At 39.1% G+C, this 57,671-nt stretch carries 35 protein-coding genes, 5 tRNA genes and 1 CRISPR repeat array (1 of these 41 running past the window's edge); of the genes, 13 read left to right on the top strand and 27 right to left on the bottom strand.

Translation table 11 applies throughout. From position 1 onward, the window contains the following. The 5 genes from GQR56_RS15200 to GQR56_RS15180 all read right to left on the bottom strand — a co-directional run. Positions 1 to 993: the 5' portion of a hypothetical protein gene (locus GQR56_RS15200; protein ID WP_166113042.1), read on the bottom strand. Its footprint begins 36 nt before the window's first position; only the first 993 of its 1,029 coding nucleotides appear in the window; its start codon is at positions 991 to 993; the stop codon falls past the left edge of the window. Positions 994 to 1,095: 102 nt separating this feature from the next. Then, positions 1,096 to 1,776 carry a class I SAM-dependent methyltransferase gene (locus GQR56_RS15195; protein WP_166113039.1) on the bottom strand — a complete coding sequence of 227 codons (681 nt, stop codon included), beginning with the start codon at positions 1,774 to 1,776 and terminating at the stop codon, positions 1,096 to 1,098. Then, the gene (locus tag GQR56_RS15190; protein WP_166113035.1) at positions 1,777 to 2,715 is read right to left on the bottom strand and encodes a class I SAM-dependent methyltransferase; all 939 of its coding nucleotides are present in this window, start codon (positions 2,713 to 2,715) and stop codon (positions 1,777 to 1,779) included. It abuts the gene before it with no gap. A 2-nt stretch (positions 2,716 to 2,717) separates the two neighbouring features. Next, positions 2,718 to 4,712 carry an excinuclease ABC subunit UvrB gene (uvrB, locus tag GQR56_RS15185; RefSeq protein WP_024612981.1) on the bottom strand — a complete coding sequence of 665 codons (1,995 nt, stop codon included), beginning with the start codon at positions 4,710 to 4,712 and terminating at the stop codon, positions 2,718 to 2,720. Next, positions 4,709 to 6,088 (bottom strand): MATE family efflux transporter, encoded by a 1,380-nt coding sequence (locus tag GQR56_RS15180; protein WP_024612982.1) that lies wholly within the window; start codon positions 6,086 to 6,088, stop codon positions 4,709 to 4,711. The genes uvrB and GQR56_RS15180 overlap by 4 nt, the downstream gene beginning before the upstream one ends. Positions 6,089 to 7,150: 1,062 nt before the next feature. Here GQR56_RS15180 and GQR56_RS15175 point away from each other — a divergent pair. The 12 genes from GQR56_RS15175 to GQR56_RS15120 all read left to right on the top strand — a co-directional run bounded on the left by GQR56_RS15175 (position 7,151) and on the right by GQR56_RS15120 (position 18,715). Beyond that, positions 7,151 to 7,227, top strand: a tRNA-Asn gene (locus GQR56_RS15175). A 21-nt stretch (positions 7,228 to 7,248) separates the two neighbouring features. Continuing rightward, positions 7,249 to 7,325, top strand: a tRNA-Asn gene (locus GQR56_RS15170). Positions 7,326 to 7,351: 26 nt separating this feature from the next. Then, positions 7,352 to 7,428: transfer RNA gene (locus GQR56_RS15165), tRNA-Asn, on the top strand. A gap of 150 nt (positions 7,429 to 7,578) precedes the next feature. Continuing rightward, on the top strand, positions 7,579 to 9,522 hold the full coding sequence (locus tag GQR56_RS15160) for an EAL domain-containing protein (RefSeq protein WP_166113032.1): 1,944 nt from the start codon (positions 7,579 to 7,581) through the stop codon (positions 9,520 to 9,522). Positions 9,523 to 9,813: 291 nt separating this feature from the next. Beyond that, positions 9,814 to 10,395 carry an electron transport complex subunit RsxA gene (rsxA, locus tag GQR56_RS15155; protein ID WP_024609646.1) on the top strand — a complete coding sequence of 194 codons (582 nt, stop codon included), beginning with the start codon at positions 9,814 to 9,816 and terminating at the stop codon, positions 10,393 to 10,395. Position 10,396: 1 nt separating this feature from the next. Further along, entirely contained in the window at positions 10,397 to 10,951 is a 555-nt protein-coding gene (gene rsxB / locus GQR56_RS15150) for an electron transport complex subunit RsxB (protein ID WP_166113029.1), read from the top strand. Between the two features lie 8 nt (positions 10,952 to 10,959). Then, positions 10,960 to 13,254: an electron transport complex subunit RsxC gene (gene rsxC, locus GQR56_RS15145; protein ID WP_166113026.1), complete on the top strand. Its 2,295-nt coding sequence runs from the start codon at positions 10,960 to 10,962 to the stop codon at positions 13,252 to 13,254. Beyond that, the gene (gene rsxD, locus GQR56_RS15140; RefSeq protein ID WP_166113023.1) at positions 13,251 to 14,309 is read left to right on the top strand and encodes an electron transport complex subunit RsxD; all 1,059 of its coding nucleotides are present in this window, start codon (positions 13,251 to 13,253) and stop codon (positions 14,307 to 14,309) included. The genes rsxC and rsxD overlap by 4 nt, the downstream gene beginning before the upstream one ends. Further along, entirely contained in the window at positions 14,306 to 14,950 is a 645-nt protein-coding gene (gene rsxG, locus GQR56_RS15135) for an electron transport complex subunit RsxG (protein ID WP_166113020.1), read from the top strand. The genes rsxD and rsxG overlap by 4 nt, the downstream gene beginning before the upstream one ends. Further along, positions 14,943 to 15,641, top strand: a complete 699-nt coding sequence (locus tag GQR56_RS15130; RefSeq protein WP_166113017.1) for an electron transport complex subunit E — start codon at positions 14,943 to 14,945, stop codon at positions 15,639 to 15,641. The genes rsxG and GQR56_RS15130 overlap by 8 nt, the downstream gene beginning before the upstream one ends. A 47-nt stretch (positions 15,642 to 15,688) precedes the next feature. Continuing rightward, positions 15,689 to 16,321, top strand: coding sequence for an endonuclease III (nth, locus tag GQR56_RS15125; protein WP_166113014.1), 633 nt, complete (start codon positions 15,689 to 15,691; stop codon positions 16,319 to 16,321). 483 nt (positions 16,322 to 16,804) lie between these two features. Continuing rightward, a complete protein-coding gene (locus tag GQR56_RS15120; RefSeq protein WP_166113011.1) occupies positions 16,805 to 18,715 on the top strand; it encodes an aminotransferase class V-fold PLP-dependent enzyme in 1,911 nt (636 codons plus the stop codon). A gap of 262 nt (positions 18,716 to 18,977) precedes the next feature. Continuing rightward, a CRISPR array of direct repeats spans positions 18,978 to 24,346; the repeat unit is 28 nt; unit sequence TTTCTAAGCTGCCTGTGCGGCAGTGAAC. 128 nt (positions 24,347 to 24,474) lie between these two features. On the opposite strand, the gene cas6f is transcribed toward GQR56_RS15120, so the two are convergent. The 19 genes from cas6f to GQR56_RS15025 all read right to left on the bottom strand — a co-directional run bounded on the left by cas6f (position 24,475) and on the right by GQR56_RS15025 (position 55,073). Beyond that, positions 24,475 to 25,128 (bottom strand): type I-F CRISPR-associated endoribonuclease Cas6/Csy4, encoded by a 654-nt coding sequence (cas6f, locus tag GQR56_RS15115; protein ID WP_166113008.1) that lies wholly within the window; start codon positions 25,126 to 25,128, stop codon positions 24,475 to 24,477. Positions 25,129 to 25,157: 29 nt separating this feature from the next. Continuing rightward, a complete protein-coding gene (gene csy3, locus GQR56_RS15110; RefSeq protein ID WP_166113005.1) occupies positions 25,158 to 26,192 on the bottom strand; it encodes a type I-F CRISPR-associated protein Csy3 in 1,035 nt (344 codons plus the stop codon). A 26-nt stretch (positions 26,193 to 26,218) separates the two neighbouring features. Continuing rightward, the gene (gene csy2, locus GQR56_RS15105; protein WP_166113002.1) at positions 26,219 to 27,160 is read right to left on the bottom strand and encodes a type I-F CRISPR-associated protein Csy2; all 942 of its coding nucleotides are present in this window, start codon (positions 27,158 to 27,160) and stop codon (positions 26,219 to 26,221) included. Further along, positions 27,157 to 28,413 carry a type I-F CRISPR-associated protein Csy1 gene (csy1, locus tag GQR56_RS15100; protein WP_166112999.1) on the bottom strand — a complete coding sequence of 419 codons (1,257 nt, stop codon included), beginning with the start codon at positions 28,411 to 28,413 and terminating at the stop codon, positions 27,157 to 27,159. Before csy1 ends, csy2 begins: the two co-directional genes overlap by 4 nt. Continuing rightward, positions 28,413 to 31,805, bottom strand: a complete 3,393-nt coding sequence (cas3f, locus tag GQR56_RS15095) for a type I-F CRISPR-associated helicase Cas3f (protein WP_166112996.1) — start codon at positions 31,803 to 31,805, stop codon at positions 28,413 to 28,415. The genes csy1 and cas3f overlap by 1 nt, the downstream gene beginning before the upstream one ends. Next, a complete protein-coding gene (cas1f, locus tag GQR56_RS15090; RefSeq protein WP_166112993.1) occupies positions 31,802 to 32,779 on the bottom strand; it encodes a type I-F CRISPR-associated endonuclease Cas1f in 978 nt (325 codons plus the stop codon). Before cas1f ends, cas3f begins: the two co-directional genes overlap by 4 nt. A 128-nt stretch (positions 32,780 to 32,907) precedes the next feature. Then, positions 32,908 to 33,750: a WYL domain-containing protein gene (locus GQR56_RS21715; protein WP_166112990.1), complete on the bottom strand. Its 843-nt coding sequence runs from the start codon at positions 33,748 to 33,750 to the stop codon at positions 32,908 to 32,910. Positions 33,751 to 33,968: 218 nt separating this feature from the next. Beyond that, positions 33,969 to 36,932: a TonB-dependent receptor gene (locus tag GQR56_RS15080; protein WP_166112987.1), complete on the bottom strand. Its 2,964-nt coding sequence runs from the start codon at positions 36,930 to 36,932 to the stop codon at positions 33,969 to 33,971. A gap of 587 nt (positions 36,933 to 37,519) precedes the next feature. Then, positions 37,520 to 40,546 (bottom strand): TonB-dependent receptor, encoded by a 3,027-nt coding sequence (locus GQR56_RS15075; protein WP_024611062.1) that lies wholly within the window; start codon positions 40,544 to 40,546, stop codon positions 37,520 to 37,522. Positions 40,547 to 40,823: 277 nt separating this feature from the next. Continuing rightward, on the bottom strand, positions 40,824 to 43,553 hold the full coding sequence (locus GQR56_RS15070) for a poly(beta-D-mannuronate) lyase (RefSeq protein WP_166112984.1): 2,730 nt from the start codon (positions 43,551 to 43,553) through the stop codon (positions 40,824 to 40,826). Positions 43,554 to 44,146: 593 nt separating this feature from the next. Next, positions 44,147 to 45,118, bottom strand: coding sequence for a class 1 fructose-bisphosphatase (locus tag GQR56_RS15065; RefSeq protein WP_166112981.1), 972 nt, complete (start codon positions 45,116 to 45,118; stop codon positions 44,147 to 44,149). Further along, complete coding sequence (gene fbaA, locus GQR56_RS15060) at positions 45,115 to 46,197, bottom strand: class II fructose-bisphosphate aldolase (RefSeq protein ID WP_166112978.1); 1,083 nt, start codon at positions 46,195 to 46,197, stop codon at positions 45,115 to 45,117. Before fbaA ends, GQR56_RS15065 begins: the two co-directional genes overlap by 4 nt. A 14-nt stretch (positions 46,198 to 46,211) precedes the next feature. Continuing rightward, positions 46,212 to 46,829 carry a bifunctional 4-hydroxy-2-oxoglutarate aldolase/2-dehydro-3-deoxy-phosphogluconate aldolase gene (gene eda, locus GQR56_RS15055; protein WP_024610982.1) on the bottom strand — a complete coding sequence of 206 codons (618 nt, stop codon included), beginning with the start codon at positions 46,827 to 46,829 and terminating at the stop codon, positions 46,212 to 46,214. A 78-nt stretch (positions 46,830 to 46,907) separates the two neighbouring features. Beyond that, on the bottom strand, positions 46,908 to 47,840 hold the full coding sequence (locus tag GQR56_RS15050; RefSeq protein ID WP_166112975.1) for a sugar kinase: 933 nt from the start codon (positions 47,838 to 47,840) through the stop codon (positions 46,908 to 46,910). Positions 47,841 to 47,914: 74 nt separating this feature from the next. Beyond that, positions 47,915 to 49,222 carry an MFS transporter gene (locus GQR56_RS15045; RefSeq protein ID WP_166112972.1) on the bottom strand — a complete coding sequence of 436 codons (1,308 nt, stop codon included), beginning with the start codon at positions 49,220 to 49,222 and terminating at the stop codon, positions 47,915 to 47,917. Between the two features lie 2 nt (positions 49,223 to 49,224). Then, complete coding sequence (locus GQR56_RS15040; protein ID WP_024609426.1) at positions 49,225 to 49,569, bottom strand: cupin domain-containing protein; 345 nt, start codon at positions 49,567 to 49,569, stop codon at positions 49,225 to 49,227. 5 nt (positions 49,570 to 49,574) lie between these two features. After that, complete coding sequence (locus tag GQR56_RS15035; protein ID WP_166112969.1) at positions 49,575 to 51,785, bottom strand: heparinase II/III family protein; 2,211 nt, start codon at positions 51,783 to 51,785, stop codon at positions 49,575 to 49,577. A 5-nt stretch (positions 51,786 to 51,790) separates the two neighbouring features. Further along, positions 51,791 to 54,037: a polysaccharide lyase 6 family protein gene (locus GQR56_RS15030; RefSeq protein WP_166112966.1), complete on the bottom strand. Its 2,247-nt coding sequence runs from the start codon at positions 54,035 to 54,037 to the stop codon at positions 51,791 to 51,793. A gap of 157 nt (positions 54,038 to 54,194) precedes the next feature. Beyond that, complete coding sequence (locus tag GQR56_RS15025; protein WP_166112962.1) at positions 54,195 to 55,073, bottom strand: NAD(P)-dependent oxidoreductase; 879 nt, start codon at positions 55,071 to 55,073, stop codon at positions 54,195 to 54,197. A gap of 968 nt (positions 55,074 to 56,041) precedes the next feature. On the opposite strand from GQR56_RS15025, the gene gloA reads away from it, so the two are divergent. Continuing rightward, on the top strand, positions 56,042 to 56,443 hold the full coding sequence (gloA, locus tag GQR56_RS15020) for a lactoylglutathione lyase (RefSeq protein ID WP_024609430.1): 402 nt from the start codon (positions 56,042 to 56,044) through the stop codon (positions 56,441 to 56,443). Between the two features lie 53 nt (positions 56,444 to 56,496). Here the strand turns inward: gloA and GQR56_RS15015 are convergent, their stop codons facing one another. The 3 genes from GQR56_RS15015 to GQR56_RS15005 form a co-directional block, all read right to left on the bottom strand. Beyond that, positions 56,497 to 56,763 (bottom strand): DksA/TraR family C4-type zinc finger protein, encoded by a 267-nt coding sequence (locus tag GQR56_RS15015; protein WP_024609431.1) that lies wholly within the window; start codon positions 56,761 to 56,763, stop codon positions 56,497 to 56,499. Positions 56,764 to 57,330: 567 nt separating this feature from the next. Further along, positions 57,331 to 57,406 (bottom strand) — tRNA-Glu (locus tag GQR56_RS15010). A 181-nt stretch (positions 57,407 to 57,587) separates the two neighbouring features. Further along, positions 57,588 to 57,663 (bottom strand) — tRNA-Glu (locus GQR56_RS15005). Between the last annotated feature and the right edge of the window lie 8 nt (positions 57,664 to 57,671).

Raw genomic sequence — 57,671 nt, 5'->3', positions numbered from 1 at the left:
TTGCTCTATACCATGAGCAGCTAAAAAACCGCCAATAGCTTGTCCGCACCCTTCTGGCGCTCGCCCACTGTCTATTTCAAAATTTAACTGGTTAGCGTGCTGTTTCCCTAATGAGCAAAGCCCTATTGCACTTGGAGAGCGCATGGCAATGCTTAGAGCACCTATTTGCTCAGCCGTAACGTGTTTACTAAATCGAGCAAAGCCTTGGTACTTAAACTGCTCATTAACGTATTCATTGCTTGCATTGACTAGTGCTGCAATTAAAGCATGTAAAAAGCTATTAGCAGTTTGATCACTGGTTAAAAATGCAATCGTTTTTTGGTTAAACTCGGTTAACTGGCTGTCTTGGCATAAAAGTTCAACCGTATATAAATACTGCTCAGCCGTGATCATATTCTGGCTTTTTAAAACAATTTCTTTACCGGCAAAAACAATACGTTTAACAACATCTGCAATGGCTTGCGTGTCATTACAGTCGCTGTTAATTAGCTCAGGGTTTTGAGCCATTAGCGGCAAATCGTGGTGATTATTAAATGGCGTGCTTACATGATTTGCGTGCTTATATTGAAAAAGCTCTCTCACTTCGTGCTCACGGGCCACTTTAAGTGCTAAAAATGCAGTTTGAATAAGCTCTGAGGTAGGCAAGTTTTCTTCAACAATCCAACGTCTGCCAAACAACAATTTTTTTGCTTTTATATCGCTCTGAGAAACACCTTTTTGATAGTTGTCAGGGCTTAGTACCGCAACTTGCAGGTAAATTTCGTCACCCTTTTGTGCAGCAAGCACTCTAAAGTGTGTCGAAAATTCAATGCTATCGAGCACTTCGTTTACGCTATTTAAAGTGTGTTTATAACGTAAAAAATGTTGAGGCACCACCCAGCTATTATTTGCCAATTGCACAACAGGCGCATAAGAAATTGGCTGCTCGTAGCTATGTTGCCATTTTTGCTCATTACTGAGTAAAGACTGTAAGTAACTATTATTATCTGACATAAATTAACCAAATAAACTTGCTTAAGCAAGATATTAACTTTAATCATATTACGTCTTCACTGTCGTAATTAGATCACACCAACGCCTTTATTTTAGGCTTTTTTAACTATCGGCTAATCCTTGATAGTCTGTTATAACTTTTTGATAATAAACTTCATCTTTATTGAGCATTTTATTATAGTGATTTAGTAATTGCTGTTTGTAGGCTATGTGTTCTTTATTTGTGAAATCCCACATGTGTAAACCTGTGCAACTTACTTTTGTATTGCTATTAAAGCTGACTTCTATAATTTCGTAAAAACGTTTATTTTCGCAAACCAGTTGCTCGCTAATCAAACCTAAACCCAGCATATTAAGCCCTACTCTTACGTCATAAGTATGGTGTACTGGGCACAAAATAAAGCGCGTGTTTTGTACGCTTTCAATGCTGTTATTTGCGATTATTTGTTGCACGAGTTTTAATAATAACTCACCGCCTACACCAGCAATAACAACGGTCTGCTTTATATTTTTGCCAAGTAAAATACAACCAACATCTTTGCACATTACTTGCCACTGCTCGCTGCTTGAATAAGAATTTTGCTGGGCGCTAACACGCATAAGCAACGATTCTAAATCAGCCATTAGATTGGGCACTATATCTACAAAAATAACTTTTTTAGCGGCATTTCGTTTTAACAACGCTAAACCTAAATAACCATGGTCACAGCAGCAATCCCATACAATATCGGTTGGTTGTGCTATTAACGAATCAATAGCTGATAAACGTTTACTGAGCTTCATTTAATCAGTTGTTTGTGACGTTTTATAGACCAGCGCTTTTAAGCTTCTATCGCTGTCTATTTCTATAAAGCGTGCTGTTGGTGCTAAGCGCTCAACAAACTCAATGGCACCTTGTGTATGCTCTGTAATAAGTGCTTTAAATGCATCTTCGCTAAGCTCTGGGCTATTAGCACAAAGCAGTAACTTTGTTGTATCGCTTAATAGCTCTGGCAATCTGCGCAGCACTTTTTGATAGTCTTTAGTTAAAATAAAGCTCCCTTTTTGAAAGCTTGGCGGATCAACAATAATTAAGTCAAACGGAGCTGCTTTTTTTAATTTACCAAACGACTTTAAAATATCGTGTGGTAAAAAGCTCACGCCTCTTTCAAAACCATTAAGCTGATGGTTTTGTTTGCCTACTTTAAGTACACCTTTGCTCATATCCATGTTCATTACATGATCAGCACCGCCTTGCATTGCTGCAAGCGAAAACCCACACGTATACGAAAATAAATTAAGTATTTTACCGTGCTTGCTGTTAGCCATAACAAACTCACGACCGCTGCGCATATCCGGAAATATTCCAGTATTTTGGCGGCTTTGCAAATCAACTAAAAAGCGAATACCGTTTTCGTTTACAACATGCTGAACAGGTAACTGACCATACACTAATTGGTTTTGGCTCTGCACACCGGCGCGTTGCTGGTACACAAGCGATGTAATAAGTTCTGGATGATGTGCTTGCGCCCACTCCCATACAACACTTGTTAATTCGCTAAGTGTTGGCTCGTCAATTTCATCATAAGACACTAAAAATAAACTCGGCGGGTAAAAGTCTACGTTAATATGGCTTAATGCCTCAACCGTATGTCCACGCCCATGAAAAACACGGCAAAGTTCATTATTTAAAATCGGCGCATCAGCTAGCGCTGTAATAATTGGAGTAAAATCAGATGTCATTTTTAATTAATCAACTGTTGTTGTAGTTCATGTATTTCATCGCGAACAGAAGCCGCTTTTTCAAATTCTAAATCGCTCGCATACGCATGCATTTTGCTATCGAGTTGCTTAATTTGAACTGTGATTTCTTTTGCACTGAGTACTTTTTTAGACTCTTTACGAATAAGTCTCAGGTTATCTTTTGGTGCAGCCTCTTCGCCTACATCCATCACATCGAGGATTTTTTTGGCTAATGAATGCGGTTCAATACCATGTTTAATATTATATGCATGCTGAATTTCGCGTCTGCGTGCTGTTTCATCCATGGCTTTAGCCATCGATTTTGTGACTCTATCACCATATAAAATAGCACGACCATCTAAGTGACGAGCGGCGCGACCAATGGTTTGAATAATTGAGCGTGCAGAGCGTAAAAAGCCTTCTTTGTCTGCATCAAGTATTGCTACAAGCGCCACTTCTGGCATATCTAAGCCTTCTCGAAGTAAGTTAATGCCCACTAACACATCAAACACTCCAGCACGTAAATCACGAATAATCTCAACTCGTTCAACCGTATCAATGTCTGAATGTAAGTAACGTACTTTTACATTATGCTCACTTAAGTAGTCTGTTAAATCCTCAGACATACGTTTGGTTAATGTAGTTACAAGTACGCGTTCGCCTTTCTCTACACTTTTGTAAATTTCAGATAGTAGGTCATCAACTTGATCAGCCACTGGGCGCACTTCAATAAGGGGATCGAGTAGCCCTGTTGGTCGAATAACTTGCTCCGCTATTGCGCCTACGCAACGCTCTAACTCAAAATCACCTGGCGTTGCAGATACATAAATTGTTTGTGGTGCTATGGCTTCAAACTCTTCAAAGCGTAGCGGTCTATTATCCATAGCTGAGGGCATTCTAAAGCCATACTCAACAAGGTTTTCTTTACGGCTTCTGTCGCCTTTGTACATAGAACCGATTTGCGAAACGGTCACGTGCGATTCATCAATAATCATCAATGCATCATCTGGTAAATAATCAAGTAATGTTGGCGGCGGATCGCCAGGCGTACGTCCCGATAAATAACGACTATAGTTTTCTATACCTGAGCAGTAACCTAACTCTCGCATCATCTCAATGTCGTATTGTGTACGTTGCGTTACCCGTTGCTCTTCTACTAATTTATTTGCACTCAGTAATTGCGCTCTTCGATCTTTAAGCTCTTCTTTTATATTATCGATAGCACCCAGAATTTTTTCTCGTGGGGTTACATAATGCGTTTTTGGGTAGATAGTGGTGCGTATAATATGTCTTTCGACTGCACCTGTTAGCGGATCAAAAATACTCAAACGCTCTATTTCATCGTCAAACATTTCTACGCGTATAGCGAAAGTGCTTGATTCTGCGGGAAATATATCAACCACTTCGCCACGTACGCGGTATGTGCCACGGCTAAAATCTATATCGTTGCGGGTGTATTGAATTTCGGCTAAACGGCGCAGCATGTCGCGTTGATCTACTTTTTCGCCCACTTTTAAAAGCAGCATCATTTTCATGTATGATTTAGGGTCACCCAAACCATAAATAGCCGATACCGACGCCACAATAATGGTATCGCGACGCTCAAGCAGTGCTTTGGTTGCACTTAAACGCATTTGCTCTATGTGCTCGTTTATTGATGCATCTTTTTCTATGAACGTGTCGCTAGAAACAACATAGGCTTCTGGCTGGTAGTAATCATAATAAGATACAAAATATTCAACCGCATTTTTAGGGAAGAACTCTTTCATCTCGCCGTATAACTGCGCTGCTAAGGTTTTGTTGTGTGCCATTATTATTGTCGGACGATTTAAGTCGTTAATAATATTAGCCATGGTAAAGGTTTTACCTGTACCTGTTGCGCCTAACAATGTTTGGTGCGCTAAACCTGCTTCTAGACCTTCACATAACTGCTTAATAGCTGTTGGTTGATCTCCCGCAGGTTTAAAATGTGATTTTAGTTGAAAATGATCGCTCAATTATTGCACTCCTTTAATGATTGACTGCTCAAAGCCTCAAGCTCTTTTATAAACCACTTGTATGCCACCATTGCGGTAAATAAATTCCCGATTGCTGCACCAATAAATAATCCGATTAACCCAGCGAGTTCGTTACCTATATATGCAAATGGCAGATAAAAAATGAATAAGCGCACAGCACTTAAAAACAATGCGTTCATTGGTTTGTGTAAAGCATTAAACGAAGAATTAGATAATATGATCACACCTTGTAAGCCATAACTAAGCGGAATGGTATAAATAAAGAGTTTTATAACGTCAATAACCATTTGCTCTTTACCAAACAATTGGCTGATCACACCTGATAAAGCAATGAGTAAAACATAAATAGCGAATTGCCAAATCATTACAAATTTTAATGTACCAATATACGCTTCTTTTACTCTGCACAATTTACCTGCACCAAAGTTTTGACTCACAAAGGGTGGAAGTGTCATCGATAAAGCAAGTACCAATATACTTGCTATAGATTCTATTCTGCTGCCAACTCCAAATGCCGCTACAGCCTCCGGACCGTGATGTGCAACCATAGCGGTCATTACTGCCATTGCTACTGGTGTAAGCATATTAGCGCCCGCTGCAGGTAAACCAATTTTTAATATTTTACGAATAGCGCCAATAACTGTTTGCTTGCCTGCTTTTAAGCTTAATAAACGTTTTTTTACTATTAGCAAATATAAAATAATTACAACAGCCACCGACCACGCTATAACACTTGCAATAGCCGCACCTTGAATACCTAAAGCAGGTATTGGACCAAAACCAAAAATAAGCATTGGATCGAGTATGGCGTTAATAAGCCCTGCCCCGCCCATTACAATACTCGGTGTTGTGGTATCGCCACTGGCACGTAATACCGAATTACCTATCATGGGGGTAATTAAAAACACACTTCCGATAAACCACACATTCATGTATTCGTGTATTAATGGCAGTACTTGTTGCCCTGCACCTAATAACGTAAATATGGGATCAATTAATAAATAACCAACAAAAGATAAAATAAGCACTAAAACAAAAGCGACCAATATAGATACGCTTGCGTCAAAACGTGCTTCATCAATTTTATTACTGCCAAGTGCCTTACCTATTACAGCCGATGTACCAATACCCAAACCAATCGCTAAACTAATAACGGTAAAGGTAACTGGAAATGTAAAACTCACTGCTGCTAATGGCTCAGTTCCTAATAAACTTATAAAAAATGTATCAACAATATTGAACATCATTAAAGTGACCATTCCAAAAATCATTGGAATGGTCATTTTTTTTAATGTTGAAGGGATAGGATCATTTAGTAAATCTGGGCGGGTCTGAGATTTTGAAATTGCGCGCATGGAATAAATTAGCCTCTTTTACTGAGCGAATCATTTTAAAGCATCAAGGCAATTCAAGCCACGGATTTATCAACAGATTTGAAGTAAACAGCAAACTAAAGATTCGAAAAAATAGTAAAAGCCTCTTTTTACGTATTTTTGTTAAAATAACGGCTTAGTGCTCTAAAAAACAATTAAAATACATTTTTGTAACTTTTATTACAAACAACCACCAGTTGCTGATGCTTTTTTACACAAAGCAATACTTTGATTTATCGTAACGAAAAATTTTGCTCATCGAGTTGCATGGAATAAAGGTGAAACACTAACTCATTGTTTTATATTGAAATAAAAATAGTGATTTAAAAGCTTGAAATCGGTGCAGCGCCCTACAGCTCTAGTGCGCCTGATGTTCTTAAGGTTTCATAAACAGAGTTATCCACAGAAACCGTGGATAACTCATTCAAAGCCGCATTTATAAAGGCTTCTAGAGAGGTCTCATTTTTAGTTAATTCTTATTAAACTTAGATAATCAATTAATGTCATTTTTACAATCTCAAAGTAAAAGTCTATTAATTGGATCAATCCGCCTTACTAACTCAATTGTTTAACTGAGTTCGCTAACCAATAAAATGCTGCAAGTTATTGATTGCACTATTTTTGAACAACTTCAATATTATTTGCATAATAAATCGTAAATTAAATTTATTACCGCTAAATAGTGACTAATTTTTTTGAATTACCCAAAGTCGATTTTAAATGTTTTTATATTTTAAAGGTAAAAAAGCGAAAACTAAAAAGAAGTGAAAGCTAGTTTTTGTCTTTTACGTGTAATTTTTGCTAACAAAGCAGTTTAATATTGTGTTTTATTTGCTCAACACACAAAAGTAATTTACTCAAAAAGCAATTTACGTCGCATTTTCTTCCATTAAAATTTCTAAAAAAAATCAAAATAAAGCCATAAATCACACAGATCGAACATAAAAACGCCGAATAGACTTCTTTTTTTAGTTTATGATCTTTTATGTGTTGACAGTTTGCAGTGAGGTCATTAATATTTCGCCCCGTTGAAAGGCAAGCGCTTCCCCCTTAGCTCAGTTGGTTAGAGCGACGGACTGTTAATCCGCAGGTCCCCCGTTCGAGTCGGGGAGGGGGAGCCAAGTTTTTCAACCATAAACGATTCCCCCTTAGCTCAGTTGGTTAGAGCGACGGACTGTTAATCCGCAGGTCCCCCGTTCGAGTCGGGGAGGGGGAGCCAAATCATAATAATATCACTACTTTAGTTCCCCCTTAGCTCAGTTGGTTAGAGCGACGGACTGTTAATCCGCAGGTCCCCCGTTCGAGTCGGGGAGGGGGAGCCAATTATAATAATTCCATAGACATTCCAGCAAAAATCCACTACTCTCCTATCTATAACTAAAGCATTAATTTATTATTCATATGCGTTGTAACTTAGTTTATTAATCAAGGACTTGATTCCTTCCCTTTTGAATTATTAAAAGACTGAAAACATGGCTGGTTTTAAAAAACTTATTTTTGTACAAATAATTACTTGGCTACTATGCATTGCAGCTGGAACTTACTTCATATCGGTAAGCTTTAACAATGCGGTTAGTGATGCGCAAAAAAATGCTCAAACTACTGTAACCAAATATATAAATGAAATATCTTTTAATGATGATTCAGCACAAAACTTAAAAAAAATAATTGCTGACGGAAAAACATTTTCTAGTTTTACATTAAGAGATTACCAAGGTAACGAAGTGTTTAGTATTGACACCCCTTCTCGCTTACCTATATTTGCTAACTTTATACAATCTAACCTTAACTCTATTCGTCCACAATTTGCTGTTAATGATGCAGCAGATATAAAAATTGAGTTTACACTTAATATAGAACGCTTAGCTGAGCAGCTTCAAACCGCCCTATTTATTGTTATTGTTATTTCTGCTGCATTAGTAATTATTCCTATTATTTTGATGAAATCGATTTTTTACCGTTTAAATAAAAATATAAGCATGACGGTTGCAGACACAATTGATATTTATATTAATCAAAACCAAGTTAATAACGATTTAGAAACAGCATTAGACGGTTCAAAATTAAAAAACTTAGGTAAAGACTTAGTTCCTAGCTTTAATCGCTTGTCACACTTTTTAAAATCAAAAAATGAAGATATTCAAAGTGCCGCGCAAGATATTAAACACGAAGCGTATAAAGATGTAATTACTGCGCTTGGCAATCGTAATATGTTTGTTGAGTATTACGAAAAAAACATCGAAAACACCGAAAAAAGCACGTTTGGTGCTTTAGCAATGGTTAGATGTAGCGAGCTACAAGCTATAAATCAAAGCCGTGGCTATCAAAAAGGCGACGAATACGTTAGAGGTGTTTCTGAAATAGTTAAACACATAAGTGGTACGTATACTGGCAGCCAAGTATTTAGATTAAACAGCTCTGATTTTGCCGTTGTATTGCCTAATGTACCTCTTAAAGAAGCTGAACGCTTTGGCGAAAACTTACAATCGCGCTTTACGCAATATCAACAAAACCAAGAGCTAACTTCAGTAGCTAACACGGGTATTGTAGGCTACGAAAAAGGAAAACCTTTAGGGGAGCTTCTTTCGGTTGTTGATAATGCAATGAGTATGGCGCAATCAAAACAAGTAAATGCGTGGCATGTACAACGAGAAACCGATTTAGCTAATAACGCAAGTGCTGGGTTTGGTAATCAAAACTGGCGCAAAGTGATTAACGAAGTTATTGAATCAAAACGTGTGCACTTAGTAATGCAAAATATTATGCCACTTGGCAAAAGTATTAAAGCATACGCCGAAATACAAGTTAGATTTAAAACTGAAGATAACCAAGTACTCCCTACCGCGTCATTTTTGGCGATGGCCGAAAAACTCGATATGGCTATTGAGATAGACAGATTAATTATTGATTCGTCGCTTGAAAAAGTTAAGAGCCGTAACCTATCTGAGAAGTTTTTTGGCTTGAATGTAACAGCATCAAGCGCACACAACGACCAATTTGTAATTTGGTTAGAACGCCGCTTATTAAAAGATACTCACATTGCATCTAAACTTGTGTTTGAAGTAAGCGAGTTTGGTTTACAGCAAAACATTAAAGCAAGTAAGCGCTTTATTGATATGATCCACCGAGTTGGCGCTCGCGTAACAGTTGAACGCTTTGGTGTTGGCTTAACTTCATTTAAGTTTTTCCGCGATTTAAAACCCGATTTTATAAAAATGGATGCAAGTTACACTCGCGGTCTAGAAGATGATAAAAACAACCAATACTTTATGCGACTTATGGTTGATTTAGCGCACCGTATTGGCGTTAATGTATTTGCTGAAGGCGTTGAAAGCCAAGAAGAAAAGCACATTATTGAAACCCTATGTTTAGATGGTGTACAAGGTTATTACATCGAAAAACCTAAAGATATCTAAATCAATTAAGCTTGCTCGCTGTTAAATCAGCCTAGTAATGTTAATTAATTTAAAAAGAGCACTTGTTGCTCTTTTTTGCTTTGTGAATTGTAGTAATAACGCTGTGGTACTATTTGGCATTACTTGCACTGTAAAATTAAAGTAAATATTACATACGAATTACAGTATTTTTACACCTTTATAATTGCCTTTGAATTTTAACTTGTTTATTTGGCTGATAGTCACTGCACATGTTGTTAATCAGGGCAGAAAAAAGGATAATACCAATGATTTTAATAGCGTGAGGCACACATGACAGAATATGTCTTATTATTGATCGGAACAGTTCTGGTTAATAACTTTGTATTAGTACAATTTTTAGGCTTATGTCCGTTTATGGGCGTATCAGGGAAACTTGATACGGCAATTGGTATGTCATTGGCGACCACCTTTGTACTTACCCTTGCCTCCGTTACAAGCTACTTAGTAAATCAGTATATTTTAGTGCCACTCGACATCGAGTTTTTGCGCACTATGAGCTTTATTTTAGTTATTGCCGTTGTAGTGCAATTTACCGAAATGGTGGTGCGTAAAACCAGCCCTACCCTGTATCGCTTATTAGGCATATTTTTACCGCTTATAACTACCAACTGCGCTGTACTGGGTGTCGCTTTACTAAATATCAAAGAAGATCATTCATTTTTACAATCGGCAGTGTATGGTTTTGGCGCTGCGGTTGGCTTTTCGTTAGTGCTAGTTTTATTTGCAGCATTACGTGAACGTTTAGCAGCAGCTGACGTACCCACTCCTTTTAAAGGCGCCTCTATTGCCATGATAACCGCAGGCTTAATGTCGATGGCGTTTATGGGCTTTACCGGATTAGTGAAATTTTAATATGACCTTGTTTTATGCCTTAATAGCGCTTGGCTCGTTAGCGCTGATTTTTGGGTTAATTTTAGGATTTGCCGCTATACGATTTCGTGTAGAGAGCAATCCCATTGTTGAGCAAATAGACACCATTTTACCACAAACCCAATGTGGTCAATGTGGCTACCCGGGTTGCCGCCCTTATGCCGAAGCTATTGCAAACGGCGATGAAATAAATAAATGTCCACCCGGTGGTGAATCAACCATGAAGAAGCTTGCGGGCTTAATGGGTGTTGATGAAAAACCACTTGCGGGCGGCGAACAAGCAGAGCCTATAAAAACAGTTGCCTATATTCGCGAAGACGAATGTATTGGCTGTACTAAATGTATTCAGGCTTGTCCTGTTGACGCTATTTTAGGTGCCACTCGCCAAATGCATACTGTATTAATTGATGAATGCACTGGCTGCGATTTATGTGTTGAGCCCTGCCCTGTAGACTGCATTGATATGCTACCTGTAGCCGAAACTAAACAAAACTGGAAATGGCAGCTAGACGCTATTCCTGTTACACAAATAGATTAGAGGTTTGAGTGGATAAGTTACTTGAACAAATAAATAAAGGGACCGTTTGGCCATTTCCTGGCGGAATACACCCGCCACAACAAAAATCACTCTCTAATAGTGCTAGCATTGCTCGCCTACCATTGCCCGAAAAGCTTGTAGTTGCTTTAAAGCAACACATAGGTGCAAATGGTAAGTTACTTGTAGAAAAAGGTCAGCGTGTACTTAAAGGCCAAGCATTAACTGCCCCCGCAGCTAATTGGTCAGTGCCGGTACATGCGCCAAGTTCAGGTATAATTACTGATATAGCACCAATGCCTTCGGCGCACCCATCTGCATTGCCAGAGCTCAGTATTGTTATTGAGACTGATGGAAAAGATGAATGGTGCACACTTAATCCAATTAACAACCCTACGAGCTTAGCTCACGACGAATTAGTAAATATAATTCATCAAGCGGGCATTAGTGGCATGGGCGGCGCGGGTTTCCCTACTTATATAAAAGCAGATACAAAACAGCCAATTGAATTTTTGATTGTAAATGCGGTTGAATGCGAACCTTACATTACTGCAGACGACACACTAATGCGTGAGCATGCAGCACAAGTAGTACAAGGTCTTGAGCTAATGCAACAGCTGTTAAATCCAACGCTGTGCATTGTAGGTATTGAAGATAATAAGCCTGAAGCTATTGCAGCTATGAGTAAAGCGGCTGAGCATAACAATAAAATAATAGTACAAACAGTCCCAACTATTTACCCCTCAGGTGGTGAAAAACAACTGATTAAGTTACTCACTAATCGTGAAGTACCAAGTACGGGTATACCCGCTGATATAGGCATACTTGTACAAAACACAGGAACGTTATTTGCCGTACAACAAGCTGTTTACGAAGGTAAACCGCTCATTGAACGAGTAGTAACGGTAACGGGCAATACCATTCATAAACCAGGTAATGTGTGGGCTTTATTAGGTACTGAAATAAAACACTTACTTGATTGCCAAGGCTTCTCACCCGTACCACAGCAAAGCGTTATAATGGGTGGCCCAATGATGGGCTTTACACTGCCAACCGTACGTATAGGTATTGTAAAAACAACTAACTGTATACTAGCACCTGATCATAAAGAACTTGCAGAGCCTGGTCCTGAAAAAGCCTGTATACGTTGTAGTGCCTGTGCTGATGCTTGCCCTGCTTCTTTATTACCACAACAATTACAATGGTTTGCTAAATCGAAAGAATACGACAAACTTCAAGAACATAATTTGTTTGATTGTATTGAATGTGGTGCGTGTGCGTATGTTTGCCCAAGTGAAATTCCACTCGTGCAATACTATCGCGTAGCTAAAGTTGAAATAAAAGAACAGCAAGCTGATAAAATTAAAGCAGATCGTGCCAAAGAGCGTTTTGATGCACGTAAAGAACGTTTAGATCGCGAGCAAGAAGAAAGACAAAATCGTCATAAACGTAAACCTGCCGCTAAATCAGCTGACGAAAAACAAAAAATAGCCGATGCATTAGCGCGTGTTAAAAACAAATCTGATAACGGCGATGAAAAATCGGCTGTTGCTGCAGCAATTGCCCGTGCAAAAGCTAAGAAGTTAGGCGATCAATCTGCTGAATTAGAACCAGACAATAGCGAAGTAGCAAAAGAACGCGCACTTCGCAAAGAACAAGCGCGAAAATACAAAGAGCAAAAAGCACAAACTGATGAGCCAGTATCTCCTGATGATAAAAAATCAGCTGTAGCGGCAGCCATTGCACGTGCTAAAGCTAAAAAAGTGGCAAAAGCACTAGAAGACGCAGAGCCAGCCGTTAGTGATGAGCCACAAGCCGATACACCCGTTGACGACAAAAAAGCAGCTGTAGCGGCAGCCATTGCACGTGCTAAAGCTAAAAAAGCGGCAAAAGCACTAGAAGACGCAGAGCCAGCCGTTAGTGATGATCCACAAACCGATGAACCCGTTGACGACAAAAAAGCAGCCGTAGCGGCAGCCATTGCACGTGCTAAAGCTAAAAAAGCGGCAAAAGCACTAGAAGACGCTCAGCCAGCCGTTAGCGATGAGCCACAAGCCGATACACCCGTTGACGACAAAAAAGCAGCTGTAGCGGCTGCCATTGCACGTGCTAAAGCTAAAAAAGCGGCAAAAGCACTAGAAGACGCTGATGCACCAAGCACACCAGATAAAATCGAAAATTCATCTAGCTCTGTTGAAGCTGAAGTATCTCAATCAAGCGACGATAAGAAAAAAGCAGCCGTTGCTGCCGCTATTGCCCGAGCAAAAGCCAAAAAGTTACAAAAAGAAGGAAATGATAAGTCATGAAATTAACCATGGCCAGTTCGCCGCATAATCACAGTCATAAATCGTTAACGCGATTAATGCTTACCGTTATTGCCGCGTGTATTCCTGGGCTCATTGCTCAAGTTGTTTTTTTTGGCACCGGTGTACTTATCCAACTAGTGATTGCACTTGTTGCCGTCAGTGTTTTTGAAGCCGCTATAATGCTGATGCGAAAGCGCCCTGTTTGGCCTGCTTTAAGTGATGGTAGTGCTTGGCTTACAGCCGTATTGCTAGCATTGAGTATTCCGCCCTTAGCGCCGTGGTGGATTATTATTATTGGTTGTTTATTTTCCATTGTTATCGTTAAACAATTATACGGTGGCTTAGGGTTTAATTTATTTAACCCCGCAATGGCTGCTTATGTGCTGTTACTAGTTTCATTTCCGGTGCAAATGACTTCATGGTTGCCCGTATCTGATTTATTGAATAATTCAATTGGATTTACCGATCAGCTGCGCCTTGTATTCACCGATTTTACCTCTATTGGTTACAGTTTAGATCAAGTTCGTACCGGTATTGACGGCGTTACAATGGCTACACCTCTAGATACAATTAAAACTGATGTTGGACATGGTTTAACTGTTACTGAAAGCATGCAAAAACCAATATTTAATGAATGGGCTGGTCTTGGTTGGATGTGGGTTAATTTAGGCTTTTTAGCGGGTGGTTTATACCTACTGAAAGAAAAAGTAATTAACTGGCATATCCCAGTAAGCTTTATTGCAAGTTTAGCTGTGTGTAGTGCTATTGGTTATATTGCAGCACCAGGAACTGAGCCTGGCACTTTATTTCACTTATTAAGTGGTGCCACCATGATGGGTGCATTTTTCATTGCAACCGATCCGGTATCTGCAGCAACCACAAATAGAGGGCGTTTAATTTACGGCGCCGCTATTGGCTTATTAGTGTATTTAATTCGTACCTTTGGTGGTTTTCCTGATGCAGTCGCTTTTGCGGTATTACTTATTAATATTGCAGTACCGTTAATTGACTATTACACACAACCTCGTACTTATGGTCATGGAGCAGTAAAATGATTATTTCGTCGATGGCTAAAAATGGCGCTATTTTAACGGCTTTTGCTTTAGTTACAACTGGATTAGTTGCCTCTATAAATGCGCTTACAGCGGATAAAATTGCCGAGCAGGAACAGCTTCATCTTACTTCTCAATTGCAAGAAGTGCTCGACCCTAGTACTTACGATAATGAACTATCAAAAGATTGCGTTATTATTTCTGATGAACGACTCGGTCCTAATGGTGATCAGATAATTTATCGTGCCCGCAAAAATAATAAACCGATAGCCCTAGTTGTAAGGCATGTTACGCCAAATGGTTACAGTGGTGATATTAGTTTATTAACCGCCGTTTTAAGAGATGGCAGTATTGCCGGTGTACGAACCACTAAACATGAAGAAACACCTGGCTTGGGCGATAAAGTAGAAGTTAAAAAATCACTTTGGATCACGACTTTTAAAAACTTAACAGTACAAAGCGAAGACGATGCTCGCTGGGCTGTTAAAAAAGACGGTGGTCAATTTGACCAGTTTACAGGGGCAACTATTACCCCTCGTGCCGTAGTTGGCTCAGTAAAAAAAGCAGTGCTGTTTGCTCAAAGTGAATTTGACGCTATTTTTGCAGCACCTAACGCTGAATGTTTAGAGGTAACTAATGAGTGAATTAAAAACACTGTATAAAGAAGGTGTATGGGTAAATAACCCTGCCCTAGTTCAGCTTTTAGGTCTTTGCCCATTATTAGCTGTTACATCGACAATTACAAACGCACTAGGTTTAGGGCTAGCTACGCTACTTGTTTTAGTCGGTTCAAACGTTAGTGTTTCAATAGTACGTAACTGGGTACCTAAAGATATTCGTATTCCTGTATTTGTAATGATCATCGCAGGCTTTGTAACCATAGTGCAGCTGCTAATGAACGCCTATACATATGGGCTTTACCAGTCATTAGGTATTTTTATTCCACTTATCGTTACTAACTGCGCCATTATTGGTCGCGCTGAAGCGTTTGCATCTAAAAACCCAGTTTATTTATCTGCGTTTGACGGGTTAATGATGGGCCTTGGTTTTATGGTTGTACTTGTAGTACTCGGTGCAATGCGCGAGCTAATAGGCCAAGGTACATTATTTGATGGTGCAGACCTATTACTCGGTCCGTGGGCACAAAGCCTACGCATTGAAGTATTTAACTTTGATAATCAGTTTTTACTTGCCATTTTACCACCAGGTGCTTTTTTAGGACTTGGGTTACTTATTGCCGCTAAAAACGTAATAGATGCACAAATAAAATCAAAACAAGTTGCACCGCCAGAGGCTGAAAAAGGTCCTCGTGCACGTGTTACTAGCTTAACTTAAGGGGAAAACGCATTAACTTAGTAAATAGTTAATGCGTTTTAAGTTGCATGAATAAAGAAAAACGTCACCAAATACTCTCGCGCCTGCGCGACGATAATCCACACCCAGTTACTGAGCTTGAATACTCAAGCCCGTTTGAGTTACTGGTTGCTGTAACACTCTCTGCACAAGCCACCGATGTCGGCGTAAATAAAGCCACTCGTAAGCTATTTCCGGTTGCAAATACACCACAAGCAATTTTAGATATTGGACACGACACACTGCGTGATTATATAAAAACCATTGGTTTATTTAATTCTAAAGCCGCCAACGTTTATAAAATGTGCCAAATATTGGTTGATAAACATAACAGCATCGTACCAGAGAACCGCGAAGCACTTGAGGCTTTGCCTGGTGTAGGCCGTAAAACAGCAAACGTAGTGTTAAATACCGCTTTTGGCTGGCCTGTAATAGCGGTAGACACACATATTTTTCGTGTTTCTAACCGCACTAAGCTTGCCATGGGTAAAGATGTTGTCGCTGTAGAACAAAAGCTTGAAAAAGTAGTGCCTGCTGAATTTAAAGTAGACGTGCATCATTGGTTGATTCTTCACGGACGTTACACCTGCGTTGCACGTAAACCTAAGTGTGGCAGCTGTATTATTGAAGACTTGTGTGAGTTTAAAGATAAAGTTGATTAGATAAACATCAAAAACTCTCGGTCATACAACTCACTTTTGGTGAATTGTGAGTTATAAACCTTATTTATCAGACTTACAAAATGAACTAACTACCTAAATAGTTAGTTCGCAACACGCCATTACTTTCAGCTCATTAGGCACAAGTAGCAAGCCTTAGCTTATTTCATTTTATGATATTTTAAAGATCCATATAAATAAAATCACTCTTTATTTAAGGACTTGAGAAGAACTAAAAGCTTTGCTCACTTTTTATATGAATGTAACTTATTAGAGTAATGCAGGAGCAGCTACCCAGCCCACTAAGTTACAAACCCCGCACCGCAATTAAACAGCCTCCAGCTTGAACAAGTTTTAATCATGAAAGTTCAACACGCTTTCGTGAAAAAATACAATTATTAGAACATTATCAAAGTATTAATTTCACAAGTCTCACTCCTTTGGTTATGCTAATGAGCATTATAAAATTATATTGCGAAACCCTCTATGTTACCTCTACTTCGTATCTTGATAATTGAGCAAGACCCAGCCACTTTACAAGGGCTTTCAACGAACCTGTCAAAGACCATTCCTAACTTTGAGCGAGATGATATTCATATCGATATTATTGAATGTCTCGAGCTTAAGCACGCGCTGGAATGTGTAGAGGAAGATGGTGATATTCAAGCTGTGATTCTCAGTTGGGATATGCACAACAAAGTGGGTGAGCGGATGTATAGCCGCTTTATTGAAGAGTTAAAGGCAATTCGCCTTGAGTTGCCGGTTTATGTTATCGGCGACGACACCAAAGGGCTGGAGATCGTCAACGAATCGGAAGAAATCGAATCCTTCTTTTTTAAAGATGAGGTGATTTCTGACCCAGAAGCGATTTTAGGTTATATGATTAACGATTTTGACGACCGTTCAGAAACGCCATTTTGGACGGCGTATCGTCGTTACGTTGGTGAAGCAAACGACTCTTGGCACACACCAGGTCATAGCGGTGGCTCTAGCTTTAGAAACTCACCTTACATCAAAGATTTTTATCAGTTTTACGGCCGCAATGTATTTGTTGGCGACCTATCGGTGTCGGTAGACTCGTTGGGTTCATTGTCAGACAGCACCAATACCATTGGTCGCGCACAAGAATCAGCTGCGGCAACATTTGAGGTTAAGCATACTTACTTTGTTACTAACGGTTCGTCTACCTCAAATAAGATTATCTTGCAGACACTGCTGCGCAAGGGAGATAAAGTAATCGTCGACCGTAATTGCCATAAGTCAGTACACTATGGCATCTTGCAATCAGCTAGTTACCCCATTTATTTGGCGAGTATTTTAAATCCAAAATATGGGATTTTCGCGCCGCCATCGTTGGCCGACATCAAGTTGGCAATTGAAAACAATACCGATGCTAAATTACTGGTGCTTACCGGTTGTACTTACGATGGCCTGCTTAGCGATCTAAAACAAGTGGTAGATTATGCTCATCAACATGGTATCAAGGTGTTTATAGATGAAGCCTGGTTTGCGTACTCATTGTTTCATCCTAGCTTTCGTCATTATTCTGCAATACATGCCGGAGCCGACTACATTACCCACTCCGCGCATAAAGTGGTATCGGCGTTTTCTCAGGCGTCTTATATTCATATTAACGACCCCGATTTCGATGCCGATTTCTTTCGAGAGATTTACAGTATCTACGCCAGCACATCGCCTAAATATCAGCTTATTGCGTCTCTTGACGTGTGCCAAAAGCAATTAGAGATGGAAGGTTATAAACTGCTCAATGCGCTGTTAAATCATGTTGACGAGTTTAAACAACAGATGGCGTCGCTTAAGCAAATTAAAGTGCTAGGTAAGCAAGACTTTATGGAAATATTCCCACATTTTAGTGGCGACAACATGGGTCACGACCCATTAAAAATCCTAATTGATATTAGTGAGCTACCTTATTCGTTAAAAGATATTCATAAATATTTACTGGACGAAATTGGGCTAGAAATAGAGAAATACACTCACAGCACCATCTTGGTTTTGCTTACGCTTGGTGGCACGCGTTCAAAGATAATTCGTTTGTACAATGCGTTGAAAAAGCTAGATGGAGGTAAGGTAAAACTGTCGAAATCGACGCGCAGAGCCCGCTTACCTGAAAATTTACCTGCCATCGACTTGGCTTGTATTCCAAGCGACGCTTTTTATGGCGATCGCGAATCTGTGCCAATCAGCAAAAGCAACAACCGTATTTGCGCAGGTTTAGTCACCCCATATCCACCAGGCATTCCGCTTTTGGTACCGGGTCAGCATATCACTACAGATCATATTGAATATTTGCAAGAGTTGGCGAGCCAAGGGCTAACAATTCAAGGCAGTTTCGATGGCGAGATTTATGTACTTAAGGGCAAGATTAAGAAGTAAAGATATTCGTTTAATACTATCACGATCATTATTACTGAGCGGCAGTGTCGTATGACATTGCTGCTTTATACCATGTTCTTGTGAGAGTTAACCTGAATTATTGTGTGAGCTATAATTTTGGGTAATGTTAAAAAATTAGAGTACTACTTAGTGTCACTAATAGTATTACCATAGTTTAAGACAGGCGCATAATTAACCGTTGCCCTACTTTAATACATCAATGTTTATCTCTTCTACAATTGGCTAAATTAAACCCCCTACTTTTCTAGGCTGCCTGTACGGCAGTGAACCGCACTTGCATAAAATGCCACGGCATCTACGATTTCTAAGCTGCCTGTGCGGCAGTGAACTAATTTTTATATAATAACTTTATCGACTTAGTTTCTAAGCTGCCTGTGCGGCAGTGAACCTTCGTCACGCGCCTTGTAAGCTTCTTTGTGCTTTCTAAGCTGCCTGTGCGGCAGTGAACAGTAGTATTACTACTGTACAGAACGCGTTAGATTTCTAAGCTGCCTGTGCGGCAGTGAACCTGGTTACTCGGCAGTATATGAAGCGTGTGACTTTCTAAGCTGCCTGTGCGGCAGTGAACGCAAGCAGCTCGTCCGCCTCTTTTATTTTCTTTTTCTAAGCTGCCTGTGCGGCAGTGAACCACATAACCAAATCAAGTTCAGTACTTGTTATTTTCTAAGCTGCCTGTGCGGCAGTGAACAACACCAAGAACAATAATATCAAACTGATTTGTTTCTAAGCTGCCTGTGCGGCAGTGAACGCGTTGGCGTTGGCGCTGGCTCTGTTATCAGATTTCTAAGCTGCCTGTGCGGCAGTGAACGGCATTATTCGCCCGCCGTTACTTGTTGGTGATTTCTAAGCTGCCTGTGCGGCAGTGAACTTAAAGACTCTTCGATTTCCTTTTCGGTTGCTTTTCTAAGCTGCCTGTGCGGCAGTGAACGATAGCACCACCAACTGGTGAAATCGGAACGTTTTCTAAGCTGCCTGTGCGGCAGTGAACATACAGCAAGTTTAACGCTGGTAGTCGTGATCTTTTCTAAGCTGCCTGTGCGGCAGTGAACGGTTACGCTCATTCGCCCATCCGACCACTAACTTTCTAAGCTGCCTGTGCGGCAGTGAACATGATATTTATGCTCTATTAAATGCACAAGCATTTCTAAGCTGCCTGTGCGGCAGTGAACTATATAGTGAAGCAATACAAAGCGCCCAAAGTTTTCTAAGCTGCCTGTGCGGCAGTGAACAAGCCGCGAACAGTTAAAGTGCAGCCGACAAATTTCTAAGCTGCCTGTGCGGCAGTGAACAACAATTCGGTAGAGCTTTACGGTTGCTTGAATTTCTAAGCTGCCTGTGCGGCAGTGAACTTCAGTCGGTACTTCAACCGCAGGGTTGTTACTTTCTAAGCTGCCTGTGCGGCAGTGAACTATTTATTGTAGCTCTACTCTCACCACCAGCATTTCTAAGCTGCCTGTGCGGCAGTGAACAGCCTGTTAAGTAAGCACGCTAATAAGTGGGATTTCTAAGCTGCCTGTGCGGCAGTGAACTCGTAAGCTAACGCGGCGTAACTACACAATAATTTCTAAGCTGCCTGTGCGGCAGTGAACCAAACGCAGCGATTTCATTCTCGTCTGCGCTTTTTCTAAGCTGCCTGTGCGGCAGTGAACTGCGGACATGAATAGCTTGATGGTTGACGTGTTTTCTAAGCTGCCTGTGCGGCAGTGAACAGCCGGCGCTCTTTGGGCTTGTATTGCCCGCTTTTCTAAGCTGCCTGTGCGGCAGTGAACAATCAAGCAACAGTCAATGATACGAGCTATAATTTCTAAGCTGCCTGTGCGGCAGTGAACGATAAACCGATTGAAGATAAAGAAACCAAATATTTCTAAGCTGCCTGTGCGGCAGTGAACAAAATTAAAGCGAACATACAGCGTAATAATGCTTTCTAAGCTGCCTGTGCGGCAGTGAACTCGACCTCGATATGGTTTACCCTGATATGTTCTTTCTAAGCTGCCTGTGCGGCAGTGAACAAAGACGCTACGAATAATCATCCTACGCAAATTTTCTAAGCTGCCTGTGCGGCAGTGAACATAACGATACATATCGTGAACAAGTTGAATCGTTTCTAAGCTGCCTGTGCGGCAGTGAACCTGTACATCGTAAAGCCGAACCGACCATTGTATTTCTAAGCTGCCTGTGCGGCAGTGAACCATACGACGCAAGCGGGTTTTTACACGTCACCTTTCTAAGCTGCCTGTGCGGCAGTGAACTCGTACTTCTCACCGTCGTTATTATCGTCGATTTTCTAAGCTGCCTGTGCGGCAGTGAACCGAAAGCGCCCCAACCACGCCCACCACATTCATTTCTAAGCTGCCTGTGCGGCAGTGAACAGTATGATATGGGGTATAACCATGAGAATACATTTCTAAGCTGCCTGTGCGGCAGTGAACTCTCTAACGGTGATCCTATAAATACCTTTGAATTTCTAAGCTGCCTGTGCGGCAGTGAACAGCTATAACGATATATAGCGAGACTCTACGACTTTCTAAGCTGCCTGTGCGGCAGTGAACTCTTGGCTTGTCGTTTGACTGGACCAGTTAGCTTTCTAAGCTGCCTGTGCGGCAGTGAACTGCACGCCATGGGATAGGGTTAGCCATTGCAATTTCTAAGCTGCCTGTGCGGCAGTGAACTGATAACAGTTAACGTGAACAACTTGCCGTACTTTCTAAGCTGCCTGTGCGGCAGTGAACTCGTTGTGATGACTTCACAGCAAAGGCAGTTATTTCTAAGCTGCCTGTGCGGCAGTGAACTGCGAAAGTGAGCGTACGTAAAAGTATATCGTTTTCTAAGCTGCCTGTGCGGCAGTGAACCCGCTGATTAAATCGCTTGAGACGCAATATACTTTCTAAGCTGCCTGTGCGGCAGTGAACCGTCAGACTTCGCAGCGTCACGCGATGCACTCTTTCTAAGCTGCCTGTGCGGCAGTGAACGCAATACAGTTGGCGGCTTTTCAGTCTCTAACTTTCTAAGCTGCCTGTGCGGCAGTGAACAAAGTCTAAATGATGCGTAGGGGGGAAGTCTTTTTCTAAGCTGCCTGTGCGGCAGTGAACTGGGAGGGCGAAAACAGCGGGCGCAGCGTGTATTTCTAAGCTGCCTGTGCGGCAGTGAACTGATGCTGGTAGTTTTGATAGATGCGCTTGCGTTTCTAAGCTGCCTGTGCGGCAGTGAACGCTACAATAACGACCATCGAAGGTAGGTTGCATTTCTAAGCTGCCTGTGCGGCAGTGAACTCTTTCGCTATTGGCGTGATAACCAACTATAATTTCTAAGCTGCCTGTGCGGCAGTGAACTAAGTTCGCTAACCTTAAAGCGCAGTCCTGGTTTTCTAAGCTGCCTGTGCGGCAGTGAACGCTTTTAACTTTAATCATATCATCATTTTCAATTTCTAAGCTGCCTGTGCGGCAGTGAACCAGCACCCACACATAAATCTTCTTCAATATGTTTTCTAAGCTGCCTGTGCGGCAGTGAACGCTGCGTATTTACGGGAGCTTCACCTACAACGTTTCTAAGCTGCCTGTGCGGCAGTGAACACTCCCCTTCCTCCTCTATCGTACCTTCAATATTTCTAAGCTGCCTGTGCGGCAGTGAACATGAAGTCTAACATTCAAATGGCGTTACTTGATTTTCTAAGCTGCCTGTGCGGCAGTGAACCTGATAAGGGTGAATTAACATTTGATAGAATATTTCTAAGCTGCCTGTGCGGCAGTGAACTCTGAAACTATAAGTTCCTCGTGCTGCGTCACTTTCTAAGCTGCCTGTGCGGCAGTGAACACGTTGTGGGTTATACTCACGCTGGTTTATCATTTCTAAGCTGCCTGTGCGGCAGTGAACATACCAATGACAGATTGCACCGACGCGCTTGATTTCTAAGCTGCCTGTGCGGCAGTGAACAAACCGTTCAGACGCGTTTACGTTTGTTCCTTTTTCTAAGCTGCCTGTGCGGCAGTGAACTTACTATGACTGTGAGATTATTAGACGCTAACTTTCTAAGCTGCCTGTGCGGCAGTGAACTATAGAACAACTGCTCGCCCATACTTTCAGTATTTCTAAGCTGCCTGTGCGGCAGTGAACTGCAAAGGCGATTGATGCAGCTAAGGTTGAATTTTCTAAGCTGCCTGTGCGGCAGTGAACATCCACCGCTTGACGGATGCATGTACTGGGACTTTCTAAGCTGCCTGTGCGGCAGTGAACATTTTGAGCGGTGTACCAAGTGTGATTATTTCTTTCTAAGCTGCCTGTGCGGCAGTGAACATACCGCAGAGGTTGACGAGGGTGAGTGGTCATTTCTAAGCTGCCTGTGCGGCAGTGAACACTCATCTGAAACCTCTTGCTGCTTGCTTGGTTTTCTAAGCTGCCTGTGCGGCAGTGAACAGCTTTTACTTTGTAATCGACTTAGCAAGCAATTTCTAAGCTGCCTGTGCGGCAGTGAACACTTCGTGGATATACCTGACACAGTAGCTCAATTTCTAAGCTGCCTGTGCGGCAGTGAACATTAAGCGGTGGGGCGGCTAACGCTCACCCTGTTTCTAAGCTGCCTGTGCGGCAGTGAACGGTGTTGCTAATGACTAGTGAGCAAGTTGACATTTCTAAGCTGCCTGTGCGGCAGTGAACGCGTCAAGTGCAGCTACATGGGTGGGTTGTACTTTCTAAGCTGCCTGTGCGGCAGTGAACGTAACAACACAGCTAACACAGCTTTCAAACGTTTTCTAAGCTGCCTGTGCGGCAGTGAACAGCTGCGAGGGCGTCAAACTCTTGACTTCTTCTTTCTAAGCTGCCTGTGCGGCAGTGAACAAGCTATACTCGGTAAAGCTGGCACGTTATCATTTCTAAGCTGCCTGTGCGGCAGTGAACTTATTCTAATGAGTTTAACGATACCATTAAGCTTTCTAAGCTGCCTGTGCGGCAGTGAACTAGCTGAGATTCAATTCTTGTTTAATGACAGTTTTCTAAGCTGCCTGTGCGGCAGTGAACAACTTACCGTGGGACAAACGTATTCACAGCAATTTCTAAGCTGCCTGTGCGGCAGTGAACTATCGGTGGTCGATTCCGTGTCGAAGCTGAACTTTCTAAGCTGCCTGTGCGGCAGTGAACATGACCGTAAAGGTGCGACTGAAATCGGTAGCTTTCTAAGCTGCCTGTGCGGCAGTGAACTAATTCCACGCCCGCAAGGTGTTGAATATCTTTTTCTAAGCTGCCTGTGCGGCAGTGAACATCAGACTGAGAACGTTTCATTCAATGTTGATTTTCTAAGCTGCCTGTGCGGCAGTGAACGATAATTGCCCACACTGTGGCAACCCCGAATGTTTCTAAGCTGCCTGTGCGGCAGTGAACTATCTAATAACCCCAATGGTTTCTCAGGTAGTTTTCTAAGCTGCCTGTGCGGCAGTGAACCACGTTTCGGGTCAATCGGCGCTTCTTGAACATTTCTAAGCTGCCTGTGCGGCAGTGAACCTACAGGTCAAGGTGATTTTTCAGGCGTTGAATTTCTAAGCTGCCTGTGCGGCAGTGAACTTTCATACTTACTCTCTGTTTCGTTTCGATGATTTCTAAGCTGCCTGTGCGGCAGTGAACAATAGAATATCACGCAAAAAACAAGTTACAACAATTGATTAAAGCAAAATATGAACTTTTACCTTGTTTTTATAGCTTACTGTAACTTGCTGTTTTAGCTTCTAATTTTTAAAGAGCAAAAATAAAGGTTAAAACTGGGGAATACTAACCAGCTTTTCTTTCATGTTATGGTTTGTGCTTAAACCATAACAATTAAATGTACCAACTTGTTGTTCCGTAACTTCTACTTTTTTAATGAACAATGGGAATTTCCTACTTGCATTCAAGTCTCGCTGTCTCGTTTCTTGGCTTTCTAGCCAAATAAAAGGTAATTTGTTATTAGCTTTAGGTTTGCTTTTTTCAAGCTCTGCTAGGCAAGCATTAAGCGGTTGCCCTGACTTTTCAGCCCAACGCTGTGCTTTACTGAGCATATCTTTTTCTATTCGCGCCTCACCTTTTACTTGCATCCGAATAAAAGCTGCATAAGTCACGTTTTCTGGCACTGGCTTTATTGATTTGATATGCACGTAATCTTCTAAACGGTTGAGCCATTTTGCAATATTTAGCTTAGCTAACTGTGTCTCATCGTTGGCAATTAACCGTAATTGATTTCCAAGCGGAAAAGCTTGCTCGCCACTTGCTTTAGTATTATAGCGAGGAAAACTCACTGCAATAGACGATTCATTCTTACCTACTTTGCTATCAACCAAGGCAATATGCACTTGTTGATAAACCTTTTGCCAAATAAAACCAAGGGTTATATCAGCTTCAGGCAATAAGGTTATATCGAGATAGTGTTTCATTTTCTCTCCCTTTCTTTATCAACTAAAGACTACTTATCACTTTCGCCAAATACACCACCACGTACTAAAATAGCCATCACGTAATGTTCATCTTCAATACGATCTAACTCTGTTCCGCGCGCCCATTTATCAAAAAAAGTATAAAAATCCTGTTTATCTTTTGGTGTTCTGTACGCTTTACCTAGATTAGTTACTGCGCCATAAGGTTCTATTGCAATTGGACCTGCTGTTTTTTCTTCATCGTCAAACTCTGGGTACCAAGTGTCGATACTGCGAAGTGCGTTACCTAATTTTTGCGAATGCATAGCGGCAATATCTTTGACTGAATAGAGTATTTTACTTTTTTTACCTTTGCCTTTATCCAATACTAATTCTTCACTTGGATACACTTCTTGGGCTTTACCCACTTGCACAAAGCAGTTTATTTCTAACATTAAAAAATCATCGCTGCTTGATAAAGCCAATGCTATACGCTCGCCTAACTCAATGATTTTTTTATCATCATTATTAAAGTGGCGTGTACTAAATTGTGTCGCGTCAAACACCCATGACTGCTTACTGTTTTTATTTAATGCGTTTACTTGTACTTCAATATTTTCAGCACCAACACGGTTACGCCATAAAAATCGGGCATTCGCTAAGTTAAGTGCATAGCGTTTGCCTAATTCTTTAAAGCCTTCTTTTTCAACATAAGTTGATACCGCTTTACTGTAGCTTTCTTTAAATAATGCGTTGTTACAGGCAGAAGGAGTTTGTACGCCACCTAATACTTTTAAAGTAAAGTGTAGTTTTAATGTGTCTTGTTCTGGGTCAAGTGCGCAACTATCAACCGTTTGTAAATTAGCTTTTTCTACTTCTGCATTGAGTTTTACAGGGTCGCTTTTAATTGCCGCTTTCAAACGATTTGAAATAGTACCGCGTACTGATTTTTCAATAAGTTGTAATGGTGTTTGAATACTTTTGTTATTACGGTCTTCCCATTGCGTGCCATACATGTAACCGTCTGACGGTACTAATTTCTTTTCAAATGCTAATACTGATGCTGTGTCTTGATTTTTAGCCATGATAATTTCCTTTTTAATAAATTAAGTTATTCGTAATAAGAGTTTTCAATTTCTTCTTCTGTTTGAATAGTTTTTTGTGTTTGACTACAAAGATATAAGTTATTTGTTTGGTCTGTTTGATAACGCCACAACATTTCATCGATTGATTTAATACGGTGTGGCATTTTAAATTCACCTAACGTCACAACACTTTCTGCAAAACGATGAGAGGTATTTGGGTCTCGTTGATTTTTAGCTTCACCTAAGTCAGTTAAACCATGAAAACCTGTCGCTATAGGGACTATCCAACCTTTACTTTTCCGTTTGCTTGTCCAAGTTATTTTTTCAGCATCTTCGACAAGTGCTTTTTCATATTGATGATGAATCGCAAGGTGATCTATAAGTGCGTCCATAGCATCTTGCCCTGCTTCCATAGCTTCAACCATTAAATCTCGACGTTCAATGATGGCGTAACCTGGCATGAGTTTTCGTGTTAATGCAGTAAGATCTGCTGTATTACCATTTTCTATTTTAAAAAATTGAGGCTCTTTAAACGTTAAAATGTCGCCACCAGCTATTTTCATCCTGCTGTTAAGTAGATGAGTAATATTGTCTTGTAGGTTTTGTTCGTCGTCCTTTTCAATGCCTATATATTCAATCACTAATGAAACATCTAAATGGCAACGTGCTTCTTCTATAAATGCACTTCTTGATCCTGTTTTGTCTAACGGGTTGCCAGTACCAATAATTGAATGAACAAAGTCATCAATACCTTTATGGGTTTGTAAGTCACATTGATGGCTAATTACCGCAACGCTATCAAACTTAATATTGTTATAACCTTTAGCATTTAATTTTCGTTGTAATGCGTGTACCGCGCCAAGCCATGCGGTCATCGCCGGAAAACCAATAGTAAAAGGACTTGAAAGGGCATTCGCGTTATGTACTTGTATATGGGGTAATAAAAGTAATCGTTTTATATTGCTCATTTGAAAAAACCCCTATTACGGTCAATAATGTCAGCAAAGAACAAACGCTCAGCTTCACCTAATTTAATCGCTTGTTTATCTAGTACTTTTTCATAACTACTTGTTAACCATGCAGATATTTCAGTCACTAGTAAGTCTAACCATTGTTCTGAGTTTTCTCTTTCCTTGATATTATTAGCAATTAACCAAGTACGTTGGATACGCGATAGTGAAGAGGTGTCCTCGTGGAATTGAGTTTGTGAAACCGCACGAACCGCCCACATTTTCTCAATAAGTAAGTCGATTATGTTTTGTAGATAACCGTCCCGCGCATCACGAATATTTATATTGTTATAATCTGCCTGAAACAGTTTATGTAATGCTTTAAAGTGATCGGCATATTCGTATTTTTTAAATGATTCGACAAAAAAATTACTTTTCGGGAAGTGAATATTTCGTTTTTCGATACTTGGTGGCAATGATGATAAAAGATGTGCTTTACCGCCATTTTGATTATTTAGCACGCTGATATTTTGTGGTTTTGTACCACCATAACCTATGGTTGTTAAACCATAAATTTCGCTATAGCCTTGTTCACTAAATTCATTTTTTCGCTTTTTATCGCGTAGTTCTTTTACTTCATCTGAAAATCGTAATTTATCGAGTCGTGAACGTAATTGATAAACCATCCCTGAGTTCGTTAACAGCGATAGTTGGTGATAATCATCATCAACAGGAAAGTAAACCTGTTTTATTTTAGAGCTCGTAATACTTTCAGTTGCCCCTTCAATCATAGTTAAAAAACCAGCTCTCAACTCTTGGTAATTAGTAGATTTAATAGTTAATAATGTTTGAGCTAATTCTGTTTCGTCTTGAATGTGAGTCAGTAAATTACAACCATCTTGCATATTCAATGTTAAGAATTTATATACGTCTAATGCAGCTGCATTACCTAATGCATCAGTAGCAACTGCCACATTACCCGTTTTTAAATAACCATCTTCAATTCTTTCAATTTCAGCTAAAACAGATGAAACATAACCATTTTTATTTTTTCTTGCACTAGGATGGCTAAAGGTACAAGGATGAGTAGACATAGATATTTGCCCTGCCCTTTTAGCAGCACTAGGTAACCACTCATTTAACGAAAACTGTTGTTCACACAATAGCTCTAGTTCTTTTATTTCATATTCTTCCATTGATGCTTTTACATTCTTTTTTAACCAAGCTTCTTTGCGCTCGATAAAATAATTTTGTATTGCTGGATCTAACATTACTGACCTCCTTTCTTATTCATTTTAACCAGTCCAAACTGGTCGTTATATTCGTATTGTGCGTTTTCACGCTCTACCATATTAATTTCACCATAGCGAAGCGACACACGTTTAAGGCTTGTTAACCACGGTTCGCTTAAATACAGTGTTAACAGCTGTTGATAATTTCGGTTTAACCATACGTTTTGTTGTTGCTTTTCTGTTATCGCCAAATGTTTAATATTGAGTATACTTTCTCGATTAATGGCTTGGTTATTCATATCGACTAACGCTTTACCTGCTTCATCTTTTTGGGTGAAATAACAACTGTCTTCAGTTTCGTTATAAAACAAGAATAAATTAATGCTCGGCTCACTTTTTCTAAAAGGGGTTAACACTTGTGGTAAAGCTGTTAAGTACCATGTTTCTGTTAAGTAACCTTGCATAGTGTTGGCACCAGATTCAGAAAAATTTGTCAATTGTGCTGCCGTTACTTTGTGTTCAATAAATGCTAATAACTGCTTATCTGTTTGGGTAGGTACTTTAATTCTAGGAATGGCATTTAGACTTTTGCTAATCCATGATTCATTCACTAATTTATTAATATCATGATTATGTAATGTTTTATCCCAGCCATCTTCGTAACCAGGTCTAATAAAATACTTTTCACCTTGTTTGTCATCACCTTTAAAAGCTTTGAGGTTATATTGCATGATTCCAATATTAGCGAGTTCAGTAGCTTGCGCTCTATGCCTGCGTACGCGTCCTGCCAATTGCACAATTGATCGGTAAGAAGACGGTTCAATAATCGCCCAGTCAAAATCATGATCACGCCCTACTTCTTCCACCGGTGTGGCAACTAAAATAAAAATGACATTTTTTACTGCGCTACTCTTTTTGCTGCATAAGTCTAAATGCTGTCGAATAATTGAATTTGAAAAGGCTTGTTGTGGCTCTCCTGCTTTTTCCTTTCTTTTTAATACGGCATCAAGATGCTTTTCTTGTTCGTGACGTAAGAGTAATACTTGTTGACTGTGATAAGCCATCACCTTTACTTGGGTATCAGTTGGGTAATCTGCTTGTAATAAATATTTAGTCAATTCAACACAAGGAGAAATATTTGCAACACGTACCACGCCAAATGACACATTTATACCTGTGTTAGCGTCAATACTATGATGTTGTTGATGCTTAGCTAAAGTGGCTAGCTTTACTGTTGAAAAATAATGAAATTGTTTACTTTGTTCGATGTCATATTCTTTGGTTAAGACTTCCCCTAATATTAGTGGGCAAGGCACTATGTTAGCTTTACGCTTCGCGATTTGTTTATTCAAGCTATGAACACGTTTATCAATAAAATTACCGTGATTAGCTTGATATTGTTCAAGCGCACTATCGCTTTGCTTTACATTCACGCTATGAGTATGTGTGGTAAATTCATCTATCCATGCACACCCTATTTCAGCTTTGGCTTCATCTCGGCTATTAGTAAAAATTTGCCAGCCTTTTTTGTAAGCATTGAAATAACCTAACGCTAAATCAGGTGGAATAGTTGCTGATGAAATCATCACTTTTCTACCTAACATGCCTGCTAAATGAATAAGACGACCAATAGCAATAAGATCATCACCGGTAAAATCATCTATTTCATCAATAACTAAGTCCGATGACATTAAACGCAAACTTGGCAATATATAACGCCCACCTCGTTTGGTTTCAGTTGCTGCCATCATGTGATCGATAGTACACGCGAGTACAGGAGCATATAGAAATTGTCTATCTTTAGTGCAGGTTAGTACTGTGCTTAATCCTTCTTCGGGGATTTCACAATCATAATCAATAAACTCATCTAGTAAGGCTTCTCTAGATTCAGAACCTAACACTTCATCTGATATTTCATCTTGTTTAATTTCGCGCTGGTTATGTAATTCAGCAACAGCTCTTGAGCCAATTAGTACCGCTAAATCAGATTTAGTTAGCCCTATTCTATCGCGGTATTCATCGCCAGTTTGTAAGGTTAATGTGCGTAAACCAAGAGCTAGAATATAACGTAAGCTTTTACCGTCAACCGACAAAGCACGCATTACTTTGGCGTTAGCAAAGGTTTTACCACAGCCTGTGCTTGCCATGTTTACCGCAAAAAATCCTGATACTTTTTTATCTTGCTGTGTTTTCCATTCATTAATTTTTGTAACGGCTTTATCTTGCCATTTATATTGAGGATCGGTACTTACTTTTCTTAATACTTGAATGTCAGTTGCTGCTGGCGGCTCTTGTTCAAATGCTGGTAATAAATGAGCTGTGTTTAATGCATTTTTTGCCACACCTACTAAATGCTCGTCGAGCTTTTGTTTTAGCTCACTTGTATCTCTATCGGTATTAGCAAATAGCCCTGTGTTATCTTGCCAATTTTTAGCGGCGCCTTGTGATGAATAAAAATGATCGCCTAGCATTAAACACAAACGCGCATGATGGAGCACCAATCGATAACTACCATCTTGTATTGCAGACTCAAGTAAAGGTAGATCATTTTTTAGACTTGTTGCCCAACGTTTTATTTGCCTACACCACTCTTTAGATTCTGATAACAGACCATTGGGGAACGCAAAACATTGTTTAACGCGTTCATTATATTCGGCTTCGTCTTGTTTGTTTTCATAACCCCACTCTTGGGTAATACGCTCTAATAATACATCAATATTTTCCGACGACACTCCTAGCCACTCATTTCTAGTTTCTTTTATGCTATGAGAGAAATTAGGTAACCTGTGGTGTGAAACAATTAACCATGCGAGTAATTTTGCGGCATTCGGTAATTTACTAAGTGGCTTTAAGTTTTCTTTTTTAACTGCTTTTTTTAATTGGCTCTCATTAGCGCCAGCTGTAATAAGTTCATTTAGCCAAGCTTCATCAGCTTTATTACTCACTAAAGCATTGAGTAATAAAACAGAAATCCATTCGTGCCGTAATGGATCTCCCTTAAATTTATTTTTACTGTTAGGTTTCAATTTTTCTTGAAATAGTTGTGATGCTTTGCCCCAGTCATGTAGTAATGCTGAAAGACCTGCTAGTGATTTAATTAAGGGCAAATACTTCCAGTCATTTTCTATCTCGCTATTTAATAAGTTTTTCTTAGTACTATTAACTGCCACGATACCTTCGCTATTAAATTTACTTTTATTTCCTATCACCCAGATAAATTGACTACGGCTGCGTGAACGTATCCAATGGCAGCTTACTGCGGTACTTTTACTTGCTGTTTGTCGCAGCATTTTTTTAACTGTGAGCAAGCCATCTTCGGTGATTAGGGTTTGCCACGTATTATCGCCAATTCTGTTGGCAAAAGCGTCGAGTACACGTCGTGTTTTTTTTAGCGCATTTTTTTCACACTGCGATACAAACGTGACCATCATAAATTGTGTTCCTCTATGTGGTTTTGTGAGTAATTTTGCAGTGCAATTGTTTTGACGGTATCAAACATAAAGTCGAGGGATTTATGATCTGTAAAGGCTTGCAATACTTGCTGGCGAAACTCTTGCTCTGTGGCATTTTCTTTGGCACATATAAATGCCCAAGGAAGTACGATGGCATCTTTTATTAAATCGGCTACATCAAACACTAAGGCACCACGTCTGGTTTTTCCATGCATTACGGCAAAACCATGAGGAATACCTAACACCCACAAACAGCTTGCAGCTAAGCCATAGGCAAGGTAGTTACCATGATTTAAAAAGTCGTTGGCTTTATCAGTGCTTTGGTGCTGGCGTTTAAATGCTGCTGCGTTGGTATTATTTGCAGCGTATTTATAAAGTACTTTGGTTAATTGCGCTTCAGTAAGAAGTAACTCCGATTGTTTAGTTGCTGCACTAGTACGCGCTTCAAACGTATTTAATGCTTTTTGCATTTGTTCACTATTAAAGTCAAATCCTTCGTTTTTTAAATCGCGATCTTTGTTCCATACTTTTTGTAAGTAACTAATACGGGCTTGCTGCATTGTTTTTGCAGCTAGTAAACGCTTTTCGTCTTCAAACCAAAACTGTAGCCAACCATGTAAGTATTCAGTTGGTCTATATTCGCTTTGTGGTGTAAACCACTCGACCTCGCAGGCCATATATAAAGGAGTACCTCCTCCACCAGCAAAACCAACAAGCACACCTGCTTGTGATAACATTCGCATTGCGGCTTGCGTTATTGATGTGCCATTTCCCAGTAATAATACGGTGGTATTGGCAATAGGTACGTTAAAGTATTGGTTTTCATTTTTAGCTTCAGTTAGGTACAAAACACGCCCGTCTTTTTGCATAACGCGGCAATATTCTAGGTAATACATATTGGCGCGTTTTGAATGCAAAATTGTTTTTAAGTCACTTGGGCTAAAATCGTCCATTACTTTCATCCTTTATTATCGTTCCTTTAAATTACTGGCTGTTTAGCCTTTGAGCAACACTGTATATTTATCACCTGTCGTAATTTTAGGCATATTTTTAATCTTCTACTTACTTTACTTGTTAAATACTACGGCATATAAGGCTGTAAACCCGATAAGCAATCGGGACTGAGTATAATTTGTTGCGCTTCGGGGTTTGCTTGGTAGCTATCTACACGTAGTTGTTTTAATAGGTAAAGTAATAAAGCTGCGCGGACTTTTATGTTACGTTTGTAATTACCATTTGATTGTTGATTCATTTGGTGATCGAGCGCTATTATTCTTGCTCTATTGGCGGTTAATCGTGGATCTGGCTCTATGCCAACTGTAAGTTGGGTTTGCCATAATGTGTCGTGTTGTTGGTCATACTCTGCTGGACCTTCTATTTCACATTCGCCATTAAAACGAGTAAGAACAAAATCTCTGAAATCTCGATTTTTTTCACAATAGGCGCGTACATGCCAGCGAGTACCATCAAAAACTAAATTATGCGGACTGATGATACGTGATTCGAACTCTGGGCTCGATACAGAGGCATAACCTACATCTATTCGTTGCTTATGTTTTAGTGCGTGTAATATACCACTCACCCTTTGAGGATTTACTGGTATTAGGGGGGATTGCATTGCAGTAAAGTGATTATAATATTCGCTTTGAATACCTTGCTGGGTAATGTGTAAATAGGTACCAAGATCTTGTGCACCATACTTTGGTATAAAGTGTTTTGTAGCCTGATATCCCTTTTTTGAGTTGTTGTAAACCAAAAAATCTGGATACAATTTTAGGTAATCTTGTATGTGTTTAGATGCACTTGAACGGCTTATATTAAAATGCTGTTGTATGTGTTTTGTAGTTAAGCGATTTTCCCAAAATACAATAAGTTCTATAAAATGAAAACGCTTTACGAGATCGCAATTTAAGTGTGTTATCACGCTGTTCCTTAGCTAATTTGATTCCTTTTCACAAAGTACCAAATTAGCTAAAAATAACAACGATAATTTACCAAAACTTAATTGCAAATAGTGTATATAAATTAAAAATCTCATTCGCAGACTATATCTATTTAAAAATAAAAAAAGCAAGCCTGGTGGCTTGCTTTTGATCGTCTCTAAAGACAACACACTTTATAATCTAAATTTAATAACTGCTTTTAAAATCTATAACTAGCACCAAACGTTATACGGCGGTCTGTAAGACCTTGGAAGCACAGCAAAGCACCTTCGTTTACACAAGATTGGCTAACTTCTGATTCAGTTAAGTTAACGGCTTCTATGCCTATGTTTAGTTGATCATTCACATCGTAACTTATGCTGGCATTGAGTTGTCCTCTGTCCTCTTGAACAACAGGAAAACCCCATGGGAAGCTTGATGTACTGCCAAAGTCGGTTGAACGATACCCTTCACGCCATGTATAACGAGCGCGAGCAGACAAACCGTATTTTTCATAGTAGAAAGTAACGTTATATGCATTTTCAGACAGGTCGATTAGTGACTGTTTAGCACTTATATCTGCATCAGGATTTCCGGTTGTTAATGCAAAAACAGCATTAGCACGGCTTGTTGCAGTATCAAACGATTCTCCACCAGAGAACTCTTGGTAAGTATAGTTTGCAACGATACCAAAACCAGATGCCCACCCTAGCTCTTTTTCAAAGCTTGATAAGTCATATTGAGCTGCAAGCTCTAAACCCTGCTGTGTTGTTTCACCTGAGTCATTAATAGTTGTTTGTGTTGGTACACAAAGCCCTACTCCGGCGTCAGGACCAAATACATTTATATCTGCAATTGGGTTAAATATGCCGCCGCCTTCACACTCTGGACCACTTGTGTCGCGAAATCCTGTGCTTGGATCTTCAAACGGGTCAACTTGTTGAGTAACGTGTAAGTCGCTACGGGTTTTATGAAAATACCCTACACTTAACAAAGCAGCAGGTGCAAAATACCAATCAGTTGAAACATCAAAAGACGTTACTTCTTCTGGTACTAATCCAGAATTACCGATTGATACTGCGCTATTAGGGCTTGTGCCAAAGGTAACTGATGTTGATAAATCATCAAAATCAGGGCGTCTTATATCTTTTGACCAACCCAATCTAACAATCACATCTTCGCTTACGTTTGCAGATATATTGATTCGTGGCAGTAAGAAGTCGTAATCACCTTTAGAGGTTACTTGAGTTACTAGCTCATTACCGCTGCCATCTTGAGTAACTGAGTTACCTACCGATGTTACGTCTGTTTCTAAATAACGCAGACCAAAGTTACCTCGGAATATGCCGTACTCAAAGTTGGCTTGTGCGTATAAGGCGTGAGTTTCTTCTTCAATATCAAAAAAGGCATTCACAAGAGACGTTGGAGAGCTAATTGGACCGCGATCAGAACCTGTTATTGCATTATTTGCTTCAATTGCTTGATTAAGTGCCGCTAAAACACCTTCAGGGTCAGAAGAAGCAAGTTCAGGATTTATAAGCAAGAAATCACGAATATAAAGCTCTCGTCCATCTGCATCATTAAAGTTATCAGGACCCGCTGTTAATATATCAGCAAATAAATCGCCAGTCGGGCTATCAGCCAAATTCCTTAAACCAACGTTTGAGCGAACCTGATCAGATACACTACTGGTTTTACTGTAACGGTAGCCAAAATCGACTGACGTTATTACGTCATCTAAGTAATAAGTAAAGTCTGTGCGAAATGCATCTTCTGTATTTTCAGATTCATCTTGCCCTTGGTTTACATCACGTAAAACAACATTTGCTGGGTCGAGTAGCTGAGCCATAGTGGGTGCATTTGCTTCACCGGTTGCAATGCCAAATGTAAGTGCATTACCCGTTAAGTCATATTCAAATGGAGTGCCATTTTCGTTTGATGAATTAGTTGCAACATTTGGGTTTATAAAGTTAAGTGTTGTATTAAAACTTGGCGTAGATGAGTCTGCACGAGATGTTGAAGCTTCAACACTTGCAAATAATCTATCGCCTTGCCATTCACCACCAATTCTAAATATTTTACTCTCAGTGATACGTGAATTTGTATCACTAGAAAAACGTAAGTTAGGATCGCCACCACCGTCTTCTACTGGAATAACGCCTCTTACTGCCGCTTGTATGCTTCCTAAGTTTTGACCATCAAGAGAGCCAAAGTTAACTGTTTCAAATTCACTTGGTATCGATACATCTCTGAGATCACTTAAACCAGATGCTTGTACTCTTGAGCTTTCTTGGCGTCGTTCTTGGTCATTAACAACAGCATCAAAATAAAATTTCATATTATCGTTTGGCGCATATTCAAACGTACCAGCAAAGTTTTTCGTCTCGTATTCGTAATTATCGTAATCTTGAATTAAAAATTGAACCGGTAAAAAGTCGAATGATTGTGCGCTTGCAGCTCCGCTATCAGCTGCCACTGAATTATCTCTGTCAGCGCGAGGACGAAATGCGGTTACATCTTGCTCACTGTAACTACCACTAAATACAACACCAAACTTACCACCAGAATCAAGTTCCCAGTTATCACCCCAAGCGCCAGAAACTCGAGGGGTAACACCATCGGTTGATAAGCTGCTATCTTCACCTTGGACTCTTATTGAGCCTAGTGTTTCATTTAATTGTAGTGGGCGGATTGTTTTAAGATTTATTGTTGCGCCTACTGAGCCTTCAATTGTTTTAGCTTCTGGTGACTTAATGACTTCAACGCCAGAAATAATAGCGGCTGAAACATCTTCAAAGCTAATACCGCTTCGACCAGAACCCGAACCAACTGTTGATACACCGTTTACTTCTGTGCGGTTTGCATTGGTACCACGAATTTGAACACCTGTACCAACCCCAGCTTCGCGGGTGATTTGAATACCCGTGACATTTTCTAGTACTTCGGCAAGATTTTGATCGGGTAACTTACCAATATCTACCGCTTCAATAATTTCAACGAGACTGTCTGCCGAGCGCTTTTGTGCAAGCGCATTTGTCAGTGATTGTCGAATCCCTGAGACTTCAATAATTTCAAGATCGTCTGCCACTTTTTTTTGTGTTTCTTGAGCTTGTGTAGACAAAGACATACTAAGTGCTGTTGCCGATAAAACGGCCAGTGTGATTTTAGATAACTTGTGACTCATAGTTTTTTTCCTGTGTGTGTGAAATGCTATGTAACCAGCTACTTTATTATTTTTATTAAATCCCTTTAATTATTACAAAACCTTAACTTTATATTTACACTCTACCTTTAAAAGGTCAACCTTTTGGTAATCTATTTAGGTGAAATATTATGCAATATGTTATTACCAAAATAATTAAAACTCGTCGTTCTAATTAATAAACATTAACTTTATTCTTTAATTCGTTGTTATATAAATACTTTAAATTAAAGCTCAGGAAGAAGTTACAAAGACGACAACCAAACACGTTTATTATTTTTAAACTAAAATAATTTTAATTGTATTGAATAAAATTCAAACAGCGCAATAAAAGCCATATAATTGGTTAACCAATTGGTATTTATTCGCTAAAAAATAAAAATAGAGTGCTATTTATTTTAAAACTGGATTTATTACGTGGCTAAAGAAGACGTTCAATTTATATGGCATTAATGAAGTTGTTTTGCTGTTAATTAGAATTAACTGAGGGATAAAAATGAGAGGATTTAAGATCACAAAAAGACGGTAAACCGTCTTTTTGTGATTTGCTTTAATAATTTTAAATATTATTAAAGTTTATAGCTTAAGCCTAGGAATAAGCGAGGGCCGTAGTCATTCACTTCGCCTAGGTTACCTTCAACAAAGAAATCTTGTGATTTAGGTGCGCTAAACAAGTTAATTGCTTCGGCTTTAATTCTGAAGTGCTCATCAATTTTATATGATGCACGCATTTCCCATACACCTACTGCATCAACATAACGTAAACGAGTACCATTGCTTGTGTAAGGTTGGAAATACTCACTACGGTATTTGTAAATAACCGCAGTATCAAATCCACCAATTTGGTAGTACAACTGGCTGCTAAACACATGCTTAGAAAAACCAGGAACTGCACCAGGCTCAATAATACCATCAGTTAACTGTGTAGTATTGCCGTCTAAATCAGTCTCAAACGTATCACCGTACAAGCTATCTTCAAACTCGAAATCAGTATCTGCAAAGTTATAACCAAACTTCATACCGATGCCATTATCCCAACGATAAGAAAATGAAGCCTCAAGACCAAAAATTTCACTTTCATCATCTGTAGTCACTGAGTTGGTAACAGGAAGAGAAACTGTTTCACCCCCAATCACGTAATTCTCAAGTACAGTTTGTTGCTGGAAGCCACCTTGGAACTGTTTATAATAAAGACTCATTGCGAAAATTGAATCATCATTTGGATACCACTCAAATGCAGCATCGTAGTTCCATGACATAAGTGGTTGTGTATCAGGGTTACCTGAACCGTCAACTGTTAATAGGTCAGAAAGAGAAAGTGCAACCGATTCATCATCAGTAACAAAGTCACGATCGAAACCTAAATCAGAAGGGTCGGCACGTGACATACCACGGTAAATACCCGCGCGAAGTAAAATGTCTTCACTATAATCTACAACTAAGTTAAAGCTAGGAAGGTACTTGGTATAACTACCTCCTCCTTTTACTTTTTCTAAAGAGTTGCCTTCAACAAGTTCAACAACGCCCGTAACTTCGTCTACATTAACGCTATAATTACTTCTAAAACCAATAGAAGTTACATCAGTATCAACAACTCGAAGACCAAAGTTACCGCGAATAAACTTGCCAAACATTTCTGTATCGTAACTAGCCATTAAGTAAGCTGAAGTAGTTTTTTCTGTTACATCGATAGTACCAGCATTTTCGTATTCAACTTCTGGATAAGCAAACTCACCATCAACATTAGAACCTGTAACAGCTTGTGAAAAACATACATTATCGTAAGTTGCCCAAGAAGAGCCTGTACCACTGCTTACAACATTACCATCGCTGTCGATGTTAGTAACAATGTCGCCATCCGAAACGCTTGAAAGAAAACCTGACTCAGGGAAGTCAATTTGACACCCTTCAAGTACATTAATCGCGTCAGTACCTGAATCTAATGTAAATTCATTTCTTGAACCATTACCTTGGGTACCACCAAACTGAATAAAGCTCAATTCAGACGTTCTTACACCACCTTCTATACTTGTAAATACATTGCCTTCCAATGCATAGTCGAAGTCTAAACGCGCAGATTTTATTACGTTTTCACGTACATTTTCACGGTCAAGGCGTGTTCTTAAGCTGTCTGTAAAGTTTGAAATATCAGTAACATCAAAATCTGTTAATGTGAAATGAGGTATCTCATCGCCCATATCCCATGAGAAGAAGTTACGATCTGCGGTTCTGCCGCGGTTCGAAATTTGTAACTCTTCACGTTCTGTTTTTGAGTACGCTAAATCAAGATCAACTGTTAATCGATCGGTAACATTGTGCTCAATGTTTAAACCATAACCTTGATAATTTTCTTCACGTGAGAATTGCTCACCTGCAGATTCAATTCGCTCTTCACCTTCCCAATGAAGGATCCCGCCAACATCATTAGTAACAAGTGTTGGACCTGTTACACCTGGTGTTGCACGTTTTTGTAAAAATATTAAGTCGTGACGCGCTTCTTTTTGTGTTCTATCTGAAATTTGGGTATCGAAGTTAATATCCCATGAGTCTGATGGCTGAAATTGTAATGCAAAAAACACAGCATCACGCTCATCAGATGTTTCATTTTGACGGTAGCTTCGGCTACTACCAGTCCACGCATAAGGAGTACCATCACTTACAGCTTCACCTGTTTCTGGATCAATTGCTGTATCGTAACCTTGATTGTTACTACCACTTACCTGATCTTCACAATCACCGGCACTACTACGGTAAAAGCCTTCATTAGTGTTATTAGGATCGTTTATACATGCCCATAATGATGAGCCTGATGGGCTGGAACTTCTGTATTCAGCTTCTGGTTGGCTTATATCTTGGCGTTGAACACCAAACGACACCCCTAAAGCTTGACCGTTATCGAATTCAAACTGGTCAACATAACTAAACGTACCACGGTAACCTGCATCGCTTTGTAGTGAATTCTCTACATTGCCTTCATCTGGGTTGTAGTTTAATTTAACTTCAGCTGAAACACGTTGTTTACCAAAATCTAATGGCGTAACTGTTTCAAGTGCAATAACACCTGCAACACCACCTTCAATCATTGAAGCATCTTGTGTTTTATAAATTGCTATTTTCTTTACAAGCTCAGACGGAAACTGTGAAAAGTTAACTGAGCGGTCACCACCACCATTGGTCGCTTCACGACCATTGATGTGAGTAGCACTTAAAAATGGTCCAAGACCACGAATAGTAATTTCTGTTGCGCCACCATTTTCACGGTGAGATGCAGCACCCGTAATTGATTCTAATGCTTCACCAATAGACAGTGCAGGCAAGTCGCCAATGTCTTCAGATGAAAGTCCGTCTACAACAGTAGTTGACTCTCGCTTTATAGCAATTTGGTCTTGAATCGTTCTACGTGTACCGGTAACACTGATTATTTCAACGTCCGGTTCGACTTCTGTCGTCTTATCTTGTGCTTCTTGAGCTTGTGCTGTAAATGCACAAGAACCAGCCATACTTGCTATAACAGCTGTTCTTACCCATTTTGCAGTTGGACTTAAAGCGAACTTTTCTGTTATAGAATTATTATTTTTTTCTGACTTCAACGACATTAGAATACTCCGTTGGTTGTTGTAGTGTAATTTTAATTGTGTGTCACTTGTTATACTTGTGTATACATGATGTGAAGGTCATGGTTAATATACTCAATTGCACCAGCTTGATCAACCAATTTGAGATTAAAATATTACCATAAGGTATACCAATTCTAATTCATCGGCATTACCAGTGGGTAACATAGGTTTAAGTAGAACGGTTATAAATAAAAATAGCCAATAAAAAAGCCCCTAAATAGGGGCTTATGTTAATAGAAGTTACTATAGTTATTTATTAATCCTGTGCATTCCATGTAGATCCAACGCCTACTTCTGAAGCTTGAATATAATGTAATCCTTTAGCTCCTGCTATTGATTGTGCTCCGCTAGAGTCTGTTTCTATAAGGCTGCTTACGCCTACAACAAACTCAGGTACTTCTTTACCATTACCTGCTGGATCTTGATCAATGGCACCGTCGGTATCAAATTTACCATTGCCATTGTTCTCTCTAATATCAACCCATGAACCACTCGTATCGCCAGATACGTAACTGTCACTAAAACCAAAATTATTCGATAATAACGACTCTTCGTGATTTATTAAGTCACAATCATATTCAAACGAATGGTCACTACTTAATGTATTAGGATAAAATAAACCCTGAGTAGCTGCACTACTAGCAATTGTATCTGCGTCAGTTTGATCGCCTAACCCATTTGCAATTAAGTTGGCGTCAAAGTTAATAACAAACGCATTTTTAGTTAGCCCATATAATATAGTATCGTCAGCCAAGTCATCACAGTCATCTCCTGGTGCTCTTGAACCAATTTCAGTACTAAATACGATTGGCTGTTGCGAGTTTAATACTGTGTTGTTAGTAACGGTAAGCGTAAAGTCACCTGCACCGTCAAGCACAGCCTGGTTACCTGAGTTTGGTACACCGCCATCAGCTTGAGAGAATGGGTTTGCTGTAAATACAATACCACCGGCTTCTTTGTTTCCTGAACGTATACCCGCAATGTAGTTATTGCTAACGGTGTGTCCAAGTGGTGTAACTAACACTCCACTTGGTCTGTCGTCTGAACTAGCAATGTCTGTCGTACGAATAATTACGTTGTCAGTAATTGAATTAAAACCGCCATCTTCAAGTGATATACCACCGTTAGCATTTAAAATTGTATTACCTTTAATCGTAGCGCCAGATGTTTGTACTCGCATTAAACGACGACCTGTTACAAAGTTTTCTATCAAGTTATATTGTATTTTAAAATTAGAATTGTCAGCTGCATCAGTACCCGTGGTACTTCCAGCATTAATTAAATGTAAACTCGAATTATCGAAGTTGGTATTCTCACTACTATCATTAAACAAGTTATATTGAATAACATGGTCTAAACCTGACGAAGCCATTTTAATAACAGAGCCGTTTTCAGAGAAGTTTCGTCCACTAAACGTATTTCGCTCTATCATTGCGCCTTGCCCTTTGAGCATTAACCAATGATAGGTTGAGTTATTTAATTCAGCTTCTTCACCATCTATGTTGTTATGAGAGAATGTAAAGTTAATACCTTCTGAGTAAATAACGGTATCTTCTTCTGTTTCACAAAAAGAATCCGCTTTAGTATCAATATCTTTAAATGTAAGCCCTGTTAAGCTCGCGCCATCTACAGAGTCGGCTACATGTATACATACTTCGCCTGTAATAACTGGGCTCTGCGCTTCTACTGAACGCAAAGTTACCGCACTGGTGAGTAAAATAGAGTCCATATCGGCATAAACGTTTTCATTTAAACCAATTACATCACCGTCGCCTAAACCTGCATTTACAGTATCGACAAGTTCTGCAGAGTTATTTACTACTTTGGTATAGACTAATGTACTTAAAGCATCTGTAACGGTTACTTCTGGAAAATTATCATTATCAGTATAAGTTGCGTTAACTGAAATAATTGCGCCTGCATAGGCACCTGGAGTGAATGTTTTACTATTTGTACCAGCAACTTCAACTCCATCAGCTGACCAAGCATAAACAATATTAGCTTCATCAACGCCGTTATTATCAGAAACCTCAGCGGTGAGTGTGTTACTCGTTAAATAAGGAGATGTTCCTATAATTTCAACAGTTCCAAGTTGATCTACCGCAAAGCTTGTCACTGGTATTGTTGATGCTGATATATTACTTTCTGCAAAGCCGTTATCATCGGTGTAAGTTACTTGTACTTTGATAACTTTATCTAAAAGTGACTCTTCTACAATGTAAGTACTTTGTGTTGCATTAATTATTACTTCATCATCGGCAAACCACTGATAAGCAATATCACCTGAGGTACCATCTGCATCAACTATTTCACTAGTTAGCGTATTACCAACTGTCGGAGTGCCTTCAATAGATACAGACCCTTGAAAATTAACACGAGTAACAGGCTGCGTTCCAGCCGATGTTACTGACTCTTCAAAGCCACGGTCATCTTCAAATGAGGCATTAACTGTTATAACAGTACCTACTTGCTCCTCGGTTAACTCCAAGGTAGAAAGTACTTGTCCGTCTATTTCTACGTCATCTGCAAACCATTTATACACAATCGTCGCATTTTCAACGCCATTACCATCGGCAACCATTGCTGTAAGTATTGATCCTATTACTGCATTACCGGTTACTGTAATACTAGCTGCAAATGAAATTGCTGAAACGTTTGCTGTTGGATCTGTTATATGAGATTCGTTTATACCGCCATCATCTGTATACAAAGCTTGAGCGGTAATTGGTAAACCTATTTGATCATCTGTTAGGGTAAACGATGAACCAGTTGCACCGCTAATAGCTTGTCCGTCGGCATACCAAAAGTAAGTTATGTTTCCTGAAATTCCATCTGGATCACTTACACTTGTAGTTAAGGTTTCTCCAGAAGTTACGGTTCCACTAAGAGCAATAGAGCCCAAGTTGTTGTCATTATTATTTGAATCGGTGTTACAGCCTAATATTGCTGCTGCAACAGCACATAGTGCAAAATGTTTTAATTTCATGGTGACTCTATTCTCCAAATTTATGGTTTTAACATTTGGTAGCTTTATTGTGTGTATTACCAAACATTCCACATTTTCATTACCAATCCACAGTAAAAGTAAGCGCGAATTGTTAACCAGGTTGTTAATATAATCATAATGAAATTGTTTTTACCACTACAATTACCAAAAAGGCAGCAATTAATTTATAAACTATTAACAAACAATACCAAAGCGAGACTGCCCGTTAGCTTATTACTAGAGTACGTTTATCTTTAGAGGTTAAATGTCAGAAATGTGTTTGGTTATTAGGCAATACCAGAGATATTTAGCGTGGTTGTTCTTCGTAAATAGACAATAACGACGTATAGAAATACTAACCACGTGCGGCTTTGTGCTTTTGTCGTATATTAATTTGAGAGTTTGGGAGTGTAATTTTTACTTATTTGAAGTGATTTACTTTAGGTGTATTTGTTGATTTATTAAGCGCTGTTGCTAGCTTATAAAACTTAGTGCTTTAAATTAAAATAACCTGAGTTCTAAATCAAAATTACTGCAAACTAGTAATTATATTTAGAACTCAGGTTAAGGCGTCGCTTGTTCGCTAAGCTATTTTAAGACTTAGGATAAACAGTCGTATCAAAAAACTCAACAAGCTCTGTCGAGCCTAGTACAACCGGAACACGTTGATGCAAGCTGCTTGGTGCAATATCTAAAATACGTTGTGTTATAGAAGTTGCTTTACCGCCAGCATTCTCAATTAAAAGTGACAATGGGTTTGCTTCGTAAAGCAGTCTTATTTTGCCATTTTCATTTCCGTTACGCTTATCTTGTGGGTATAAAAACAAACCACCACGACACAAAATTCTGTGTACGTCGCCAACCATTGCTGCATTCCAGCGTATTGAGCTTTTTCCAAAGCTTTCACAGGTATATAATAATTTATCAAAATAAACTTGTGTAGGTTCATCCCAATAACGGTAGTTGGCCATATTCACAGCAAATTCACGACTTTGGGTAGGTACGCTTAATTGAGCATTGGTAAGCAAGTAACCACCATGCGTTAAATCAAGGGTGTAACATCGTGTTGGTCCGCCAGTGCTCATTACTAATAATGAAGAAGGACCATATAAAACGTAGCCAGCACATACTTGATTTACACCAGCTTGAGTAAATTGCTCATCGCTGTCGTATGCTACGTCTTCTCTCGCTGGGTAGATTGTAAATATAGTACCAATTTGACCATTTACATCTATGTTAGAAGAGCCATCTAGGGGATCAAAGGCAACAATATACTTACCTTCAGGATGACCACCAACAGCATGGTCCTCTTCCTCAGATGCAACGGCTCTTACACTACTGTCGTCTAATAATATGTCTTTAAGCAGCTGATTAGCTATAACGTCTAATTTTTTCTGAACTTCACCTTGAATATTTTCATTCAAAGTTGAGCCTAAAACACCACCTAGCTCACCTTGACTTACTCGAAAAGCAATTTCTTTACTAGTCGCTAAAATAGTGCGAATAAGCATAATGAGATCAGTCGGAACCCCATCTTCTTTTAAAACTGAATTTAATCTTTTCATGCGCTATACCTATTTACACAGTTTAGATCGCTAAAACACTGCTCTAACCTTGCTGTCATATTTTGCTCTGAATGACGAAGCCATACGCGAGGGTCGTAGTATTTTTTATTCGGTTTATCATCACCATCAGGGTTACCAATTTGACCTTGTAAATAAGCTTGCTTGTCTTTGTAGTAGTCTAAAATACCATTCCAAGATGCCCACTGCGTATCTGTATCAATATTCATTTTTATTACGCCATACGTTAACGACTCAACTATTTTATCGTACTCAGAGCCGCTACCACCATGAAACACAAAGTTAATTGAGTTCTTTGGTAAATCAAATTTCTCTGATACGTAAGCTTGTGAATCTTTTAGTATAGTTGGTGTAAGAACAACGTTTCCTGGTTTATACACACCATGAACATTACCAAATGACGCTGCAATAATAAAATTAGGGCTAATACGGCTTAAGCGTTCGTAAGCAAAAGCAACATCTTCCGGTTGGGTATATAACGCAGAACTATCAAGATGAGAATTATCAACCCCATCCTCTTCTCCACCCGTACAACCGAGTTCAATTTCAAGGGTCATATTTATTTTAGCCATACGCGCTAAATAGCGTTCGCAGGTTTCGATATTCTCTTCTAATGACTCTTCTGATAGGTCTATCATGTGTGAGCTGAACAGTGGTTTTCCTGTTTTCTCAAAATGCTTTTCACCTTCATCGAGTAAACCATCAATCCAAGGTAATAATTTTTTAGCAGCATGATCTGTATGTAGCATTACCGCTACACCATAGTGAGCAGCTACAGAATGAACATAATTAGCAGCACTTACCGCGCCAAGTACAGCAGCTTGTTGATCAGGTAAAGATAAGCCTTTTCCACAAAAAAACTGTGCTCCACCATTCGAAAGTTGAATGATTACTGGCGATTTCATTTTTTGCGCGGCTTCTAACGTCGCATTTATTGATGACGTACTAACTACATTTACCGCAGGGAGTGCATATTGATGTGTTCGTGCATGTTTATATACCGCACTTACTTCGTCGCCGATTACTACACCGGGCTGGATAGTTGGGGCTAAATAATTCATTTTTATGTTCCTTGCTATTTTAACGCTTCAATACAAGCTGCTGTGATTGCTTGCCAATTTTCTTGCTCTACCCATTCTTTTTTAGCAATCCATGTGCCGCCTACGGCAAATACATTACTTAAAGAAAGATAGTCTAATTTATTTTTTTCACTTACTCCGCCAGTCGGACAAAAACTAACAGAGCGAAATACAGAAGATACAGCGGATACAAATGGAACACCTCCGCATAACGACGCAGGAAAGAGCTTTTGCTCTTCAAACCCGTACTCTAATGCCATTATTATATCACCTGTATTAGAAACACCCGGTAATACAGGAACCTCACACTTAACAAGTTCACCTAGTAATTTTGGCGACACCGCTGGTGTAACAATAAAGTCAGCACCGGCTTCCAACGCTTGCTTTAATATAGACACGTTAATAACGGTACCAGCTCCAACTTTAAGCTCAGGTACTTGTTCTTTTATTGCTTTTAATGCCTCAAGCGAAGCTTCGGTTCTTAATACTACCTCAACTAAACCAAGCCCAGCATTTGCCATAGCTTGGGCTATTTTTACGCCCTGCTCAGGTGTATCAGCTTGAATTATAGGCAGCAGTGATTGTCCTGACATGAGTTCAGAAAAGCGTGTCATTACGTTGGATTTCCTTTGTTAAAAGTTCTGAGACCAAAGTATAGCCTCAGAATATGCAAGTATTATTAAATGAGGTAGTTATATACCGGCTTCAGTCATTGCAAGCTGAAATATATCTTTTGGTATAATAGCGCCTGGTTGTTGAATAACCGTACCAGCGGCTTTAGCTGCAAGTTGTACTGCATCTGTTGTTGTTCTGCCAGACAATCGCGCACCTAAATATACACCGTTAAACGCATCACCTGCTGATGTAGTATCAACAACATGAGTTACCGGAATAATAGTATGACTAAGCAGTGTTTCACCTTCTTTTGTGATTACTGATTCTGGACCATTTTTAACGATTATTTCTTGTATTTTATATGGCTTTAAATAGTCAATAACTGCTTCTACGCTATGTATATCGTAAAGTGTTGTTAAATCTTCTACACCTGGCAATGTAATGTCCGCCAAGCTAAATGCCAAGTGATATTGCGCTTTAGTCTCGTCAGTATCTTTCCACAACCGCGCACGATAATTTGGATCAAATACTATTTTTACACCCGCATTCTTAAGTTGCTCTATCGTTTTCCAAAACTTGTCTCTTGCGCTTTCTTCTATTACTGCAAGTGAAATACCTGAAAAGAAAAACATATCACCCGATGATAATTGTTCAACAATATCTGCATTTAAAAAGTCGACTACTTTTTTAGCCGCCGAATCGCTTCGCCAATAAGTAAAGCTACGCTCGCCGGTATCATCTGTTTCAATGTAATACATACCAGGCACTTTATCATCGTGCGCAAACACAAATTGTGTGTTTAGCTCTTCACTTTTAAAGCGAGTTAGCATTTTCTTACTTAGGCTATCTTGTCCTAAAGCAGTTACTAACGAGGTACCAACATCTGGATAACAACGCTTTAAATATACAGCTGAATTGTAAACATCACCTGCAAATGACTGGTGCAGCTTAGACTCACTCATTGCTCTGAGTTCAACCATGCATTCGCCAAGAAAGTAAATATTTTTCATATTGGAAACTTATCCTATGTTATTAATAGCTATGCACTTGCATTTAATGCTCCTGCATAGCCATTACTATCAGATTAATTAGGCTTTTTTAAAGGCTCAATTTTTGGAATAAGTATCCAAACAGCAGCCATTGCAATAATTGCTAAAGAAGCACCAATAACAAATGCTGGAGTATAGTTACCATCAGCAGTAAGAATAGGAACCAGTGATGTAAGGCCTACAGCACCAAGCTTTGCAGCCATACCAGAGAAACCTGATAATGTACCTACAGCCTTTTTACCTAGTAAATCACTTGGTAGTGTTTGCACATTACCAATTGCAGTTTGGAAACCGAATAAAATAACAGCCATAATAAGCACTGCTGTAGTTGGGCCACCAGGATTAGCCATCGCAAGTAGCGAAGGTAGCATAATTAAACAACCCAGCGTAATGGTTAACTTACGTGTTTTATCTGTATTCCAACCGGCTTTAAGCCTGTTTTGTGCCAGTAAGCCACCAAACCATGCGCCAAACATTGCACCAACATAAGGAACCCAACCGTATATACCGATAGACTTAACGTCCATGCCGTACACTTCGTTTAAGTAAATTGGAATCCAAAAAACAAATAACCACCAAATAGGGTCAATCGCAGCAGAAGCGATAATTACACCCCAACTTTGTTTACGAGAAAGTAGCTCAGCGGTAGAAGGGTTATATTCTTCTTCATCTTCGCCAGTTACATCGCCGTTATCATCAACACGTCTTTGACCTGTTAAAATGTATTCACGTTCTTCAGCTGTAAGCCAAGGGTGAGAGCTAGGCGGCGCTTTAACTAAAATTAACCAAGGCACTAACCAAAGAAAACCTAATACACCAACAAAAACAAACACCATTTGCCAGCTAAAATAGATAGTCAAATATGCAATTAACGGAATTGCAATAATACCGCCAATAGCCGCGCCAGAGTTAAAAATACCCTGCGCTAAAGCACGCTCTTTGGTAGGAAACCATTCAGCATTACCTTTAGCGGCTCCTGGCCAGTTACCGGCTTCAGCTACACCTAAAATGGCACGAAAGATACTAAGGCTCATTACGCCCTGTGCAAATGCATGCGCAACGGTTGCTATTGACCAAACACCAATTGATAAAACAAAACCAAAACGTGTACCAACCCAGTCAAATATTTTACCAAAAATTGCCTGACCAAATGCATAAGCAAATACAAACACAATTGAGATGTTAGCGTATATTTGTTTACGCTCTAATGCAGATTCATCAGGAAATAAATCCTCAACAATATCAGGCCAAAGCACACTAAGTGCTTGGCGATCTATATAGTTGATAATGGTAGCTAGCGCAATTAACGCTATAACCCACCAACGTAAGCCTTTAAGTTGCATAATTAATCCTCAAGAAAGTCTTCACGCGCTGGGCTAAAAGTATCAATCAGGATTCCGCCTGTTGGGCAGGTAGCTCCATGATCAGCAAATGGTGGGATTAAGCAGCTATCACCCGGTTTTAAGATTTTAGTTACGCCATCAATGTTAAAGTGAAATTCACCTTCAACAACATACGTTACTTGAGAATGTCTGTGAGCATGGTTATAACCAATAGCCCCTTTTTCAAACCAAATTTTAACAGCCATTAGCTCTTCGTTATAACCTAACATTTGACGTTTTAGACCATTTCCTAAATCTTCAATTTCGGTCTCGTTGCCAAATGAAAAGTGTGCGCTTTGCTTTTGCATCCTATTTACTCCTGATTATTGTTCATCATATAAACGCCTAATCGGCCGTTTAAAGTGAACTCTTTATTTTGATAATTGAATGTGTTTTTAGCTGATGTTTGTGCTTTGTTGATAGCAACTAAATATGTCTTGCCTTTAATCTCAAGCTCAACAAGTGTTAGATCGCCCTGCTCGCTATATTCAAGCCCTGTAACTCTACTTACTGCTTCTAATGTATATTCTTTACTTGGGTTATATTCACCGTGAGGCTCTAATACCGATATAAATTTATGTTGCTTTTGAGCCTCTACGCGACGGATAAAACCGTTTTCGTTGCGTAAGTTAAAATGAGGGTCATTTGCACCAATTTGAGTGAACAAGAAAGACTCATCACCTTTAACTAAACTCGTTTGCGTATAAAAACGACCGTTTTCGTTCAACCACGTTACTTTAGCTAGACCACTTTCTGGCTGTGCCTGACCTTTAAGCCATAAGTGTTGATAACCATTTTTAGTACCTAGTGCCGATAATTGCGTTGCATTTGCTTTTAGCTCAAAGCTAGTATCAATAAGCTGACCTTTATAATGTAAAGGTAAGTCAAGTTGATGAGCTTTATCTGCAACAACGTCAAATACATCAAGTGCAAGGGTGCTTTCAAGTTCTGGTAAGTTAATTAATGCAAGTGTACGCTCAAGGTCAACGCCTTTATATGCAGTACTTATTTCACCACTTGATACCGTGCCAAATTCGTTTGTTTCGAAAAAGTTAAGCGTTGGGTAGTTATTATTTCCTACTTCAACATTTGCATCAAAATGCGTTGTTTCATCAACAACAACTGTATTGTGTGCAACAGTATGTTTAGCATAGGTTTCATTTTCTGGTAAGTAACGACCGCCATATTTAGCTTCTACATTTAAAAAACGCGCTGCGCCGTAATCAGATACAATTTCATTACCATGATCGTAAAACTGCCAAGTAAGCTTATCAAAATGACCATGACCTAAACCTTGTGCTGCTGGTTTAAATAATAGCGCTTGATCGCCCCCTACTTCCGTTCGCATTACGACAAGAGCACCTTGTTTTCCATCATTACCATCGCCAAAAGCGACTGATTTAAACGTGTAAGGTGTTTCTAATTTATTATCAAGTGCTTGTGCTACTTTTAGTCCATCACCAGAGAGGATTATTTGATCTTGTTGCTTAGCAATATCAAGGTAGCCTGCGTCGTTAGTTAATCCATACGCTGCAGTTACACCATTCACTAACTCAATAGTATCGATACCTTTACTTTTTATTGCATCGTTAATTGGGAAGAACAACCCGTTGTAGCTAAGTTGAATAGTTGTATCAATCGCCTTTAATAATATGCCATCGCGGTATTCAAATATTTTTCGTTGCGGTTCGTTGTTTTCAATCGCTTTAGCAAACGTTACAAATGGTAATAATGCAAAACGTTGATAGTAAGGGCCTTCGTTATAGTAACCTTGTGGTGAAAACAGCATTTCTAACTGTTTAATAAAACCACCCTTACCCGATTTTTCTAAATCGTATAATGATTTTTCTACCCATTCTGGCTCATTTAAAACGTAACCTGCCATACCAACACCAGCTGTTGCCCATGTTCCATGGTTGTGTACTTTATTAAATGTTGAAGGTTGCCCTACCGATGTAAACAACGAAACTGGACGTAGTAAGTCGTTTTCAATTGTTTTGATGTTATCGGCATTTAACGAGTCATGAATTAGATCATAAGCTTGTATTGTGTACACAAGCCACATTGCTTCATTAAGGCTTTGCCAAAAGAATTTCCCTGGGTTTTGCGAGTCCATTTTACGTTTTGGATGCAGACCAAGCGTTGGGTATAATTTTGCATACTCAAGCAACATATCACGCACGTAATTTGCGTATTTATCATCTTGGCTTAGTTGATAAATGATGCCTGCGTTATACATAAGCTGATAATTTTTTTTGTGGCGTTCATGTGTATAACCACCACCACCATCTTTTGGTACAGGTACCGCAATTGGTTGAGCTATTTGTTCGTCTACTTGCGCTTTTAATAGCTCAAACGCAGTAGAAAATTTACCTTCACTGCCTATTGCTTGGCGCATATGACTTATGTCATCTTCGGTAATTACTAAGTTAGGATGTGCAGCATATGCATCTACTGACAAAAAAGTCATAAATACACTTGCTGCTATTGCTTTAATATTAAATTGACGCTTTGATAAATACATGTGTCTTACCTCGCCTTATTATTTTTGATTAAGGCTGTATGAGGTCCAGCAACAATTAACTCTTTAACACTAGGTACATTTGTTTTATCAAAAGTGTTGTTTGTAATCTCAGTTTTTGGTTCACCTACCGTGTGTTCAACAACAATAGGTGCAGACTTAACAAACGTATTATCTTTAATATTTGTTACCTGTACACCATGAACATAAACGCTATCGTGCTCTTTATTACGCTTACCTAAACCAACATTGTTTAGTTTATTGTTCACCATTTCTAGATGAGGACCAAACGTACTTTCGTCGGTTCCACCACGGTAAAGTTTAACAATACTGCCATCAACATCGTTAAACGTATTATTTTTTAAGATAACGTATTCAGCATTGTAAATACCTAAATCTTCAACTTCGGTATTAAGACGTAATATATCGCCAGTTACTTTATCAAAAGTATTACCAGTAAGAACAATCTCATCAGCCATTGCACCTTTACCCGTTATAAAAAAGTGAAATGAGTGATTAATATCTAGATTAGTTAGGCTTGAGTTAGCCATTACAAAACGATAATTTTCAACCATGCCCCATTTTTGAGTACGTACAATACTGTTGCCAATTGCATCAGGACTATTTTCGCCAGATATTGATAATCCATCAAGCTTTAAACTACCGCCATCATGAATTTCAAACAATGTAGAGCGTTGAAAAGTAAGTTTAGATTTACCTTTTTGTGTTGCTTTTAATGTTAACGTTTTATCTATTTTAACAAGTTTAGAAACATCATACTGACCAGGCGCGAGTTCTAATACGTCACCTGATTGGGCGTTATCAATAGCATCTAATAATGCACTTGCGCTTGCTTTAACTGAGTGTGTTTTACCAGAATCAAAATCAATTATTGCAGGTACTTTTGGATACCAGCTAACACCAGTGTCTTCTTTTGCTAATACTTTTAAATCGCGCTTAGCGCCTACATTCAATGTTTTAGATGTAGGGTACAACAAACCATTAGGTGCTTTTTTAAGTGTAACTTTCTCTTGTTTAACGCCATACGTTAAATCAGAAAGAACTTTTGTATTGGCAATGTTATTACTTAAAACAATACCGCTAACATCATCAAACGCTGTGAATGGTTGCTGATTGTCTTCGTTGATAATTAAGTTGTTTTTCATAACACTGCTAATAGGTACCGCAGTACGTTCCGCATCGCTGCCTGCAGCAAGCTGAATATGGCGAACATTAATGAAAGTATTATTTTCTATTGTCGCGTTTTCAACTTGGTGGTAGCGATTAATAGATGAGTTAGGCACACCGTTCATAACAGTAAAACCACTGCCAAAACGATATCCTGTTAAACCTTGTAAATAGTTATTTCTTACAATTTGATCTTTATTGATGATACGAATACCACCGGTATGATCAACACCGTTACCAATAAAAATATTTTCTTCGATAATGTTACCGTTACCGTGGCGAAGCGTTAATGTACCGCGAGCTTCATAAAAAACATTATTACGTACGATATTTTTACCAGACTTAACTGAGATAATTTCTACTTCACCATTTGTTTTTTCAAAGTAGTTATTTTCAACTAAGGTGTGAGAATCAGTTAATGAATGATGACTGGTACCAATTCGGAGAGTTTCGCCGCCATTCGAACCAAAAGTAGGACGGTAACCGAAGTAGTTGTTATCTATTTTGTGATAATTTTGCTGACTTTCTTCAGTGTTTAATCGAACCGCAACTGTAACACCTTTATTACGCTTACCAACAAGGTGACTGTGGTCAAAGCGATTGTGTTGACCGTACAGGGCAACCCAGTAATCTGATTCTCGTTTATCGGGGTTATTATAATTATCGATAACGACTTGTGTTACGCGTGAATGAAACGCTAGGTGATTTTTATCTTTACGAAATTCAATAACTGAAGAACTTGGAGTGTAACCATCTTTGAATATTAAGCCTGAAACAACTAAATGTTTACCTGCTAATCTTAGGTTAGATTGACCAGATAAAATTACTTTACCGTTAGTTTCAGCTGTTAATAAAATAGGGGAATCTTCTGAACCTTGACCTTCTAATAAAATTTCGAAATCTGACCAAGTACCATTTTTAAGTGTTACTTTGTCGCCGGCAACCAACTTATTAGAAATATCATTAAAAGCTTGTTTACTTTCTACAAAATAATCTTTGGCTACAACTTGTGTTGATAGGCAACCAACGAGAACTAGACTAAGCTTTATTATATTAATCAAACGCATAGTTAACTCTTTTTTATTGTGACTTGAAGTAGTGCTTTATTAATGTGTAAAAAGTGGTGATTGAAAGCAGACTAAATCGCGTCAATTGATGTCATGTGTGTATAGCGCTTGGTTATATGCAAAGCAATATAACCAAACGCCCAAAAGTAAATTTATATTACTTTTCTAACTTTTTGAAGTAATCAAAAATTTCTGGAACATTACCTTGTCCCATGCCCGCATCAAATGCAGCCTGTAGGTTAGCTGACGAACCTTCAGCAATTTTAGATTCTGTACCTAAGTCTTCAACCATTTGTAGGAAGTAGCCTAAATCTTTGTTTGCATTAGCAATCGAGAAACCAAGGTCGCTAACGTTATCAACTGCATAGTTTTTACAAAATTGCATAAACGGTGAGTTAGATGGACCAGTCGACATAATGTCGAAAAGTTGTTGGCGATCAACACCAGCAAGCTCTGCAACTGCAAATGCTTGTGACATAGCACATACTGTTGTCATGCCCATGAAGTTGTTGATAAGTTTAGTAGTATGACCTGCACCTAGCTCGCCAAGATGGAAAACGTTTTCACCTTGATCTTCTAATACTGGCTTAACTTTATTAAATGTCTCGATATCGCCCGCAGCCATAATGTTTAATAAACCATCTTTAGCGTGTGCTGGTGTACGACCTAATGGAGCGTCAATCATGCCTGCACCCTTCTTAGCTAAATCCGCACCAATTTTCTTGGTAGATGACGGGATAGATGTACCGAAGTCAACTAAAACAGCGCCTTCTTTAATACCGGCTAAAATACCGTCTTCTGCATAAATGATTTTTTCAACAACTGCTGATGTTGTAAGACAAAACATAACAATATCTGAACCTGCAGCAAGTTCTTTTGCTGTACTTGCTGTTTTTGCACCTCTGGCAACACATGCAGCAACCGCATCTTTGCTAAGATCCATTACAATCAGCTCATAGCCTTTGTTTTGTAAATTTTCGGCCATATTGCCGCCCATTAAGCCAAGGCCGATGAAACCGATGATAGGTTTTGACATGAATAACTCCTAATTATGATGGTGCAAACTTTTATGAGTACGAGTAATGATTTACCTCATAAATAGGTCCGCTGTGTCGTTTATTTCAATTCAGTAGAGCAACACTAAGTTTTCGGTATTTGAATAATTAATTAATCATTTTCCTACTTAACCATTAAACAATCCTGGATAGGGTCTATTTATTTAGGCTATAGGACATAACTGATCACAAATTAATTAACACGTACTAATTTACAGCTCTGATTATTTACCAACAGTGTTAGTAGCTCAAACAAGTAAGCTTACCAACTGGTATGCAAAAACTTTATTACTATACACCTATTTTGTCAACCAATAAGTTAACCTTGTAAAACAACCCCTCTTACAATAAAGCAGGAGACTTAAAATATAACAATTACAAAACAATAACTTAATTGTAAAAAGTGATTTTTTATACATATTAATACTTGTAAAAAATTAGATAACAAAATAATGACCAACAGGTTGACCAATAATAAAATAGCTACTGCATATATCAGTTGTATTTAACGTAAAAAGAATTGAGACAGGTAACTTTAATAAAAAAATTGGTAAGGCTAATCTAGTTTATAAACTCAATATTGCCTTATTGATTTCGTTTAAAATCACTCTATTATTTATCAAAATGATTACGACCTACTTAACAGCGGCTTTCTGTACTCAAGCTACCGCTTCTAAGCAATAAAGCTATAAAGCTATAAAGCTATAAAGCTATATAATAAGTAATAATGTCCAAGAGGTTGTAATTTACACCTATAGCCTACATTTATAGCCAAGATATATGTAAAGCATAAAATATATATTTATACTTATTATGCTTAAGCTTTCGGTAAGTACCTTTTATTCAAAGTTTCTCAAGTATTAAATTTGCACATTTACATATATGGTTAAGAAAAAATTAAAATTTATACAGTATGTAAATTTAAAGACTAAAACTAAGGTAGCCACAAATGCGCTTATTACACACTATGTTACGTGTTGCAGATTTAGAAAAATCAATTGCCTTTTATACCCAAATACTGGGTATGAAAGAACTTCGTCGTTCAAAAAATGAAGAATATCGATACACGCTCGCTTTTGTCGGTTATGGTGATGAAACTGACACCACCGTTTTAGAACTTACGTATAACTGGGATCAAGACGGTTACGATTTAGGTAACGCTTATGGTCATATTGCTATTGAGTTTGACGATATTTATAAGGCATGTGATGATATTAAAGCCGCTGGTGGTAACGTAAGCCGCGAACCAGGACCTGTAAAAGGTGGCACAACCGAAATCGCTTTTGTGAAAGACCCTGATGGTTATGCAATTGAACTTATTCAGAAAAAGGAAGATATGAGTAAGTTTTAAATTATTAACAGTTAATTTAAGTTAAATAAAAAAAGGTGCTTAAAGCACCTTTTCTAACGTAACTGGCTGTCTTTACTGCCACGTCGATTAAATGCTTTAGATCTAGACCCCTCACCCTCGATAGTAGTTTGGCATGCAACACAATACCGCACTCCAGGTAATGCGAGTCTTCGTGCTTGTGGTATTTTTTCATCGCACTCGTCGCATAGTTCTGCACTTGCACCTGATATTAAATTGCTTCTTGCATACTGTACTGCATCACCAACACTTGCATCAATCTGCTCTTGAATTGCACCATCTCGTGCCCATCCGCTCGCCATAAATCCTCCAAGTAAAGTTGGATGTTTAATACTAATTGAATTAAAGCATTGATCATTTTAAGAACTAAAGGCATTACTAATAGCGTTAATATAGTTATACCAATTAGCTTTAACTATAAGCGCGATTTAACGACAAGAAAATTACACTCTAACAAAGCAAATAATTTTATATCTAGTTGTTAAAATAAGAGTTTTTAACAACGTGATAGAGTGATTTAAATCATTAAATTGTTCAAATATTTATGCAGGTTGGTATTATTTACTATTAAAATCTTTAATCATTATAAATAACCATTTTCTTAATACAACTGATGTGGATTTATGCTATCAAGTAAAACATTTATTAGTACTGAATGGATTATAAATAAAATTATATTGAAATATACTAAGGAAAGTAAAATGAAATTGGGTATATGAAGGTTTTTAAATTATATTTAATCTTAACAACACTGCACTTCCCTATTAAAAATAAGTAAATGGCGTACCCAAGAGATTAGTACTCTTGATAACGTCGTGCATAGAGTGTGCGGTGTCACACAGCTTTATACAATACTTAAAATAAGTAAGTGGCGTCCCCAAGGGGATTCGAACCCCTGTTACCGCCGTGAAAGGGCGGTGTCCTAGGCCTCTAGACGATGGGGACACATAAATGTTCACTAGGACAACTGAATTTTTAGACTCGTTTCAGGCGAGCTTTCTTAATAACACTGCACTTCCCTATTAAAAATAAGTAAGTGGCGTCCCCAAGAGATTAGTACTCTTGATAACTTCGTGCATAGAGAGTGCGGTGTCACACTGCTTTATACAATACTTAAATAAGTAAGTGGCGTCCCCAAGGGGATTCGAACCCCTGTTACCGCCGTGAAAGGGCGGTGTCCTAGGCCTCTAGACGATGGGGACACATAAAT

The organism is Pseudoalteromonas sp. Z9A5, from assembly GCF_011378875.1.
In the GTDB taxonomy this organism is placed as follows: domain Bacteria; phylum Pseudomonadota; class Gammaproteobacteria; order Enterobacterales; family Alteromonadaceae; genus Pseudoalteromonas.
The sequence above is the reverse complement of the archived record's forward strand: the minus strand, read 5'-3'. Positions and strand labels throughout refer to the sequence as shown.

Bases quoted from the DNA above. Each gene is read 5' to 3' on its own strand.
- GQR56_RS15195 (WP_166113039.1), bottom strand. From the start codon at position 1,776: ATGAAGCTCAGTAAACGTTTATCAGCTATTGATTCGTTAATAGCACAA.
- GQR56_RS15190 (WP_166113035.1), bottom strand. From the start codon at position 2,715: ATGACATCTGATTTTACTCCAATTATTACAGCGCTAGCTGATGCGCCG.
- GQR56_RS15180 (WP_024612982.1), bottom strand. From the start codon at position 6,088: ATGCGCGCAATTTCAAAATCTCAGACCCGCCCAGATTTACTAAATGAT.
- GQR56_RS15160 (WP_166113032.1), top strand. From the start codon at position 7,579: ATGGCTGGTTTTAAAAAACTTATTTTTGTACAAATAATTACTTGGCTA.
- rsxA (WP_024609646.1), top strand. From the start codon at position 9,814: ATGACAGAATATGTCTTATTATTGATCGGAACAGTTCTGGTTAATAAC.
- rsxB (WP_166113029.1), top strand. From the start codon at position 10,397: ATGACCTTGTTTTATGCCTTAATAGCGCTTGGCTCGTTAGCGCTGATT.
- rsxD (WP_166113023.1), top strand. From the start codon at position 13,251: ATGAAATTAACCATGGCCAGTTCGCCGCATAATCACAGTCATAAATCG.
- rsxG (WP_166113020.1), top strand. From the start codon at position 14,306: ATGATTATTTCGTCGATGGCTAAAAATGGCGCTATTTTAACGGCTTTT.
- GQR56_RS15130 (WP_166113017.1), top strand. From the start codon at position 14,943: ATGAGTGAATTAAAAACACTGTATAAAGAAGGTGTATGGGTAAATAAC.
- nth (WP_166113014.1), top strand. From the start codon at position 15,689: ATGAATAAAGAAAAACGTCACCAAATACTCTCGCGCCTGCGCGACGAT.
- GQR56_RS15120 (WP_166113011.1), top strand. From the start codon at position 16,805: ATGTTACCTCTACTTCGTATCTTGATAATTGAGCAAGACCCAGCCACT.
- cas6f (WP_166113008.1), bottom strand. From the start codon at position 25,128: ATGAAACACTATCTCGATATAACCTTATTGCCTGAAGCTGATATAACC.
- csy3 (WP_166113005.1), bottom strand. From the start codon at position 26,192: ATGGCTAAAAATCAAGACACAGCATCAGTATTAGCATTTGAAAAGAAA.
- csy2 (WP_166113002.1), bottom strand. From the start codon at position 27,160: ATGAGCAATATAAAACGATTACTTTTATTACCCCATATACAAGTACAT.
- csy1 (WP_166112999.1), bottom strand. From the start codon at position 28,413: ATGTTAGATCCAGCAATACAAAATTATTTTATCGAGCGCAAAGAAGCT.
- cas3f (WP_166112996.1), bottom strand. From the start codon at position 31,805: ATGATGGTCACGTTTGTATCGCAGTGTGAAAAAAATGCGCTAAAAAAA.
- cas1f (WP_166112993.1), bottom strand. From the start codon at position 32,779: ATGGACGATTTTAGCCCAAGTGACTTAAAAACAATTTTGCATTCAAAA.
- GQR56_RS15080 (WP_166112987.1), bottom strand. From the start codon at position 36,932: ATGAGTCACAAGTTATCTAAAATCACACTGGCCGTTTTATCGGCAACA.
- GQR56_RS15075 (WP_024611062.1), bottom strand. From the start codon at position 40,546: ATGTCGTTGAAGTCAGAAAAAAATAATAATTCTATAACAGAAAAGTTC.
- GQR56_RS15070 (WP_166112984.1), bottom strand. From the start codon at position 43,553: ATGAAATTAAAACATTTTGCACTATGTGCTGTTGCAGCAGCAATATTA.
- GQR56_RS15065 (WP_166112981.1), bottom strand. From the start codon at position 45,118: ATGAAAAGATTAAATTCAGTTTTAAAAGAAGATGGGGTTCCGACTGAT.
- fbaA (WP_166112978.1), bottom strand. From the start codon at position 46,197: ATGAATTATTTAGCCCCAACTATCCAGCCCGGTGTAGTAATCGGCGAC.
- eda (WP_024610982.1), bottom strand. From the start codon at position 46,829: ATGACACGCTTTTCTGAACTCATGTCAGGACAATCACTGCTGCCTATA.
- GQR56_RS15050 (WP_166112975.1), bottom strand. From the start codon at position 47,840: ATGAAAAATATTTACTTTCTTGGCGAATGCATGGTTGAACTCAGAGCA.
- GQR56_RS15045 (WP_166112972.1), bottom strand. From the start codon at position 49,222: ATGCAACTTAAAGGCTTACGTTGGTGGGTTATAGCGTTAATTGCGCTA.
- GQR56_RS15040 (WP_024609426.1), bottom strand. From the start codon at position 49,569: ATGCAAAAGCAAAGCGCACACTTTTCATTTGGCAACGAGACCGAAATT.
- GQR56_RS15035 (WP_166112969.1), bottom strand. From the start codon at position 51,785: ATGTATTTATCAAAGCGTCAATTTAATATTAAAGCAATAGCAGCAAGT.
- GQR56_RS15030 (WP_166112966.1), bottom strand. From the start codon at position 54,037: ATGCGTTTGATTAATATAATAAAGCTTAGTCTAGTTCTCGTTGGTTGC.
- GQR56_RS15025 (WP_166112962.1), bottom strand. From the start codon at position 55,073: ATGTCAAAACCTATCATCGGTTTCATCGGCCTTGGCTTAATGGGCGGC.
- gloA (WP_024609430.1), top strand. From the start codon at position 56,042: ATGCGCTTATTACACACTATGTTACGTGTTGCAGATTTAGAAAAATCA.
- GQR56_RS15015 (WP_024609431.1), bottom strand. From the start codon at position 56,763: ATGGCGAGCGGATGGGCACGAGATGGTGCAATTCAAGAGCAGATTGAT.